This window comes from Nonomuraea sp. ZG12 (assembly GCF_052068115.1).
Lineage (GTDB): Bacteria > Actinomycetota > Actinomycetes > Streptosporangiales > Streptosporangiaceae > Nonomuraea.
Map to the genome: position 1 here is coordinate 1 of NZ_JBQHCW010000030.1, position 57,671 is coordinate 57,671.

General features: G+C 72.0%; 26 protein-coding genes (1 of these 26 running past the window's edge). 22 read left to right on the top strand and 4 right to left on the bottom strand.

Going from position 1 to position 57,671, the window contains the following annotated elements:
* Window positions 1–1,103, top strand: a 1,103-nt coding sequence (locus ACTMTF_RS42820) for a PP2C family protein-serine/threonine phosphatase (protein ID WP_441115834.1), incomplete at its 5' end; no start/stop codon positions are given.
* 330 nt (window positions 1,104–1,433) lie between these two features.
* A complete protein-coding gene (locus tag ACTMTF_RS42825) occupies window positions 1,434–1,700 on the top strand; it encodes a hypothetical protein (protein WP_441115835.1) in 267 nt (88 codons plus the stop codon).
* 33 nt (window positions 1,701–1,733) lie between these two features.
* Here the strand turns inward: ACTMTF_RS42825 and ACTMTF_RS42830 are convergent, their stop codons facing one another.
* Window positions 1,734–2,414, bottom strand: a complete 681-nt coding sequence (locus ACTMTF_RS42830; protein ID WP_441115836.1) for a hypothetical protein — start codon at window positions 2,412–2,414, stop codon at window positions 1,734–1,736.
* A gap of 312 nt (window positions 2,415–2,726) precedes the next feature.
* Here ACTMTF_RS42830 and ACTMTF_RS42835 point away from each other — a divergent pair, with 312 nt between their 5' ends.
* Window positions 2,727–3,827 carry an IS110 family transposase gene (locus tag ACTMTF_RS42835; RefSeq protein WP_441115837.1) on the top strand — a complete coding sequence of 367 codons (1,101 nt, stop codon included), beginning with the start codon at window positions 2,727–2,729 and terminating at the stop codon, window positions 3,825–3,827.
* Window positions 3,828–4,112: 285 nt separating this feature from the next.
* On the opposite strand, the gene ACTMTF_RS42840 is transcribed toward ACTMTF_RS42835, so the two are convergent.
* Entirely contained in the window at window positions 4,113–5,384 is a 1,272-nt protein-coding gene (locus tag ACTMTF_RS42840; protein WP_441115838.1) for a cation:proton antiporter, read from the bottom strand.
* A 146-nt stretch (window positions 5,385–5,530) separates the two neighbouring features.
* Here ACTMTF_RS42840 and ACTMTF_RS42845 point away from each other — a divergent pair, with 146 nt between their 5' ends.
* From ACTMTF_RS42845 to fabD, 4 genes are read left to right on the top strand one after another with little or no spacing between them, the layout of a single operon-like run.
* Window positions 5,531–6,364 (top strand): DUF6039 family protein, encoded by an 834-nt coding sequence (locus ACTMTF_RS42845; RefSeq protein WP_441115839.1) that lies wholly within the window; start codon window positions 5,531–5,533, stop codon window positions 6,362–6,364.
* Between the two features lie 3 nt (window positions 6,365–6,367).
* A complete protein-coding gene (locus ACTMTF_RS42850; RefSeq protein WP_441115840.1) occupies window positions 6,368–7,585 on the top strand; it encodes a hydroxymethylglutaryl-CoA synthase family protein in 1,218 nt (405 codons plus the stop codon).
* The gene (locus tag ACTMTF_RS42855; RefSeq protein WP_441115841.1) at window positions 7,576–8,298 is read left to right on the top strand and encodes an enoyl-CoA hydratase-related protein; all 723 of its coding nucleotides are present in this window, start codon (window positions 7,576–7,578) and stop codon (window positions 8,296–8,298) included. Before ACTMTF_RS42850 ends, ACTMTF_RS42855 begins: the two co-directional genes overlap by 10 nt.
* Before the next feature lie 15 nt (window positions 8,299–8,313).
* Window positions 8,314–10,509: an ACP S-malonyltransferase gene (gene fabD, locus ACTMTF_RS42860; RefSeq protein ID WP_441115842.1), complete on the top strand. Its 2,196-nt coding sequence runs from the start codon at window positions 8,314–8,316 to the stop codon at window positions 10,507–10,509.
* Here the strand turns inward: fabD and ACTMTF_RS42865 are convergent.
* Complete coding sequence (locus ACTMTF_RS42865; protein WP_441115843.1) at window positions 10,506–11,243, bottom strand: thioesterase II family protein; 738 nt, start codon at window positions 11,241–11,243, stop codon at window positions 10,506–10,508. The genes fabD and ACTMTF_RS42865 overlap by 4 nt on opposite strands.
* Before the next feature lie 97 nt (window positions 11,244–11,340).
* Between ACTMTF_RS42865 and ACTMTF_RS42870 the strand changes: the two genes are divergently transcribed.
* The 10 genes from ACTMTF_RS42870 to ACTMTF_RS42915 all read left to right on the top strand — a co-directional run bounded on the left by ACTMTF_RS42870 (window position 11,341) and on the right by ACTMTF_RS42915 (window position 50,163).
* Window positions 11,341–23,883 carry an amino acid adenylation domain-containing protein gene (locus ACTMTF_RS42870; protein ID WP_441115844.1) on the top strand — a complete coding sequence of 4,181 codons (12,543 nt, stop codon included), beginning with the start codon at window positions 11,341–11,343 and terminating at the stop codon, window positions 23,881–23,883.
* A gap of 4 nt (window positions 23,884–23,887) precedes the next feature.
* Window positions 23,888–44,131 (top strand): SDR family NAD(P)-dependent oxidoreductase, encoded by a 20,244-nt coding sequence (locus ACTMTF_RS42875; protein ID WP_441115845.1) that lies wholly within the window; start codon window positions 23,888–23,890, stop codon window positions 44,129–44,131.
* Window positions 44,115–45,050: an LnmK family bifunctional acyltransferase/decarboxylase gene (locus ACTMTF_RS42880; RefSeq protein ID WP_441115846.1), complete on the top strand. Its 936-nt coding sequence runs from the start codon at window positions 44,115–44,117 to the stop codon at window positions 45,048–45,050. Before ACTMTF_RS42875 ends, ACTMTF_RS42880 begins: the two co-directional genes overlap by 17 nt.
* Entirely contained in the window at window positions 45,037–45,273 is a 237-nt protein-coding gene (locus ACTMTF_RS42885; RefSeq protein ID WP_441115847.1) for a phosphopantetheine-binding protein, read from the top strand. The genes ACTMTF_RS42880 and ACTMTF_RS42885 overlap by 14 nt, the downstream gene beginning before the upstream one ends.
* Window positions 45,270–46,487: a hydroxymethylglutaryl-CoA synthase family protein gene (locus tag ACTMTF_RS42890; RefSeq protein ID WP_441115848.1), complete on the top strand. Its 1,218-nt coding sequence runs from the start codon at window positions 45,270–45,272 to the stop codon at window positions 46,485–46,487. Before ACTMTF_RS42885 ends, ACTMTF_RS42890 begins: the two co-directional genes overlap by 4 nt.
* Window positions 46,484–46,723 (top strand): phosphopantetheine-binding protein, encoded by a 240-nt coding sequence (locus ACTMTF_RS42895; RefSeq protein ID WP_441115849.1) that lies wholly within the window; start codon window positions 46,484–46,486, stop codon window positions 46,721–46,723. Before ACTMTF_RS42890 ends, ACTMTF_RS42895 begins: the two co-directional genes overlap by 4 nt.
* Window positions 46,720–47,973, top strand: coding sequence for a beta-ketoacyl synthase N-terminal-like domain-containing protein (locus tag ACTMTF_RS42900; RefSeq protein WP_441115850.1), 1,254 nt, complete (start codon window positions 46,720–46,722; stop codon window positions 47,971–47,973). The genes ACTMTF_RS42895 and ACTMTF_RS42900 overlap by 4 nt, the downstream gene beginning before the upstream one ends.
* Window positions 47,974–48,050: 77 nt before the next feature.
* Window positions 48,051–48,449, top strand: coding sequence for a DUF3224 domain-containing protein (locus ACTMTF_RS42905; protein WP_441115851.1), 399 nt, complete (start codon window positions 48,051–48,053; stop codon window positions 48,447–48,449).
* A gap of 107 nt (window positions 48,450–48,556) precedes the next feature.
* On the top strand, window positions 48,557–49,618 hold the full coding sequence (locus ACTMTF_RS42910) for a flavin-containing monooxygenase (protein ID WP_441115852.1): 1,062 nt from the start codon (window positions 48,557–48,559) through the stop codon (window positions 49,616–49,618).
* A gap of 5 nt (window positions 49,619–49,623) precedes the next feature.
* Window positions 49,624–50,163: a DUF1697 domain-containing protein gene (locus ACTMTF_RS42915; protein ID WP_441115853.1), complete on the top strand. Its 540-nt coding sequence runs from the start codon at window positions 49,624–49,626 to the stop codon at window positions 50,161–50,163.
* Here ACTMTF_RS42915 and ACTMTF_RS42920 read toward each other — a convergent pair.
* Window positions 50,160–51,470 carry a class I adenylate-forming enzyme family protein gene (locus ACTMTF_RS42920; RefSeq protein WP_441115854.1) on the bottom strand — a complete coding sequence of 437 codons (1,311 nt, stop codon included), beginning with the start codon at window positions 51,468–51,470 and terminating at the stop codon, window positions 50,160–50,162. The genes ACTMTF_RS42915 and ACTMTF_RS42920 overlap by 4 nt on opposite strands.
* Window positions 51,471–51,606: 136 nt before the next feature.
* Here ACTMTF_RS42920 and ACTMTF_RS42925 point away from each other — a divergent pair, with 136 nt between their 5' ends.
* From ACTMTF_RS42925 to ACTMTF_RS42945, 5 genes are all read left to right on the top strand, one after another.
* Window positions 51,607–53,097 carry an MFS transporter gene (locus ACTMTF_RS42925; RefSeq protein WP_441115855.1) on the top strand — a complete coding sequence of 497 codons (1,491 nt, stop codon included), beginning with the start codon at window positions 51,607–51,609 and terminating at the stop codon, window positions 53,095–53,097.
* 98 nt (window positions 53,098–53,195) lie between these two features.
* Window positions 53,196–54,389, top strand: a complete 1,194-nt coding sequence (locus ACTMTF_RS42930; RefSeq protein WP_441115856.1) for a cytochrome P450 — start codon at window positions 53,196–53,198, stop codon at window positions 54,387–54,389.
* Entirely contained in the window at window positions 54,386–55,759 is a 1,374-nt protein-coding gene (locus ACTMTF_RS42935) for an acyl-CoA carboxylase subunit beta (protein WP_441115857.1), read from the top strand. Before ACTMTF_RS42930 ends, ACTMTF_RS42935 begins: the two co-directional genes overlap by 4 nt.
* A gap of 79 nt (window positions 55,760–55,838) precedes the next feature.
* Window positions 55,839–56,738 carry a DUF6039 family protein gene (locus ACTMTF_RS42940; protein WP_441115858.1) on the top strand — a complete coding sequence of 300 codons (900 nt, stop codon included), beginning with the start codon at window positions 55,839–55,841 and terminating at the stop codon, window positions 56,736–56,738.
* Window positions 56,735–57,671: the 5' portion of an amino acid adenylation domain-containing protein gene (locus ACTMTF_RS42945; RefSeq protein WP_441115859.1), read on the top strand. Its footprint extends 800 nt past the window's final position; only the first 937 of its 1,737 coding nucleotides appear in the window; the start codon lies at window positions 56,735–56,737; its stop codon lies beyond the right edge, outside the window. The genes ACTMTF_RS42940 and ACTMTF_RS42945 overlap by 4 nt, the downstream gene beginning before the upstream one ends.

Consider the following 57,671-nt stretch of genomic DNA (forward strand, 5'->3'; position numbering starts at 1 on the left):
AGGCCCAGGCCATGGCCATCTTGACCTGGAACAGCGGGCGGATGCACGTGGCCGGCTCGCGCGGCTACAGCAGCCGCCACCTGGAGGGATACCACGGACGCCCGGTGGTCCGAGCGCTCCCCTTGGCGAGCGGCAACGACGAGGGCAGAGCGGCGTTCTACACCACCTGGGAGGAACTGCGGCGGGTCTATCCCGACGCCATCTGCATCGACGACCTGGGAGCCTGGGTGCTCCTGCCGCTGGTCGCTCAGGGGCGGTCCATCGGCGCGTGTGTCCTCGCCTATGACCGTCCCCGTCAGTTCAGCGACAGCGAGCGGTCCCTTGTCACCGCACTCGGCGAGCTGATCACCCAGGCGTTCGAGCGTACCTGGCTCTACGACAACAAGCATCAGCTCGCCGAGTCCCTTCAAGCGGCTCAGCTACCGCGGGCTCTCCCCGAGCTCCCCGGCTTGGGCGTGGCCGCCCGGTACCTGCCCGCCGCCCCCGGCATGGACATCGGCGGCGACTTCTACGACCTGATCCGCCTCAGCGACACCCTGGCCGGGGCGGTGATCGGCGACGTCCAGGGCCACGACATGACCGCCGCCGCTCTCATGGGCCAGGTACGCACCGCCATCCGCGCCCACGCCACCGCCGGCGCCGACCCGGCCGAGGTACTGGCGCACACCAACCGGCTGCTCACTGAACTGTCCCCGGACCGCTTCACGAGTTGCCTGTACCTCAGCTTCGACCTGCGCCTGCGCACCGCCTCCCTGGCCAGCGCGGGCCACCTGCCGCCGGTCCTCGGCCAGCCCGGCGGCCCGGCCGAGATCATCGAAACCCCTCCCGGCCTGCTCCTCGGCATCGACCCCGACGCCGAGTACGACACCACGGTCCTGAGCGTGCCACCCGGCGCGGTCATGGCCCTCTACACCGACGGCCTCGTCGAGCGGCCCGGCGACGATCTGGGCGACTCCATCGCCGCCCTGGCCGCCCGTTTCACCCCCACGCCCGGACAGCCCCTGCCCGCCCTTGCGGATTCGCTCATCGAGCAGACCACGAACGAGCAGCGTCCGGACGACATCGCCCTCCTCCTCCTGCGAACCACCCCGACGCCCTCATGATCACGCCCGCCTGACCGCCCAGCTCACCACTGACCAGGCTGCCGCTACCACCGCCACGGCGGCCCCGGGGAATACCGATGCCTCCATCGGTCGGGGGGAGCGCGAGTTCGACGAGCTCGCCCGCCGCACCGCGTAAGGCCTCACCCGAGGTTAGCGTGCGTGCTCTTTCATCCCTCGACGGTGACCGAAGCCGGTTTGGCGCCGCCTTGCCCACACGCGGACGATTGACCGCTATTGATCTTCGCAGTGGGTATTTAGGCTGATCACTGGGGGTTTGATGTGGAGTCGCCGCGCGCGTGGTCGGTTCGGAAACGGTTGACGCTGATGTCCGTGAGCGTGATGATCATCTTGTGCGTGGGCATCAGCGCGCTGATCTTGGCAGCTGCCCGGCATGACCTTGCCAGCGAGAAGGACCGTCGCAATCATGACGCGAGCATGCGTCTTCGGCGGCTCGATCCGGTCTTCGCGGCAGCGCGCCAGCAGCGCACCGCGCAACCGATCCCGCGACATCTCCACCGGACAGATCTTGGCGGCCAGCCAGTCGGCGAGCTTATCCTCATCGCCCACCGTCGGCTCACGGAAGCCGTGAACCGATGACGGTTGCCGAGAGTCGCGGGGTGCTGGAGTCATTCATCGTCTGTGCCTGCGCATGCGTGGTGCAACGCCGGCCGACAGCCGTGCGTCCCAGCGGTGCAAGGCCGCGCTGTAGATTACGGCACGATCGATGTCACCTTCTGCCGTGCGGCCTTGCAGGGCACGGATCACGGCAGGGGATTCGCCGGCGCGTATCAGTGCATTGGCGACGCTGCGCCGCAGGACCGATGGCGAGAGGGGCCCGCTCTGCGGGATGGCTGCTTGGCGGGCGATGCGCCGCACCAACTCGCCGGTGTAAGAGGGCTGCAGTGGCGCCCAGTGGGAGGTGACGAATAGAGGTCCGCCGGCCCGTCCACGTTCGCGCAGGTAGGCGCTGAGCAGGCCGGAAACGTAGGGCCCGAGATCGTAGATGCGCTGGCGTTGCGTGCTGTCGGAGGAGCGTAGATGGAGGCGGTGGTGTGCACCCGCACGTGTAAGGTCGCGGAGCGAACTGCGCTGCAGGGCGTCGGCGCTGCAGGCCGTGCCGATCAGTAAGCCGAGCCATGCTTGCGTGCGTTTGCTTTCGTGAGTGGCGGCCCAGGCGAGCAGGTCCTGAAGATGTTCTGCCTGCAGGTAATGCTCATCGGCGGGGCGTCGGCGGGGTGGGCGTTCAATGCCAGCGAACGGATCGCACGTGGCGATGCCGCTGGCGTGGAGAAAGCTGTACCAGCAGGCCACGACCGCGATGCGCAGGCGGCGTGAGGCTGCCGATAGCCCAGCGGCGTGCGTGGCGGTGGCATACCACGAGGGCGATACTCCCAGCGCATTTGAGGACTGTGAGACTGAAGAGGTACCGCCCGCCACGCCAGGGTCTGACCCCGTTTGAGACTGGCCACTGTGCCTTGGTGATGACCTGTCGCCCTGGCCCGGGCAGTGCCGCCGGACCAGGCGCGGATGTGTCCCCATAGGGGCCTCGCCATATGCATCATCACAGTCCTGACCTCCTCGCCTGGCCGGTGACCACCACGTCCCGTGCCTGTGAGGAGATCCGTGACCCACTCCGCCGACGACCACACCGTCCCTGCCAAGGCCGATGTTCACGAGGAGATCGTGCTCGGCGTGGACACCCACGCCGACATGCACGTCGCAGCAGTGATCACCGTCATGGGCGTACTCCTCGGCACCCAGGCGTTCCCGGCCACCGCCGCCGGCTATGCGGCACTGCTGGACTGGGCGCGCGGACACGGCCGGCTGCGGCGGGCGGGGATCGAGGGCACCAGCTCGCACGGCACCGCGCTCAACCGCTACCTCCGCCGCCATGATCTGCAGATCCTGGAGGTCAACCGGCCCGATCGAGCCCGGCGGCGACGGCGCGGCAAGACCGACGCCGTCGACGCCGAGAACGCCGCGCGAGCGGTGCTGTCACAGCAGGCCACCGCCATCGCCAAGACCGGCGACGGCGCCGTCGAGATGATCCGCATGCTCAAAGTCGCCCGAGACTCGGCGATCAAGGCCCGGACCCAGGCCATCAACCAGCTGCGGGCCGTCCTGATGCGAGCCGACCCAACACTGCGCGACACGATGGCCGCTCTGGGCCCGGCCACCCTCATCCGCACCTGCGCAGACCTGCCCACCACCGAGCACCACACCATCGACGACACGGCCCGCACGGTGCTGCGCATGCTCGCCCGCCGCATCCTGGCCCTGACCGAAGAGGCCCGCGCGCATGAGCGAACGCTAGTGGCGATCATCACCGCACGCGCGCCGAAACTGCTCCAGCAGTACGGGATCGGGCCGGACACCGCCGCCGCACTGCTCATCACCGCCGGCGACAACCCCGACCGGCTCGGCAGCGAAGCCGCATTCGCCGCCCTATGCGGCGTCAACCCGATCGAGGCATCTTCCGGCAAGACCGTCCGGCACCGGCTCAACCGCGGCGGCGACCGGCGCAGCAACAGCGCCCTCTACACGATCGTCGTGACCCGCCTCGGCCGCGATGCGCGCACTCGCGCCTACGCCGAACGCCGCACCACCGAGGGCAAATCCAAGAAAGAGATCATCCGCTGCCTCAAGCGCTACGTCGCCCGCGAAGTCTTCCCCATCATCAACGAAGCACTCTCACCTGCGGATATCTCGGCCGCTGCGGCTTGACAAGCATAGGGGCGTCATCACGCTCGTCCTCCAGCTCGGCGCGCTCCTTCTCCCAGGTGGCCTTGTCCTTGGCGTGCTGCTTGTGGCGTTCTCTCTCGACGGTGGATTCAACGCCAGGCTGCGTCCGCAGGACGCGCCGGTGGCGGAGTTCGCAGGCCGCTGGACGGCCGCGACCGGATTGCTGGCCACGGCGATCGTGGTGCCTCGACAGGGAAGGCGAAGGGCGAGGATCTCCGGGGCCGACATCGTGACGACCCGGTGCGCAGGAGATGGATCTCCGCGACGTCAGGGCTCGACGAGCTGGTCCTGCGCGGCCCGGCGGAGGCGTTCCTCGCTCGTGATCTCGACGCGTCTCATCGCGATGCGGAGAGTCGGCGGGGCCATGAGAGAGGTGACGATCGCGACGACTATCACGATGGTGTACATCTCCGTGTTGATGATGCCGAGGCGCAGGCCGACCATCGCCACGATGACCTCGATGACCCCCCGGGCGTTCATGCCGGCCCCGAGCGCGAGGGCCTCCCAGCCGCTCATCCGGCTCAGCAGGGCCCCCAGGTAGGCGCCGAGGAACTTGCCGACGATGGCCACGCCCAGGACGACGCCGGACGCGGCCAGGACGGCGGGCCGGGCCAGGAGAGTGAGGTCCATGCGCAGGCCGGCCGTCGCGAAGAACAGGGGCGCGAGGACGCTGAGGACGATCGTCCGCAGCGGGGCCAGCCACCCTGCGTCGGCGTGGCCCGAGCGGCCGATGAGGGCGCCGCAGACGAACGCCCCCAAGATGGCCTCCAGGCCGAGCGCGTGCGTGCCCGCGGCCGACAGCAGCACCAGGACCACGGCGACGGCCACGGCCGGGCCGGGCTCCGCGGACCGGGTGGCGGCCCGCATCGTCCAGCGGACGAGCGGGCGGCCGATCCAGATGGCGAACGGCACGAGGGCGACGAGGGAGATCAGCGACAACACGATCTGGCCGGTGCGCACGCCGGTGGTCGCCATGGCGGAGACGATCGAGAGCATGAACCAGCCGAACGCGTCGTCCACCATTCCGGCGGTCAGGCAGAGCTGGCCGATGTTGCGGTGCAGGAGTTTCATGTCCGTCAGCGTCTTGGCGATCACGGGGATGGCGCTGACGCAGGTGGCCACGCCCAGGAACAGGGCGAAGACGGTGACGCTCGTGCTCTCGCCGAGGAGGGAGGCGGGCAGCAGGTATCCGGCGGCCACGCCGAGCACCAGGGGGATGACCAGGCCGGCGATGCTCACCTTCGCGGCGGTGGAGCCGCGCCGGCGGACGAGGCCGAAGTCGAGCTGGATGCCGGTGATGGCGACGAGCAGCAGCACGCCGACCTGGCCCACCGCGTCGAGCAGGTGGAGCTGGGTGAACCTCAGGCCGGGGGCCAGGTGGTCGAGAAGGGAAGGGCCCAGCAGCACGCCCACGGTCAGCTCGCCGACGATGGCGGGCATGCGCAGGCGCTCGGCCAGGCGGCCGAGAAGGACGGCGAGACCGAGGAGCAGGCCCAGCTGCAGTATGAAGACCAGTAGTTCGTGGGCTCCCAGAGGCATGTCAGGCACATGAGAGGCTAAGCTGATCGGGCGAGCGTCCTGCTGCTCAATATTGAGCCCGGCCCCTCCTGCCCGAGGGACGCCCCGCGAGAGGGCCTGCTCAATATTGAGCGGATGTTCCCGCGCCCGTGGGTGACATTCGGGGCATGACAAAGCCGGCGCAGTATCAGACCAGCCTGCCCCCCGACCAGCTGCTGCACTCGGGCAACGCGGGCTTGATCATCCATCGTGTGGGGATGCTGGAGTACGGCATGGCCCGCGAGGGCCGTGACTTCAGTGTCGACCTGCTCGACTACATGAACCGCGCTCAGGCCGGCGTCGCCACGACCTTCTGCTACGAGGAGGTCTTCGGTGTACGCGAGCGGCTGCACTGGTTCGTGCACATGAAGTCCCCCGAGAAGTACAGCAAGCTCCTCGACATGGTCGACCACGACGAGGCGTTCAAGGACATCTCGCTCAAGGACCGGCTGCCCAAGAAGGGCGGCGGCAACTGGGAGAAGATGTTCGTCTACGGCAGCCTGCGCGAGACGGTGATGTGCCCGCAGCACGGGTTCACCGACGACGTGCACGACGTGCCGGGCACGTTCGTGCCGCCCGCGATCCATCAGACCACGCAGAAGGAGCAGCTCAACTCGGCGACGGCCGGAGCGATCGTGTTGCGCAGCGCCGACGTGCGCTACGAGCTGCGCGAGGAGGGGCGGCAGTTCCTCTACGACTGGTCGCAGTACGTCAACGGCAACCTCGAAGGCCGGGCCACCGCCTACATCTACGAGCAGACGTGGGGTCGGCAGGACCGCATCCACGCCCTCATCCACCTGCGCGCGCTGGACGACTACCAGGCGGTGCAGGAGCTGGACCGGGGCGACGGCATGCGCAAGCAGGTCTACGACGTGGAGCGGGTGCCCGAGCGGCACGGCGGCGGGCAGTGGGACCGGCTGTTCGTGCCGACCAGCATCAACGACATCCTGATGGTGCCCTAGCCCATGGCTCTCGGGATCGAGGCGATCAACGCGTACGTCGGCAGGGCGTACACGGACGTGCGCGCCCTGTTCGACGCGCGCGGCCTGGACGTGAGCCGCTTCGACAACCTGATGATGCGGCAGCGCTCGGTCAACCTGCCCTGCGAGGACCCGGTCACCAACGCGGTGAACGCCGCCCGGCCGCTGCTGGACGCGCTCGCCCCGGAGGAGAAGGACCGGATCGAGCTGCTGGTCGTCGGCACGGAGTCGGGGCTCGACTTCGGCAAGCCGATCAGCACGTACATCCACCACCATCTGGGGCTGAACCCGGCCTGCCGGTCGTTCGAGGTCAAGCACGCCTGTTACGGCGGGACGGCCGCGCTGCAGAGCGCGGCCGCCGTCGTGGGCGCGAGCCCGATCCCCGGGGTGAAGGCGCTGGCCATCGCCACGGACGCGGCCAGCGGCACGGCGAAGTCCACCTACTGGGAGCCGTCGGAGGGCGCCGGGGCGGTGGCGATGCTGGTCGGCGAGGACGCGCGGGTGCTGCGGCTCGACGCGGGCGCCAGCGGCTACCACACCTTCGAGGTGATGGACACGGCCCGGCCGCGGCACGACACGGACACGGTCGACCCCGACCTGTCGCTGCTGGCGTACATGCGCTGCGTCGAGGAGTGCTTCGCGGTCTACGAGCAGCGGGTGACCGGGGCCGACATCGTGGACACCTTCGACTACCTGGCGCTGCACACGCCGTTCGCCGGCATGGTGAAGGGCGCGCACCGGATGTTGCTGCGCAAGCTCAAAGGGCTGGGGCCGCGCGAGATCGAGGCCGACTTCGAGGCGCGGGTCGTGCCGTCCCTGGCCTACGGGGTGCGGGTGGGCAACACCTACTCGGCCGCGCTCTACCTGGCGCTGTGCTCGCTCATCGACAACGGCGGCTTCGACGCGCCCAAGCGGGCGGGGCTGTTCTCGTACGGGTCGGGCTGCGCGTCGGAGTTCTTCAGCGGCGTGATCCCGGCTCAGGGGCGCAGCGGCATCGCCCAGGCGCTGGACGACCGGCACGAGATCACCGTCAAGGAGATGGACGCGCTGACCGAGCTGAGCGCAGACCGCGCCTTCGGGGTGCGGGACGCGGTGCTCGACCCCAAGCCGTACGGCGACCTGTACGAGGACGCCTTCGGCGGGCGCGGCCTGCTGGTGCTGGACCGCATCGCCGACTTCCACCGGGAGTACAGATGGAGCTGACGTCGGCGACGATGCGGCACAGGCTGCGGCGGCCCACGATCGACGACCGCGTCGTCAAGGAGATCGGCGCCGCCCTGGACGAGGCCGAGCGCGCGCCTGGCTGCCGCATCCTCCTGCTGGAGGGCGGGGACGGCGTCTTCTGCACCGGCATGGACCTGGAGGAGGCGGCGGGCGGCGACGTCGCGGACGGCGGCCGGGCGTTCTACGGGCTGTTGCGGCGCTTCACCGAGACGCCGGTGACGGTGGTCGCAAGGGTGGACGGCCGCGCGGCGGGCGGCGGCGTGGGACTGGCCGCGGCCAGCGACTTCGTCTTCGCCAGCGAGCGCAGCACCTTCAGCCTCCCCGAGGCGTTGTGGGGGCTGCTGCCGTGCTGCGTGTTGCCGTTCCTGATCCGGCGCACCGGCTTCCAGAAGGCGTACGCGATGACGTTGAGCACCCAGCCGGTCAGCGCGGCGGAGGCCGCCGCCTTCCACCTGGTGGACGAGGTGTCCGACGATCCGGAGGCGCTCGTGCGGCGGCTGGCGTACCGGCTGACGAAGCTGGACCGGGCGGTCGTCACGGACATGAAGCGCTACTTCCGCGAGCTGTGGATCCTCTCGGACGAGACGGAGCGGGTGGCGGTCAAGGAGTTCGGCAGGCTCATGTCCAGCCCCGAGGTGCACCAACGGCTCGTCGACTACGCGACCGAGAAGAGATTTCCCTGGGAACGCTAGAGAGGAACGCACCTGATGTCCGTCGTGTGGGTTTTCCCCGGGCAGGGGTCGCAGCGCAAGGGCATGGGGACGGGCGTCCTGGAGCGGTATCCCGATCTGTGCGCCCGCGCCGACGAGATTCTCGGCTACTCCGTCGCCGAGTTGTGCGACGACCCCGTGCGGCTGCGTGAGACCCGTTACGTGCAGCCCGCGCTCTTCACGGTCAACGCCCTGAGCTTCCTCGCCCGGAAGGATGCGGGCGGCCGGCCGGACTACCTGGCCGGGCACAGCCTGGGCGAGTACGCCGCGCTGTTCGCGGCCGGCTGCTTCGACTTCGAGACCGGACTCGGCCTGGTCAAGCGGCGGGGCGAGCTGATGTCGGCGGCGCCCGGCGGCACCATGGCCGCGGTGCTCGGGGCCGAGCCGGAACGGCTGGAGGAGCTGCTGGAGGGCACCGGCGTCGACATCGCCAACTACAACTCCCCGGAACAGGTGGTCCTCGCCGGGCCCAAGGAAGAGCTCGACTCGCTCAGCCGCGGCGCGCCCGGCAAGTGGGTGCCCCTGAGCGTGAGCGTCCCCTCGCACTCGCGCTACATGGAGCCGGCCGCCGCCGCCTTCGCCGAGGCCCTGGACGGCGTCCGCATCGCCGAGCCGCAGGCGCCCGTCATCTCCAACGTGACCGGACGCCCGTATGAGGCGGGGGAGGCGGCCGAGCTGCTGCGCCGCCAGATCTGCAACCCGGTGCGGTGGGTGGACGGCCTGCGCTACCTGATGAGCCAGGGCGTGTGCGACCTGGAGGAGATTGGCCCCGGTGACGTGCTCACCAAGCTGTGGGCGGTCACCAAGCGCCATCCGGTCGAGACGCCGGCGGCCCAGGACTCCGGGATCGCGCTCGGCTCCGCTGAGTTCCGCGCCGACTACCGCGTCCGCCACGCCTACCTGGCCGGATCGATGTTCAAGGGCATCGCCTCCGCCGACCTCGTGATCAGGATGGGCCGGGCCGGGCTGATGGGCTTCTTCGGCGCGGGCGGGCTCACCCTGGACGAGATCGACAAGGCGCTCGACAAGATCGAGAGTGCCCTCGGTGCGGACGGCGCGTACGGCGTGAACCTGCTCTACGGGTTCGACGAGGAAGGCCTGGAGCGCGAGACGGTGGACCTGCTGCTGCGGCGCGACGTCCGCCACGTCGAGGCCGCCGCCTATTCGCGCATCACCGCGCCCCTCGTGCGCTATCGCTATAGCGGCGCCCACCGTGACGCGTCCGGCCGGCCGGTCGCCGTCCGGCACGTGCTGGCCAAGGTCTCCCGGCCCGAGGTCGCGAGCGCCTTCATGCGGCCCGCGCCGCAGGCCCTCCTGGACAGGCTCGTGCGGGAGGGGGCGCTGAGCACGGCCGAGGCGGAGGTCGCCGCGGAGCTGCCGGTCAGCGCGGACGTCTGCGTCGAGGCCGACTCGGCCGGGCACACCGACGGGCGCTCGCCGTACGCGCTGATGCCCGCGATCCTGCGGCTGCGTGACGAGGAGATGGCCGCGCACGGTTACGCGAAGCGCATCAGGGTCGGCGCGTCGGGCGGGATCGGCGCCCCGGAGGCGGCCGCCGCCGCGTTCGTGCTCGGCGCCGACTTCATCGTCACCGGCAGCATCAACCAGTGCACGCCGGAGGCGGGGGCGTCCGACGCCGTCAAGGACCTGCTCGCCGGGCTCGACGTGCAGGACACCGCCTACGCCCCGGCGGGCGACATGTTCGAGATGGGCGCGCAGGTGCAGGTGGCCAGGAAGGGCACGCTCTTCCCGGCCCGGGCCAACAAGCTCTACCAGCTCTACCGCCAGTACGGCTCGCTGGAGGAGATCGACGAGAAGACCAGGCGGACGATCCAGGACAAGTTCTTCCGCCGCTCCTTCGACGAGGTGTGGGAGGAGACACGGGCCTTCCTGGCCGCGCACCGACCGGGCGAGTTGTCCCGCGCCGAGCGCGACCCCAAGCACCGGATGGCGCTCGTCTTCCGCTGGTACTTCGTCCACACGATCAGGCTGGCGCTGCGCGGCGAGGCCGGGCGGCAGGTGGACTACCAGGTCCACTGCGGCCCGGCGATGGGCGCGTTCAACCGGTGGGTCGCGGGCACGGAGCTGGCCGACTGGCGGGCCAGGCACGTGGACGTCATCGCCGACCGGCTGATGGAGGCCGCCGCCGGGCTGCTCGAAGCCCGGCTGCGCGACCTGACCAAAAACGGTTAGGGGACGTTCAGGAGGTGGCGGTTCAGGTCCTCCTGAACCGCCACCAGCACCTCGGGCCGCGGGCCCTTGAGGAAGAAGTGGTCGCCGCCGAACACGCGCAACGTGAAGCCGCCACTGGTGGCGTCGGCCCACGAGGTGATCTCGTCCGGGTCCACCTCCGGGTCGGCGTCGCCGAGCAGCGCCGAGATCGGGCAGCCCGGCCGCGTGCCGGGCAGCGGCGTGTACGACTCGTTCAGCTCGAAGTCGGCGCGCAGGCTCGGCAGGAACACCTCCAGCAGGCTGCGCTGACCCATCACCTCGGACGGCGTGCCGTTCAGCTTGCCCAGCTCGGTCAGCAGCTCGTCCTCGGACAGGTCGCTGAAGCGGCGGCGGCGCGTCGGCAGCTGCGGCGCGCGCCGCCCCGACACGAACAGCACCGCGGGTGGGAACCGGCGGGCCGTCTCCCAGGCCACGGCGGCGCCCATGCTGTGCCCGAACAGCGCGAAGGGCCGGTCGGTGTACGGCTCGATGGCCTCCGACAGCGGTCCCATGAGCTGCTCCATGCGGTTGTAGGGCCGCTCGCGGATGCGCGACTCGCGCCCCGGCAGCACCACGGGGCAGACGTCGATCTCCGGCGACAGGTGCTCGTCCCAGTTACGGAACAGCGCCGACCCGCCTCCCGCGTGCGCGAAGCAGAACAGTCTGATCCGGGCGTCGGCTCTGGGCTCTCCGCCCGCTATCCAGGAATCAGGCATGGTCCGAAAGCTACGGCGATCGCCTCTCGGTGCCTGCTCAGTCTTGAGCAGGCAGGGCCCGGCCTTCTCACTAGCGTCGCAGAGACGGAGGAGGCTTATGGAGCACAACGAGCGCGTGACGGAGGCGGTCATCCGCCTGCTGGCCGAGGCGCTGCCCGGCGGCGCGGACCTGACCCCCGACGCTTCACTCAAGGACAGCGGACTCGACTCGATCTCCGCGGTACGGGTGTGGTTCGAGATCCAGCGGGAATTCTCGCTGGACTTCCCCGTCGACCGGCTGGGCGAATGCGCGACGCCGGCGCAGCTGGCCGAGCGGATCGCCGAGCTGGCCGGGACGGAGACGAACACCGCCCCGGCCGGCCCAGTGATCAGCGCGGCCCCCGGCGAGCGGTACGAGCCGTTCCCCCTGACGCCTCTGCAGCAGGCCTACGTCATGGGCGCGGACGAGGACGTCACTCCCGACCCGGTCGGCTGCCAGGTCTACCGGGAGTTCGAGGTGCCCGACGTCGACGCCGCACGCCTGCGCGAAGCCTGGCAGCGCGTCGTCGACCACCACGACGCCCTGCGCCTGGAGCTGGGCGAGGACGGCACCCAGCGGGTGCTGGAGCGGGCTCCCTCGTGGGAGCTGCCGGTGGACGAGCCCGGCGCCCGCGAGCGCCTCGCGCACCGGCGCTACGAGCCCGGCGTCTGGCCGCCGTTCGCCGTCGAGGTCACCACCCCCCGGACCGTGCACTTCAGCATCGACGCGAGCGTGACCGACGGGCGCGGGCTCGACGTGCTCCTGCGCGACTGGTGGCGCTGCTACCGCGACCCCGGCCATCGCCTCGAGGACGCCGGCCACTCCGTCCGCGACTGCCTGGGCGCGCTGGACGCGCACCGGCAGGGCGCCCGCTACCAGGAGGACCTGGACTACTGGCGGGAGCGCCTGGCGGACCTGCCGCCCGGACCCGCCGCCGGCGTGCCGGACGGGTCGCCGCGCTCCGCGCTGACCGGCTCGCTGAGCGTCGCCCAGTGGCGCGCCCTGCGCGTCAGGGCGGCCGAGCTGGACGTCTCGCCGACCGCCCTGGTGCTGACCCTGTTCGCCGAGACGGTCGGCAGGGGCGAGGACTGCTCCCTGGCCGTCACCACGACCGGCCGCGCGTGGCTGCCGCGCGAGGTGGACGAGGTCGTCGGGCCGTTCACCGGCACCGCCGTGTTCGCCGCCGAGAGCACGCTCGGCGACCCGCTGGAGGAGGCGGCCCAGGAGGTGCACCGGCGGCTGTGGCGCGACCTCGGCCACGCGGCCGTCCCCGGCGTGACCGTCATGCGCGAGCTGCGCGAGCGCACCGCGCTGCCCGTCGTCTTCACCAGCCTGCTGGACGCCCGGCCCGACGAGGCCGTGCCGCCGGTGTCGTACGCGCTCAGTCAGACCTCCGGCGTCGCGCTCGACCACCAGATGTGGGAGTGCGACGGCGAGCTGCGGATGCGCTGGGACATCGTGCCCGGCTGCTTCGCGCCCGGCGAGCCGGAGACCCTGTTCGCCCGTTTCACCAACGCGCTGCGTGCCCTGTGCGCCGACGCCGGCGAGGGGGAGATCCGGCCGCTCAACGAGCTGCAGAAGGCGTACTACGTGGCCCGTGCGGCCGGTTCGTGCCGATACGACGGTTGCCACGTCTACCACAGCTTCCACGTCCGCGATCTGGACCGGGACCGGCTCGAGGCCGCCTGGCTGCGGCTGGTGGCCGCCTATGACGCGCTGCGCTCGGAGGTCACGCACGACGGGACGCTGCGGGTCAGGCCGCACGCGCCAGAGAGCTGGAGCATTCCCGAGACCCCCGAGGTCGAGGTCGAGGAGATGGCGGGACGGGCCTTCCCGCTGGGCCGCTGGCCGCAGTGGGAGCTGCGGGTCAGCGGCGAGACGGTGCACGCGGCCGTCGACCTCACCGTGCTCGACGGGCGGAGCATCCACATCGTCCTGCGCGAGCTGTTCAGGCTCTACGCCGACCCCTCCGCCGAGCCGAGCCTGCCGCAGGAGCGCCCGCCTGCGGACTCGGGCGAGTCGCGCCCATCGGGGGAGCGTTCGCCTGCGGACTCCGATGAGGCCGGGTACTGGACCGAGCGGTTCCGTGATCTGCCGCCGGGACCCGAGGTGCCCACCACGCCCACCCGCCGCGTCCGGCTGAGCGGCAGCGTCGCCGCGGTCTCCGACGAGGCCGTCTTCGCCGCCCTGACCGGGGCGCTGGGCAGACGTTTCACCGACTCGTTCAGCGTGTCCGTGGTGCGCTGGACCGCCGAGTCCGAGCCGCTGCGCCCCGGCGAGTTCACCGCGCTGAGCTGGGTCACCGACGAGGAGTCCTACCCCGACCGGATCGAGGCCGACGCCGCGAACGGCGCTCTGACCGGCCTGGCCACGCTGCGCGGTCACGTCATGAAGGAGCGCCGCCACCGCGCCTACGCCTTCCCCGTCGTCTACACCAGCACCCTCGACCTGACCGCGTACCCGCTGCCCGACGGCGTCGAGGCCGGGCCGTGGATGACCTACACCCCGGACGTCGCGCTCGACTGCATCGTCATCAGGGAGGGCGACCGGCTGCACTACCACTGGGACGCGCTGGAGCCGGAATTCCCCGACCTCGCCGACCTGTTCGCGGCCTTCGAGGACCGGCTGCGCCCGGCGCACCGGCTGTTCGAGCGGCAGGCCGCCGCCCGCCCTGACGCCGTCGCGCTGCGGCACGCCGGCGGGACCATGACGTACGGGGAGCTGAACCGCCGGGCCAACTCCGCCGCCTGGCGGCTGAAGGAGCTGGACGTGGGGCCGGGGACGGTGGTCGGCGTGCGCCTGTGCCGCGGGCCGGACATGGTGGCCGCCGTCCTCGGGATACTCAAGGCGGGCGGCGCCTACCTGCCCGTCGAGCCGTCGCTGCCGGACGAGCGGGCGGCCGTCATGCTGGACGACGCAGCCGCCGGGATCGTGCTCACCTGCCCGGGGACCCCCGGCTGGACGGTGCCCCAGAGCGTGCGCACCGTCGAGCTGGACGTCGAACCGGACACCGACGCGGACGCGGACGACTGCGGCGACCCACCCCTCGTGAACACCGTGGACGACCTCGCCTACGTGATCTTCACCTCGGGCAGCACGGGCAAGCCCAAGGGCGTCGAGGTCAGCCACCGGCCGCTGCTCAACCTGCTCGACTGGTGCTACCGCACCTTCGACTTCGACGCCTCCGACGTCGGGCTCTGCGTCACCTCGCTCGGCTTCGACCTGTCGGTCTTCGACATCTTCGGCCTGCTCGGCCGGGGCGCCTCGCTCTACATCGCCGACGAGGGGCAGCAGCGCGACCCCGAGCTGCTGCTGGACATCCTGATCGACGAGCCCATCACGTTCTGGAACTCCGCGCCCACCACGCTCAACCAGCTCGCCCCGCTGCTCGCCGACCTGCAGGGCCACGAGGGCACCGGCGACCTGCGGCTGGTCTTCCTCAGCGGCGACTACACGCCGCTGCCGCTGCCGGACGCGGTGCGCGCGACCTTCCCACGGGCGCGGGTGGTCAGCCTGGGCGGTGCCACCGAGGCCACCGTCTGGTCGAACTGGTTCGAGGTGGGGGAGATCGACCCGTCGTGGCGGAGCATCCCGTACGGCCGGCCGATCGACGACGCCCTCTACTACATCCTCGACGAGAACCGGCGGCCCTGCCCCGAGGGTGTGGAAGGCGACCTGTTCATCGGCGGCGGCTGCCTGAGCCTCGGCTACCGCAACCAGCCCGAGCTGACCGCCGAGCGGTTCGTGCCCGACCCGTTCGCGGGCGGGCGCATGTACATGACCGGCGACCGGGCCGCCCTGCTGCCCGACGGGAACATCACGTTCCTCGGACGGGCCGACAACCAGGTCAAGATCCGCGGTTTCCGGGTCGAGCTGGGCGAGATCGAGCACCGGCTGCGGCAGCACCCGGGCGTGCGGGACGTCGTCGTCCTGGCCCGCGACGACCGCTCCGGCGAGCGGAAGCTGGTCGCGTACGTGGTGGCCGACGGTGCGGAGCCCGACGTCGGGGAGTTGCGCGGACACGCGGCCGAGACGCTGCCGCCGTACATGGTGCCCAACCATGTGGCGTTCGTGACCACGTTCCCGGCCACCTCCAACGGCAAGCTGGACCGTGACGCACTCCCGTGGCCCCTCGCCGAGCGCACCTCTGACCCCGTTCCCAAAGGCGCTCCCGACCCCGTTCCCGAGCGCACCTCTGACCCCGTTCCCGCTCCCGCTCCCGAGCCCGCTGCCGACCCCGCTCCCGAGGTGGTGGGGCAGGCGGTGGCGGAGATCGCGGAGCTGTTCGCCGAGTTGCTCGGCGTCGAGGAGGTCGATCCCGGGCAGGACCTCTGGGACCAGGGCGTCACCTCCTTCACCATGGTCCAGGTCTCGAAGGCGCTGCGGAAGCGGTACGACAAGCGCGTCCCCGTGGCGCTGCTGCTGGAGAACCCGACCGTCACCGGCATCGCCGCGATGGCCGCCGGCTCCGGCGAACCACCCGCCGAGAAGCGACCCGCCGAGAGGCCACCTACTGAGAAGCGACCCGCTGAGGTGCCCGCCGCCAAGGAGCCCGCGCGGCCCGCTGCCGGGGAGCCGGTGCGGACGGCCGAAGTGCCTGCCGCCGAGGTCAGCGAGCCGGGTGAGGTCGACTTCTTCTCGGCCGAGGACCGGGAGGCGTTCAAGGCCGGTCGGTGGAACCTGCGCCCTCTGGAGCCGGACGCCAGCCTCATCCGGCTGGACCGGATCGACGTGCCCGAGGAGCACTTCTCGTGGCGGGCCAGCGTGCGCGACTTCGAGCCCGGCTCCCTGCCGTACCGGTCACTGTGCCGGCTGCTCAGCCTGCTGCGCGAGCGGCGGCTCGGCGACCGCGAGCGCCACCTGTACCCGTCTGCCGGAGACACCTACGCGGTGCAGGCGTATCTGCACGTCACCAGGGGCGCGATCGACGGCGTCGCCGAGGGCATCTACTACTACAACCCGACCGAGCACGCGCTCCAGCTGGTGAACGGCCGCCCCGAGATCGACCGCTCGGCGCACTTCGTCTACAACCGCGACCTGTACGACCGCGCCGGCTTCAGCCTCTACCTGATCGGCCAGGTCAAGGGCATCGAGCCGCTGTACGGCGAGCAGAGCCTGCGATACCTGACCCTGGAGGCGGGTTACCTCGGGCAACTGCTGATGACCGGCCAGGCGGCCTGCGGCATCGGGCTCTGCCCCATCGGCGAGGTGGCCTTCGACCGCGTCCGCGCCCAGTTCGACCTCGACGACGGACACCACTTCCTGCAGGCGTTCCTGGGCGGCCCCGCCGAGTACGCGACCCACGACGCCGCACCGGTGTTCTCCGCTCCGCAAACCGAACCCACCCCGCGAACCGAGCCCGCACTGCAAACCGACCCAGCGCCGCGGACCGACCCAGCGCCGCGGACCGACCCAGCGCCGCGGACCGAGCCCGCGCCTGAGATGGAGCCGGTCGGACTCGCCGTGATCGGCATGGCGGGGCGCTACCCCGGCGCCGACGACCTGGACGGCTTCTGGCGCAACCTCCGCACCGGCACCCGCAGCATCGGCCCGAACGCCAGAGGTGAGCGGCCCGGCGGCTACCTGGAGCACATCGACCGCTTCGACAGCCTGCTCTTCCACGTCTCGCCGAAGGAGGCCGCGACGCTCGACCCGCAGCTCCGGCTGTTGCTGCACAGCGTCTGGGAGTGCCTGGAGCATGCCGGGCACACCCCTGCCTCGCTGCACAGGAGTGCCCCCAGGGTGGGCGTCTTCGTCGGCTCGATGTGGCACGACTACCAGCACGCGGGCGCCGCCGCCTGGCGCGCGGGCGGCCCGGCGGTGGTCTCGGCGACCGCCTCCGACATGGTCAACCGCGTCTCGTACTTCTTCGGCTTCACCGGGCCGAGCATCGCCGTGGACACTTCGTGCTCCTCCACGCTGACCGCCCTGCACCTGGCCGCCCAGGCCATCCGCGCGGGTGACTGCGACGCGGCCGTGGTCGCGGGCGTCAACTTGCTCGCCGACCCCTATCACGCCGGGCTGCTGGCCGGGCTCGACCTGCTGGCCGAGGAGAGCGGAGCCGCCGCCTTCGACGCCGACCGCCCGGGCTGGACCGTGGGCGAGGGCGTCGGCTCCTTCCTGCTGCGCCCCGTCGCGGACGCCGTGCGGGAGGGAGATGCCGTCCACGGTGTGGTCGAGGCCACCTGGGTCGCGCACACCGGGCGCAGCGGGCGCTTCACCGCGCCGAGCGCCGACGCCATGGCCGAGTCCATGCGCCGTACCCTAGAGCGGGCCGGTGCCGGGCCCGACGACGTCTGCTACGTCGAGTGCGCGGCGGCCGGCGCATCCCTGGCCGACGCGGCCGAGGCGGAGGCGCTCACCGAGGTCTTCGCCGGGCGCGCCGAGCCTGTCGCGGCGGGCACGCTCAAGCCGAACATCGGCCATCTCGAAGCCGCCTCGGGCGCCTCCCAGCTCGCCAAGGTGCTGCTGCAGATCCGGCACGCACGGCTGGCGCCCACCCTCCTCGCGGAGCCGCCCACCGACGCGGTCACCGTGCCCGAACAGCCCCGGCCGTGGACCGGCGAGCGGCGGCGGGCACTGATCAACGCCTTCGGGGCGACCGGGACGCACGCGCACGCCGTCGTACGCGCGCCCCTTCCAGAGGAGTCCCAGGGGACTCCTCTCGACGACGGCCGAGAGCACGCCGTGCTGGTGTCCGCCGCGACCGGGAAGCAGCTCGTGGCCGCCACGCGCCGGCTCGCCGAGGCAGGGGAGCCGGCGCTGAGCCGCGTCGCCTACACCACCCAGACCGGACGCGCCGCCCTGGCGCACCGGCTCGCCGTCGTCTGCCGCGACGTGGAGGGGCTACGGGAGGGGCTGGAGGCGTTCGCGGCAGGCAAGGCGCACGCGTCCGTGCTCACAGGCGACGCCGACCAGCTCACCGGCGACCTCGGCGCGCCCGGTCACGCCGGTCATCCTGGCCAGCCCGGCCACCCTGGCCGGCCTGCCCCCGGCGGGGCCGCCGACCCGGAGGCGACGGACACTCGGACGGAGGCCGAAGCGGCCGCCGCTTGGGTGTCCGGACAGGAGGTGGACTGGGAGCGGTTCTGGCCACAGGTTCCCGGGCGGGTGGCCCTGCCCGCCTATCCGTTCGCGGCCGAGCCTTACTGGATCGGGCGGACTGAGCCGGTCGCACCTCAGGTCGGCACGGACGAGATGGAGGAGTACCTCAAGGGCGTCTACTCCGAGGTCTCCGGTATCGACGTGGACCGGCTGGGCGTGCGCGTGCCGCTGGAGCAGTACGGGCTGACCTCGTACCAGATCGGCCAGCTCAACGCGCGGCTGGAACGCGACCTGGGCGAGCGGTCCCGGACGCTCTTCTTCGAACACAGCGACCTCGCCGGCGTCGCCGCCGCGCTGTCCGCCCGAGCGCCCGCTCCGCGGGCCCTTGAGCCCGAACGCCCCGCACCGGATGGCCGCGCACCGGATGCCCCCGCACCGAACGGTCGCGCGACGGATGGCCGCGCGCTGGGCGGTCGGGCGCCGGATGGCCGCGTACTGGATGACGGCGGCGCGATCGCCGTGATCGGGATCGCCGGGCGTTACCCCGACGCCCCCGACCTGGCGGCGTTCTGGGAGAACCTGGCCGCCGGGCGGCACTCGCTCTCCCGCGTCCCGGACGGCCGGACCCGTGACGGCTGGCCGGTGGACCTGATGTGGGGCGGCTTCCTCGACGGCGTGACCGACTTCGACCCGCTGTTGTTCGGCATCACCCCGCGCGACGCGGCCCTCATCGACCCGCAGGAGCGCATCTTCCTCGAGGTCGCCTGGGAGGTGCTGGAGGACGCGGGCTACCCGCGCACCCGGCTGCGCGACCGGCACGGATCGAGCGTGGCCGTCTACGCGGGCGTGATGTACAACGAGTACCCCTTCTTCGGCGTCGAGCAGAGCCTGCGCGGCACGCCCCAGGACACCGGCGCGACCCCGGGCGGCGTGGCCAACCGCGTCTCGTACCACCTGGACCTCAAGGGGCCCAGCATGTCGATCGACACGATGTGCTCGTCCTCCCTGGCCGCGTTGCACCTCGCGGTCCGGTCGTTGCGCCAGGGGGAGTGCGAGCTGGCGATCGCCGGCGGCGTGAATCTCAACCTGCACCCGAACAAGTTCATCCAGCACGCCCGCATGCGGCTGACCGCCGGCGACCGGCGCTGCCACAGCTTCGGGGCGGGCGGCGACGGCTTCGTGCCCGCCGAGGGCGCCGGGGCCGTCCTGCTCAAGCCGCTGTCCAAGGCGAAGGCGGACGGCGACAGGATCCACGCCGTGATCAGGGGCACCGCCGTGGTGCACTCCGGCCGGACCAACGGCTGGGTGGTGCCCAGCCCGGTCGAGGAGGGCGACCTGGTGGCCCGCGCGCTCGCCGACGCGGGGGTGGACCCTGTCGGCATCGGCTACCTGGAATGCCACGGCGCGGGCACCGCGCTCGGCGACCCCATCGAGATCAACGCCCTCATGCGGGTGTTCGGGCATGCGGGGCTGGCCCCGGGGAGCATCCCGATCGGGTCGGTCAAGTCCAATCTCGGGCACGTCGAGTCGGGCGCCGGGATCGCCGGGCTCACCAAGATCGTGCTGCAGCTGCGGCACCGGCGGCTCGTGCCCTCCCTGCACGCCGACGAGCTCAACCCGAACATCGACTGGGACGAGATCCCCTTTCGGGTGCAGCGTGAGACGGCCGACTGGCCCGAGGGGCCCGGCGGCGCGCCCCGGCGGGCGGGCATCAGCTCGTTCGGTGCCGGCGGGACGATCGCGCACGCGGTGATCGAAGAACCGCCGCCCACCGAGACCGGTACGTCTGCAGCGACTGGTACGCGTGCAGCGACTGGCACGGATGCAGCTACGGGTACGCCCGCTACAACTGGCACGTTCGCCGAGACCGGCATGCTCTCCGGAGGACCGCAGCTGATCGTGCTGTCCGCCCACGACGAGAAGCGGCTGCGCGCCATGGCCGGTCGGCTGGCCGGGCACCTGCGCGCGACGCCCGAGAGCCTTACCGACGTCGCCCACACGCTCCAGATCGGACGGGAGCCGCTGCGCGAGCGGCTCGCGCTGGTCGTCTCCGAGGTGGGGGAGCTGTGCGAGCGGCTGGAGCGGTTCGCCCGGTCGGAGCCCGCCGATGTGCTGCGGGGCCGCGTCCGGGCGGGCGACCAGCCGGGCGCGCGGCCCGGCGACCCGGCCGACCTGCCGGCCGTGGGGCTCGCCGGTCCGGCCGACCTGGCGGCTACGCGGCCCACCGGTCTGGCTGAGCTGGCGGAGCTGGGGCGGCACTGGGTGACCGGCGGGCACGTGGACTGGACGCCTCCCGCAGGCGCGCGTCTGGTGGGGCTGCCGTCGTACCCGTTCGACCGGATGCGCTGCTGGCCTTTCGCGGCCGCCTCCGAGCCTGTGTCCGGGGTCGTCTCCGCGCCGGTCGTGGCCGAGACGCCGCTCTTCGAGCGGACCTGGACGGCGTGTGAGCAGCCTGCGCACGACCCGGGAACGCTCGGCGGCGGGACCGTGGTGTGCCTGTTCAACGACGCCTCGGAGGAGCTCGCGCGGTCACTCGGCGAGCAGGTCGTGCTCGTACGCGAGGGGGAGCCGGTCCCGGAGGAGTTCGACGGCTGGATCGACTTGTGCGACCTGGGCGATGCGCGCCCAGGACACGAGCTGGAACGGCTCGCGACCCTTCAGGATGCCCTGGCCCGACGCCGTCCGCTGACGGTCCTGCACGTCACCAGCGGTCTGCTGGACCTCGACGGAGCCCGGCCGAGCCTGGCCGGGGCGCGGAAGGCGGGCTTCGTGCGGATGCTCGCCGCCGAGTACCCGTCGGTCACGGCCACGGTGCTGGACAGCGACCGGCCCTGCGCGGGGCAGATCCGCGCGGAGTGGGCGGCCACCGAGCCCTATGGGGAGGTCTGCTACCGAGACGGCGAGCGGTACCGCCCCGACCTGCGCGAGCTGCCCGCACCGTACGCGGAGCCGGATCTCGACCCCGAGGCCGTCTACGTCGTGAGCGGCGGCACCAGAGGCCTGGGCGCGCTGGTGGCCCGCCACCTGGCCGCACGCGGCGCGCGCCAGCTCGCCCTGCTCGGCGTGCGGCCGCTGCCGCCTCGCGACCGATGGGACGGCTCCGGCGAGGAGGCCGTCGCCACCGTCCTCGACCTGGAGCGCATGGGCGCCCGGGTGGCCGTGCACAGCGGGCCGTTGTCCGAGCGCGCCGAGCTGACCGCCTTCCTGGACGGCGTGCGGCGCGAGCTGGGACCGATCGGCGGCGTCGTGCACTGCGCCGGACGCTCCAGCCAGGGCCGTCCGTCGCTGGCCCATAAGGCCCAGGACGACCTCCGCACCGTGCTCGCGCCCAAGGCCGACGGCCTGGAGGCGCTGGACGAGGCGTGCGCCGGGAACCGCCCCGCCTTCTTCGTCACCTTCTCCTCCGTCTGCGCCGCCGTGCCCGTGCTGGCCGCCGGGGTGGCGGACTACGCGGCCGCCAACACCTTCCTCGACCTGTACACCGGGGTCAGGCGGCGGGCCGGGCGGCCCGAGTTCCGCTCGGTCAACTGGCCGCAGTGGCACGAGTCCGGCGGGGCGCGCGGGAAGCCGAACGTCTGCGAGCCCGTCGGGATCGCGGCGCTCGGCGACCGGGACGGGCTGCGGGTGCTGGACCGGGTGATCGGGCTCGCGCGCGGCGCGACCGTGCTGCCGTGCCCGCCCGCCGGCGCGGCCGTGGACATGCCGGCGCTGATCAGACTGCCCGAGCGGGCGGAACGCCGTCCGGTTCCCGAGCCCGCGCATGCTGAGGGGCCCGACTGGCTGGCCGTCCTGTTCTCCGAGACGATCGGCATCCCCGTGGACGCGCTGGACCCGACGGCGGAGTTCGGGGACCTCGGTGTCGAGTCGGTGATGCTGGCCGAGCTGGTGCAGCGGATCGAGGAGCGGCTGGGGGAGAGCCTCGAGCCGTCCCTGCTGCTGGACCACCCGACGCTGGAGGAGCTCCGCGAGCGCCTCGGCGTCCCCGCCCAGGACGCCGCGCGGCCCGCGCCGGAGCCCGCTTCCGGGTCTGCGCCGGAGCCCGCTCCGGAACCCGCTTCGGGGGCTGCGCAGAGCCCTGCGCAGGGGGCTGAGCAGGGGGCTGTTTCGGAGCCCGTTGCCTCGATGCCCGTCGAGGCGCGTGAGCGGCCCGGGCCCGATGATCGCCGGATCGCGATCATCGGGATGGCCTGCCGGCTGCCCGGCGCCCCCGACGTGGCCGCCTTCTGGCGGAACCTGACCGCGGGCCGGTGCGACGTGCGCGAGGTGCCCGTCTCCCGCTGGGACCACCGCGAGCTGTACCGCCCCGAGCCCGCGCTCGGACACAGCATCAGCAAGTGGGGCGGGTTCGTCGACGGCATCGAGGACTTCGACAATGACTACTTCGAGATGAGCGAGGACGAGGCCCGTGCCCTGGACCCGGCCATCCGCATGTTCCTGGAGTGCTGCGCGGCCTGCCTCGCCGACGCCGGCTACGAGCCCGGCGAGCTGCGCGGACGCCGGGCCGGCGTGTTCGCGGGGGCTCGCATGTCCGACTACGGGCGGCGGGTCGGCGTCCGGCCCGGCGGGCTCGCCTCCGACCAGAACTTCATCGCGGCCAGGGTCGCCCACCACTTCGACCTGCGCGGCCCCAACCTCGTCGTGGACAGCGCCTGCTCGTCCTCCCTGGTCGGCGTGCAGCTGGCCGCGCAGAGCCTGCTCGCCGGCGAGGCCGAGGTGGCCCTGGCGGGCGGGGTGGAGGTGCTCCTGGATGAGAACGACTACCTGCAGCTCAGCGCGGCCAAGGCGCTGTCGCCCACCGGCCGGTGCCACACCTTCGACGAACGTGCCGACGGGTTCGTCCCCGGCGAGGGATGCGGGGTCGTCCTGCTCAAGCCGCTGCGCGCGGCCCTGGCCGACGGCGACCGGGTGCACGCGGTCATCGAGGCGGTCGCCGTGAACAACGACGGCCACACCATGGGCGTCACCACGCCCAATCCCGAGGCGCAGGCCGACGTGGTCCGCCGTGCCCTCGCGGCGTCCGGGCGTACGCCGCGCGAGATCGGCCTGGTGGAGGCGCACGGCACGGGCACGCTCATCGGCGACCCCATCGAGCTGCGCGCCCTGACGCGGGTGTTCGGCGAGGGCGCCGGCGACCCGGGGACGTGCGCGATCGGGAGCGTGAAGACCAATATCGGGCACACGCTGAGCGCGGCCGGGATCGCCGGTCTGCTCAAGGCGGCGCTGGCCGTCGAGCACGGGCAGATCCCACCGACGCTGTCCTGCGAGCGGCCCAACCCGCGCTTCGACTTCGGCGCATCGCCCTTCGAGCCCGCCACCGAGCTGCGGGACTGGCCTTCGCCGCGGGTCGCGGGCGTGAGCTCGTTCGGGCTCGGCGGCACCAACGCGCACCTCGTGCTGAGCGAGCTCGATCCGCGGCTTCGCGCGACGCCGGAGCGTGAGCCCGCCCCCGCGCCGGTCTTCCGGCACAGGCGGCTGTGGCTGGATCGGGATCCCGCCCCGGCTCCCCGCCACGATCTCAGCTCGCCGGACGACGCCAGCTCACTGCTCGACCTGGACATCACCATGGGGAGGCGCTGACTTCATGGCCGCGATCGAGTGTCACACCACGCTGAAGCACACGGACTTCATCATGCAGAACCACCGCGTGCACGACATATCCGTCATGCCCGGGGTGGCATTCCTCGATCTCGTGTTCCGGACGCTCATCGCGACCGGGCGCGACCCCGCTGAGATCCTCCTGCGCGAGGTGCTGTTCACCGAGGCGATCGTCACCAAGCCTGAGGCCGACCGCGAGATCCGCGTCACCATCGACGGCGAGGACGTTCAGGCGGAAAGCCGCTGGAGCAGGGACGGGACGCCGCTCTCCGAGTGGCGGCGGAACCTCACCGGCAAGGTGGGCACACCCGGCGGACCCGTTCCCAGCCCGATCGACGTGGACGCGCTGCGGCGGGGCGCGCGGCGGCAGGGCGACATGGAGGAGCTGTACGCCCGCGCCAGAGCCGAGGACATCAACCACGGCGAGCCGATGAAGTGCGCCGGACGGCTGCACCAGGGCGACGGCTACCTGCTCGCCGAACTGCGGCAGGAGTCGCCGGCTCCAGGCCACGAGGGCTTCCACCTGCACCCCGCCCGGCTGGACGCGGCCACGCTGGCCGGCCTGGGGCAGACGCAGGCATCAGGGGAGGAGCCGTTCATCCCGGTCTACATCGCCGAGTTCCGTGCGCCCGAGCGGCTCGGCGCCGCCTTCCACGTGTACGCGCCGCGGCCGGAGAGCATCGCGCCGTCGGGAGACGTGATCACCAACGACTTTGGGCTCTACGACGAGCGGGGACGCTTCGTCGCGGGGTTCGGCGGGTTGTCCTGCAAGCGCATCAGGTCGCCGCGGCTGATCGAGCGATTGCTGCGGGACTCCGGGCCGGAGCGGCCCGCCGTGAGCCACAACGGCGACGGCGACCTGGTCGGCCACCTGCGCGCCCTCGTCGCGGGGCCGCTCGGCCGCTCTCCCGGCGAGGTGCCCACCGACGTCGGCTTCTACGACCTCGGCCTGGACTCGGTCACGCTCGTGGGCATCAGCGAGCGGCTCGAGAAGGTGGTCGGGCAACCGCTCTACCCGACGCTCCTCTTCGAGTACGGCGACATCGACACCCTCGCCGCCCACCTGTCCTCGGCCTATGACGTCTCGCCGCAGGAGCCGGGATCGGACGATGCCTCGGGCCGGGAGCCGGAGCCGGACGACGTCCCGCCGCGAGAGTCGGAGCAGGGAGGGGATGGGACGCGGTGCTTCCGTGACGTGTGGGTGCCGATGCCGCCGGACGGGGACGACCCCGGCGAGTACCGCGAGATCACCCCCGGCACCCCGCTCGACGATTCCCGGCATTTCCTGATCCGCGGCACAGCGGGGGAGCCTGCCGATCCCTGCCTGGCCCTCTGCGAGATCGCCCGCGCCGTCCTCGCCACGAAGCCGGAGCGGCCCGTCACCATCACGTACACGCACACCGGCGACGACCCCGCCCATGAGGCCGTCGGCGCGCTGGCCAGGACGATCACCGCGGAGACCCCGCTGATCCGCTGCCGCAGCATCCGCCTGGACGGCACGGCCCCGGCCGGCGCGCTCAGGGACGCCTCCAGCGAGCCCGAGATCCGCTACGTGCAAGGGGAGCGCCTGGTGCGCCGCTGGCTCCCGACTGAACCGCGCGACATCCAAGCCGGGCCGCGCGACACCGAAGCCGGGTCGCACGGAACTGCGGCCCAGTCGCGCGACGGGGGCGGTGCCGTCCCGTTCAGGAAGGGCGGCGTGTATGTGATCGCCGGCGGGACGGGCGGGATCGGCCGCCTCCTCGCCGCCCACCTGGAACGCCGCCACCAGGCCAGACCCGTGCCGATCAGCCGGAGCGCGGAGATCGCCGCCGATCTGACCAGCCGGGACGAGGTCGAGCGTGCCCTCGCCACGGTGCGCGAGCGCCACGGCCGCATCGACGGCGTCATCCACTGCGCGGGTGTCAACCGCGACGGGCTCTACCCCGGCAAGCGGGCCGCCGACATCGAGGCCGTGGTGGCGGCCAAGGCCGAGAGCGTGCGCCACCTCGACGCCGCGACCGAGGACGACGACCTCGACTGCTTCGTGGTGTTCTCGTCCGTCTCGGCGTCCCTGGCCAACCCCGGCCAGGCCGACTACGCCTTCGCCAACGCCTACCTGGAGGACTTCACGCGCCGGCGCGCGAAGCGGGCGGACCGGCCCGGCCGGACCCTGGCTGTCGCGTGGCCGTACTGGGCCGAGGGCGGGATGCGGGTCGGGCCGGACACGATCGAGCGCTCCCGCACCGCCACCGGGATGGTCCCGCTGCCCAGCGAGGCCGCGCTGGACGCGCTCGACCGCGCCATGGGCGGCACCGAGGACGTCCTGGCCGTGCTGCACGGCGACACCGGACGCATCTCCACCCTGCTGCCGAGCCCGCCGTCGACAACCGCGCGTCCGGTCGCCCGGCCCTTCGCCGAGGGGCCGGCGGGACCCGGCGAGGAGCCCATCGCCATCGTCGGCATGGCGGGGCGCTACCCCCAGGCATCCGACCTCCGCGCCTTCTGGCGCAACCTCGCCGACGGACGTGACTGCATCGAGGAGATCCCGGACGGCCGCTGGAACCACGACGAGATCTTCGACCCCCAGAAGGGCAGCGAGGGCAGGACGTACGGCAAATGGGGCGGTTTCATCGACGGCGTCGACCGCTTCGACCCCGCCTTCTTCGGCATCTCTCGCCGCGACGCCGAACGCATGGACCCGCAGGAGCGGCTGTTCCTGCAGACCTGCTGGCACGCGCTGGAGGACGCCGGCCACCCGCCGCACGCCCTGTCCGAGGAGAGCGTCGGCGTGTTCGCGGGCGTCATGTGGAACCACTACCAGCTCGTCGAGGGCGGGGAAGGCGGCGTCGCCCCCACGGCCATGCACTCCTCCATCGCCAACCGCGTCTCCTACACCTTCGACCTCCACGGGCCGAGCATCGCGCTGGACACCGCCTGCTCCTCCTCGCTGACCGCCGTGCACCTGGCCGTCGAGAGCCTGCGGCGCGGCGAATGCACCCTCGCCCTGGCCGGCGGCGTGAACGCGACCGTGCACCCGCAGAAGTACCTGCAGCTCGCTCAGGGACACTGGCTGTCGGAGGACGGCCGATGCCGCGCCTTCGGCGCCGGCGGCAGCGGGTACGTCCCCGGAGAGGGCGTCGGGGCCGTCCTGCTCAGGCCGCTGTCGCGGGCCAGGGAGGACGGCGACCACATCTACGGCGTCATCGCCGCCACCGCCGTCAACCACACCGGCAGGACCAGCGGCGCCACTGTCCCGAGCCCGCGCTCCCAGGCCGCGCTCATCGACACGGCGATCCGCAGGTCCGGCTGGGACCCGGCGAGCATCGGCTACATCGAAGCGCACGGCACCGGCACCTCGCTCGGCGACCCGATCGAGGTCGAGGGCATGCGCCAGGCTCTGCCGGAGGGCGCGGACCGCGCGATCGGCTCGGTCAAGTCCAACATCGGCCACCTGGAGGGCGCCGCCGGGATCGCCGGGCTCACCAAGGTGCTGCTGCAGCTCCAGCACGGGCAGCTGGTGCCGTCCCTGCACACGGAGGAGCTGAACCCCAAGATCGACTTCGACGCCACGCCCTTCCACGTGCAGCGCACGCTCGAACCCTGGGCCCGCGCGGACGGCACGCCCCGGCGGGCCGGGATCAGCGCGTTCGGCGCGGGAGGCACGAACGCGCACGTCCTGGTCGAGGAGCACGCGGAACCCGCGCCCGGGGGAAGCCCGGACAGGGCCCGCGCGGACGGGCCCTGTCTCTTCGTGCTCTCCGCCCGCACGCCCGAGGCGCTGCGCGACTATGCCCGCGCCTACTCCGGCTTCCTGTCGTCGGGCGACGCCACCGCGGCCGTGGAACGGGTGGCCGCGCTGCTCGGCATCCCCGCCGACCAGCTCGACCCCGCCGACTCGCTGGGCGATCTCGGCCTCGACCCCGCCGCGCTGATCCAGCTGGGGCAAGGGCTCTCGCTCGACGACACCGTCGCCGACCTGGCCGGGCCCGGGCCCGCTCTGGCCGACCTCGCCTACACCTCCCAGGTGGGACGGACCGGCATGGCGGTGAGGCTGGCGCTCGTCGTGAACGACGTGGCCGAGCTGCGGACCGAGCTGGAGGCGTACGCGCGGGGTGAGAGCCTCGGTTCCGGCGCCTTCACCGGCTCGGGCAGCGGCGACGGGACGCCGGCGGCAGAGGAATGCGTGCGGTCGTTCCGCGCCGGGCGGCTGGAGGAGGTCGCGGCGGCCTGGGCCGAAGGAGCCGAGGTGCCATGGCGCGACTGCCACGACGGAGGGCGGCTGCTGTCGCTGCCGGTCTACCCGTTCCAGGAGGAGACCTGCTGGCTCGGCCGCTGGCAGCGCGGCACGCCGGCCACGGCCGACGAGGCTCCCGCGCCCCCCGCGCGTCCCGCCGCCGCCCCCATGCCCGCCGGTCAGCAGGGCGAGGACGAGGAGCTCCTGCCGGACGGGGAAGGGGTGCGGTTCGAGGTGCTGCCCGAAGGGGTGGCGCTGGTGGTCATGGGTTCCGGGGCGTCCATGTTCACCCGGGAGCTCATCGACGACCTGCAGGCCGTGTTCGCCGAGATCGCCGGCCGTGAGGACGTCAAGGCGGTCGTGCTGACCGGCAGCGGCAACGTCTTCAGCATGGGCGCCACCCCGGAGGCGCTGCGCACTCTCGCGGGCGGCGAAGGACGCTTCACGGACGTGCCGTTCCTGTACGAAGGGCTGCTGCGGTGCGACCGGCCGGTCATCGCCGCCGTCCAGGGGCACGCGTCGGGCGGCGGGCTGGCCTTCGGGCTGTTCGCCGACCTCGTCATCATGGCCGCCGAAGGCGTCTACAGCGCCAACTTCATGAAGTTCGGCTTCACGCCGGGGATGGGCGCGACGTACATCCTCGAAGAGCGGCTCGGCCGCTCGACGGCGCACGAGATGCTCTACACCGGCCGTTCCGTCACGGGCGAGGAGCTCGCCCTGCGGGGCGCCGGGGTGACCGTCCTGCCGCGGCGGGACGTGCTGAAGGCGGCGCTCAGGCACGCCCGCTCGATCGCCGCCCTGCCGCTGCCCGCCCTGCGGGCGCTCAAGTCCGAGCTGGCCGGACGGGTGCTCGACCGGCTGCCCGGCGTCATCGCGGGGGAGTCGGGGATGCACGAGCGCGTGCTGGGAGCGGAGTCGCTGGCCCGGGTCGAGGAGCACTTCGCCAAGGTGGACACCTTCAGGAACGAGCCCCGGACCGAGCGCCCCGAGCCCACCCGCCCGGAGCCGCGTCCCGACTCTCGTCCCGACTCGCGTCTTGAGTCGCAGCGTCCCGACTCGCGTCTTGAGTCGCAGCGTTCCGAGTCGCGTCCTGCGCAGGGTGAACGACGCGCGGAGGCGGTTCCCGCGGACCTCGGGCCCGACTCCGCGGAGGTGCGGCGGGTCATCGAGGGCACGCTCATGAACCACCTCTACCTGGAGGCCCACGAGGTGGACGACTCGCTGAGCTTCAGCGAGATGGGGCTGGACTCCATCGGCGCCGTGGAGATCGTCCGCGACCTGAACCGCGCCTTCGGTCTCGACCTGGACTCCGTCGCCGTCTACGACCACCCGACCGTCCCCGCCCTGGTGGACGCCGTACGCGACGCAGCGGTCGCCGACGGCCTGAACCTCCCTGCACCGCGGCCCGCTCCCGAGTGGCAGTCCACGGAGGACGAGCCTCCCGTGTCCGAACAGCATGAACCCCAGGAGCCCGCCGAGCCGGAGCGGCCAGGCCGGGTTCGGCTGCCCTCGCTCGACGGCGACGGCGACGGCCACACTGATGGCGCCGGCCACGGTGACGGCGACGGTACCGAGCCGGAGGCCGACGTCGAGGAGACGCCCGCGCCGCGCGGCAAAATCACGCTGGAGGCGGTGGAAACCAGGGAGGAAGTCCCGGTAGGCGACAGAGACGTCCCGATAAGTGACGGGGACGTCGCGGTCATCGGGATGGCCGGGCGCTTCCCGGACGCGCCGGACCTCCGGGCGTTCTGGGAGAACCTGGCGGACGGGCGGTGCAGCATCCGGGAGGTGCCGCCCGAGCGGTTCGACGTGTCGGAGGTGTACGACACCGACCGGATGGCGCCGGGCAGGACGTACAGCAAGTGGGCGGCCATGCTCGCCGACGTCGACGCCTTCGACGCGGGCTTCTTCAACATCTCGCCCCTAGAGGCGGAGACGATGGACCCGCAGCAGCGGCTGTTCCTGCAGGAGGCGTGGCACGCCCTGGAGGACGCCGGATACGCGGGCAGGTCGGGCCGCAGGCCGTGGGGGTGCTTCGTGGGCTGCGGGGCGGGCGACTACGCGAGTCTGCTCGCCGCGGCCGGGCGCGACGACACCGGGCACGCCTTCCTCGGCAACGCCTCGTCGGTGCTGCCCGCGCGGATCGCGTACCTGCTGGACTTCGGCGGGCCCACCATGGCCGTGGACACCGCGTGCTCGTCGTCGCTGGTGGCCGTGCACCTGGCCTGCGAGAGCATCAGGCGCGGGGAGTGCGAGGCGGCCATCGCGGGCGGTGTGGCCGTGATGAACACCCCGAGGATGCACGTCTGGTGCAGCAAGGCCGGGATGCTCTCGCCGACCGGGACCTGCGCGCCCTTCGACGAGTCGGCGGACGGCATCGTGCTGGGCGAGGGCGTCGGCGTGATCGTGCTGAAGCGGCTGGACCGGGCACTGGCGGACGGCGACCACGTGCACGGCGTCATCCGCGCCAGCGGCGTCAACGGCGACGGCGCGACGAACGGCATCACCGCCCCCAGCGCCGCCTCGCAGGCGGAGCTGCTCACCGAGGTGCACCGGCGGGCCGGGATCAGGCCCGGCGCGGTCGACTACGTCGAGACGCACGGCACCGGGACGGAGCTGGGCGACCCGATCGAGGCCAAGGCTCTGGCCAAGGTGTTCGGCGAGGCTCGCGAACACCCGTGCCGCATCGGGTCGCTCAAGGCGAACGTGGGGCACACCACGATGGCGGCCGGGATCGGCGGCCTGCTCAAGACGCTGCTGGCGTTGCGGCACCGGCAGCTGCCGTCGTCGCCGGGGTTCGTCCGCGCCAACCCGAAGATCGACTTTGCGCACGGCGCGCTCGAGGTGGTCACGAAACTGTCGGAGTGGACGGCCAACGGCTCCGGAGAACGGGTGGCGGCCGTGAGCAGCTTCGGCTTCAGCGGGACGAACTGCCACGTCGTCGTCTCCGAGGCGCCCTCCCGCGAACCCCGCGCCGTCGCGCACGACGGCCAGGACGTCGTCGTGCCCCTGTCGGCGCAGGACGAGCGGACCCTGACACGGCTGCGCACCGAGCTGGCAGGCCACCTGGACGGGCATCCGGAGCTGGACGTGCGCGACGTCGCCCACACGCTGGCCGTCGGCAGGCCGCACCTGGCGGGGGCCAGGAGCGCGTACGTGGCCAGGGACCTCGCGGATCTGCGCGGGCAACTGCGCGACGGCCCCCGCGCGGCGCAGGGCGAGGCTGGACGCCTCGCAGAGCGGTACGCGTCCGGGGACGATCTCGACTGGAGCGACCTGACCACGGGCGGGCGGCGGGTGCCGCTGCCGGTGTATCCGTTCGCGGACGACCAGCGCCACTGGGTCGGCCGCGACGGCCGTACGGAGGAGCCCGCTCCCGCTCGGAACGCCCCTGAAGAGTGGATCCGTGCCGATGACTGGCTGGTGGCCGATCACCGGATCGACGGGATCCCCGTGTTGCCCGGCGTGGCCTTCCTGACGATCGCCGCCGGCCACAGCGGGCTGCCCGGGCCGGTGCGGTTCGAGCGCGTCCGCTGGCTGCGTCCGTTCGAGGTGCGCGAGGCCCGTCCGTTGGCCGTCGAAGTGCACGAAGACGGCGGCTTCGAGCTGGGCGAGCACGCCGGCGGCACCCTGCGGCGAGCGGGCGGCGAGCGGCGGCGGCTGGACGTCGCGGAGATCGAGGCGCGCTGCGCGGGCCGCCGCCCCGCCGAGGCCCTCTACCGCGCCTTCGACCGCGCCGGGCTGCACTACGGCCCCGCGTTCCGGGTGCTGCGCGAGATCCACGTCGGCGCCGGCGAAGCACTCGGCGTCCTGCGAGACGGCGCGCGCTGGGAGGCGCTCCTGGACGGCGCCCTGCAGAGCATCGTGGCGCTGCGTCCTGAGGACGCCGAGCCCGCGATGCCGTTCAGCGTGGACTCGGCCGAGCTGGACGGGCCGGTCACCGGCCCCGCCTACGCCCATGTCACCGATGAGGGCCGGGACAGGTACACGGTCCGGCTCGCGGACGCCGGCGGGCAGGTCAGTGCCGAGTTCCAGGGGGTCGTCCTGCGGACCAGGCCGCCCCGCGCCACAGCCGAGGGCATGATCTTCGCGCCGGTCTGGCGCGAGAATGAGAACGCCGGACCGGCCGCGGGCGGAGGGCGGGCGCTCGTGCTCCACACCCCCGACGGAGAGCCGCTCGCCCGCGCCCTGCTGGCCGAGCACGAGGACGGCCGCCTGGCGCCGCTGGCCGGCCCCGGCCTCCCGGAGGAGCGGTACGACACCGTGTACGTCCTCGCCGGGACCGGCCGGGACGGCACGGCGCCGGCGGACGACCCGACCACACATGACGTGTTCCGCCTGGTCAAACGGCTTTCCGAGCATGGCCGCGGCGGATGGGCGCCCACGGTGAAGGTGGTCGTCGCCGGAGGCGCGGCGATCGGGTACGAGGAGACCGTCCCGCACGCGGCGGGTGTGATCGGCCTGGCTAGAGCGGTGGCCGCCGAGCACCCGCACTGGACCGTCGCGACCGTCGACGTGGGCACCGCACCGTCCCCTCCCGCGGACCTCGCCCGCCTGGTGCGCGCCGAGGGCTGCGCCGACGAGCTGGTCGCGCTGCGCGGCGGGCGCCGGTACGTCCGCACGCTGGAGCCGCTGACCCTGGACGCCCAGGGTGGCCCGTACCGGGACGGCGGGACCTACCTGATCGTGGGCGGGACGGGCGGTCTCGGCCGCACGCTGAGCAGGCATCTGGCCGCCACCGCTGGCGCGCGGCTCGCGCTCGTCGGGCGCCGCGAGGTCACACCGGAGATCCGCGAACAGCTCGCCGAGATCGAGTCGCTCGGGGGCGAGGCCGTGTACCTGCCGGCCGACGTCGCCGACCGGGCCGCGTTCGGCAGGGCCGTCGAGGCGGCGCGGGAGCGGTTCGGCGAGATCCACGGCGCCTTCCACGCCGCTCTGGTGCTGCGCGACATGACGCTCGCCAACATGGATGACGACGCGTTCGCCGAGGTGCTGGCGCCCAAGGTCACCGGAGCGGTCGTCTTCGCGGAGGCGCTCGCGGACCGGCCGCTCGACTTCCTGGCCTACTTCTCCTCGGCGGCCTCGTTCGTCGAGGTGGGCGGGCAGGCCAACTACGCGGCCGCCAGCACGTTCGAGGACGCCTACGCGCTGAGCCTGCGCGACCGGTCGGTGAGCGTGATCAACTGGGGCTACTGGGGGAGCGTCGGCGCGGTCTCGGGCGGTGGCTACGACAGCAGGTTCGCCGAGCTGGGCATCGCCTCGATCGAGCCCGAGGAGGGCATGGCGGCCCTGGCGGCCATCCTGAAGGCGGGCGTGCGGCAGGCACTCGTCGTCAAGGCGGAGCCAGAAGGGCTCGCCCGCATCGGCGTGCACACCGCCGCCACCACCGGCAAGCGCGACCACGACAACAATCGCGACCATGGCGGGGGCGGTCACGACGGCGAGCGTGGCCACGATGGGCTGCGTGATGGGGTGCGTGGTCACGACAGCGAGCGTGGTCACGACAGCGAGCGTGCCGCGCTGGAGCGGGCTCGGGCGGCCTTCGCCGCGCTCGACGAGCTGGCACGCGGCCTGTTGCGCCGCTCGGCGGAGCGGATCCGCGCCCTCCGGGAGGTCCGGGAGGACCGCGGGCGGCTGCACGCGGCCGTCCTTCACCTGCTGGACAGCCCGGCGCGGGAGCCGTCGCCCGAAGAGGTGCTGGCGCGGTTCCCGGACATGGAACCGCACGTCAAGCTGCTGACCGCCTGCGTCGAGGCGTTGCCCGGCGTGCTGTCGGGTGAGCGCGACCCCATGGAGGTGCTGTTCCCCGGCGGGTCGATGAGCCTGGTCGAGCAGGTCTACAAGGGGCAGGCGGTCTCGGACCACTTCAACCGGCTGCTCGGCGAGGAGGTCGCCCGCAGCGGGGCCGGACGCGTCCTGGAGATCGGGGCCGGCACGGGCGCGAGCACCGGTTTCGTGCTGGACGCCCTCGAAGGCCAGGATGTCGAGTACACCTACACCGACATCTCGCCCGGCTTCCTGCGTCACGGCGAGCGGACGTTCGGCGAGCGCCGCCCGGGCCTCGTCCATGCCCTCTTCGACGTGGAGCGGGACCCGTCCGAGCAGGGCTTCGAGACCGGGGCCTACGACGTCGTGCTGGCCACGAACGTGCTGCACGCCACCGCCGACATCGGCAGGACGCTGCGCAACGCCGCGGCGCTGCTGCGCCCCGGCGGGCGGCTGCTGGTCAACGAGGTGACCCGGGCGGCCGACTTCCTGACCCTCACCTTCGGGCTGACCCCGGGCTGGTGGCGCTACACGGACGAGGAGCTGCGGCTGCAGCACAGCCCCCTGCTCAGCGCGGTCCAGTGGCAACGGGCGTTCAGGAACGCCGGTCTCACCCCCGCCCGCACCCTGGGCATCCCCGGCACGCCCGTCGAGGAGCTCGACCAGTGTGTCCTCGTGGGCGAGGCGGCGGCCGCCACCGCCACCGGCGCGCGGGACTACGTCAAGCGGGTGTTCGCGGAGGTGCTCAAGTACGGCACGGCCGACCTGGACGAGCGCGCCACGTTCGAGACCTTCGGCATCGACTCCCTGGTGAGCCAGAACGTCATCCACCGGTTCGAGCAGGACCTCGGGCCGCTGCCGTCCACCCTCCTGTTTGAGAACCTCACCATCGAGGAGCTGGCCGCCCACCTGGAGGCCGAGCACGGCGAGCGCCTGCACGCGGCCCTGGGACAGGAGCCCGCGCGGGAGGAGCCGGTGCGGGTCGCGCGGCGGGAGCCCGCCTCGCAGGCCCTCGACATCGCCGTGGTCGCGGTGACCGGCCGCTACCCGGCCTCACCCGATCTGGACGCCTTCTGGCGCAACCTCGCCGAGGGGACGAACTGCATCACCGAGGCCGACCGCTTCGATCTGGACGCCCTGTACGACCCCAAACGAGGCCGCAAGCAGCGCACCTACAGCCGGTGGGGCGGCTTCATCGAGGGCGTGGCGGAGTTCGACGCGCCGTTCTTCGGCATCCTGCCGCGCGACGCCGAGATCACCGACCCGCAGGAGCGCCTGTTCCTGGAGACCGCCTGGACCCTGCTCGAAGACGCCGGCTACCTGAGCGAGCACACGAGGCAGCCGCGCACCGGCGTCTTCGTCGGCACCATGTACGGCTCCTACGGCCGGATGGCGGCGGCCGAAGGCTGGCCGCACGGCAGGTTCGCCGGGGCGCACTCGGCGTACTGGTCGATCGCCAACCGGGTGTCGTACTTCTTCGACCTGCGCGGGCCGAGCTTCGCCGTCGACTCGGCCTGCTCGTCCTCGCTGACCGCGATCCAGGTCGCCTGCGAGAGCCTGCGGCGCGGCGAGTGCGCGCACGCCATCGCGGGCGGCGTGAACCTGATCCTGCATCCGGCTCACTTCGTCTCGCTCTGCTCGCTGAACATGCTCGCCGCCGACGACGCCTGCAAGGTGTTCGACGAGGCGGCGGACGGCTTCGTGCCGGGCGAGGGCGTCGGCGCGGTGCTGCTCAAACCCCTGGCCGACGCCGAGGCGGACGGCGACCGGATCTACGGCGTCATCAAGGGAGCCTTCGCCAACGCCGGCGGGAAGACCGCCGGCTACACCGTGCCCAACCCCGGCGCCCAGGCCGACCTGGTCTCCGAGGCGGTGCGGCGGGCCGGGCTGGACCCGCGGACGGTCTCCTACGTCGAGGCGCACGGAACGGGCACCGCGCTCGGCGATCCCATCGAGATCGCCAGCCTGACCAGGGCGTTCGGCTCCGGTGACGAAGACGGCGTGGACCGCATGGTCGGCTCCGTCAAGGCCAACATCGGCCACCTGGAGGGGGCGGCGGGCATCGCCGGGCTGACGAAGGTGCTGCTGCAGTTCCAGCACGGGCAGGTGGCTCCCTGCGCGAACCTGGAGACTCCGAACACGAAGATCGACTTCGCCGCGTCGCCCTTCCGGCCGCCGGACCGGCTGACCGACTGGCAGCGGCCCGTCTTGGACGACGAGACGTTCCCGCGCCGGGCGGGCGTGAGCTCGTTCGGGGCCGGCGGGGCCAACGTGCACGTGGTCCTGGAGGAGTACGTGCCCTCCGCCGGGACGCCGCCGGAGCCCGCGGACGCGGGGGAGCACGTGGTCCTGCTCTCGGCGCGTACCCGCGACCAGCTCCGCGTCATGGCGGGTCAGGTCGCCGATGTCGCCGCGAGCGGGAGGGTGGGGCCGGCCGAGCTGGCCTACACCACCCAGGTGGGCCGGGCGGAGCTGTCCGAACGGCTCGCCGTGCGGGCCGGCACCCTGGACGAGCTCACCGGCCGACTGCGGTCCTTCGCCGATGACGGCGAGGCCGAGGGGATCATCGTGGGGACGGCGCAGGCCGGGGCGGACGAGGTCCCGCCGGAGGACGGCGTCGAACGGCTCGCGGAGAGGTGGGTCGCGGGCGCCCGCGTGGACTGGGCGACGAGGTGGCCCGCACCCCACCCGCGCCGCGTCACGCTGCCGCCCTACCCGTTCGACCGGCGCCGCTACTGGCTCCCGTCGGACTCCGCCCAGCAACTGCAACCCGCTCAGCAGCCGCAATCCGCGCAGCCGGCCCAGGGCTCTGCGCCGGTCTCTGCCCCGACTCCTGCCCCGGCCCCTGAACCGGTGTCCGCCCCGGCCCCTGCCCAGAGCCCTGAGCCGGTCTCTGTGCGGGCCCCGGAGAGCGAGCCGGAGGGGCGGGAAGCCGCTGACGCGCACTGCACCTATCTACGACCGGTCTGGACGCCCGCCCCGCTTCCCGAAAAGACCTGGGAGCCGGGCACGCTCCTGGTGGTCACCGAGGACGACCGGCTGGCCGAGGCGCTCGGCGGCATTCGGGTCCGGACCGGGGACGCGTTCTCCGCCGACGCGGGCTCGTACACGATCGACCCCGCTGAGCCCGAGCACGCCGCGCTCCTGCTCGGCGACCTGGACGAGGCGCCGGACGCGCTCGTGATCGCCCCGTCGGACCCGTTTCCCGGCGTCGCCGCCTTCGAAGCCCTGCTCTGGACGGCCACGGCCGTCCTGCGCGAAGGGGGCGCGCTGTGGGTGGTGGTGTCCGTCTCGTCCGGCGAGCCGCACCACACCGCCCTGGCCGCCGCGATGAGAACGCTGGCCCTGGAGCACACCAGGTTCAGCGGCGTGTGCGTCACCGGAGCCGACCCGGCGCAGGTCGCAGCCGAGCTGCGGGCGCCCGGCGCCGACACCGCTCCGGAGCAGCGGGTCTCCGAGGTCGCCTACCGCGACGGCACCCGCCTGCTGAAGGGCATGGAGTCATACGAGCCACCGCCGCCGGGCCTGGACGTCCGGCGGGACGGCACGTACCTGATCACCGGCGGCGCCGGCGCCATCGGGCTGGCCTTCGCCCGCTTCCTCGCCGAGCGGGGAGCGGCGAAGCTGGTCCTGACCGGACGGTCCGAACCGGGCGACGACATCGCCCGTCGGATCGGCGAGCTGCCCGCCGTCTACGTGCGTGCCGACGTGTGCTCGGCCGACGACCTGCGCGACCTGCTCGACCGGCACGGCCCCTTCCACGGCGTCATCCACGCCGCCGGGATCCATCGGGACGCCCGGGCCGTGCGCAAACGTCCCGAGGACACGCGGGCCGTCCTCGATCCCAAGATCCGTGGCACGGTCCTGCTCGACAAGGCTCTGCGCGGGCAGCCGCTGGACTTCCTGGCGCTGTTCTCGTCCGTGGCGGCCGAGACCGGCAACATCGGGCAGATCGACTACGCCTACGCCAACGCCTTCCTCACCCACTTCGCCGAGCTGCGCGAGCGGCGCGGGCACGGCAGGACGCTCGCCGTCGGCTGGCCGCTGTGGGAGGAGGGCGGCATGACGGTGGACGACGCCACGCGCCGGCTGTTCGAACGCCGCTGGGGCAGCGTCCCGATGGGCACCGCCGCCGGCCTCACCGCCTTCACCAGGGGACTGGCCGGACCCGAGACGAGCTTCGCCGTGGTGGAGGGCCCCTCCGAGCCCGCCCCCGAACGGTCCCAGCCGCCCGCGACCCCCGAATCCGAGGCTATGGAGATGAGTGAGCCCACGTCCGCGCCGGAGACGACCGGGCCCGGCGACGATCTGATCGAGGCGGTCCGGGCGGAGCTGCGCCGGGCGGCGGCCGGATTCCTGCTGGTGGGCGAGGAGGACGTGGACCTCGATGCCGAGCTGATGGACATGGGATTCGACTCGATCTCCCTGGCCGAGCTGGTGGACCAGGTCAACGAGCGCTACGGGCTGGACCTGCTGCCGACCGTGCTCTTCGAGGCGACCAACATGTCCGCCTTCTGCGACCACCTGCTCGCCGAGCACCCGGCCGAGGTGGCCGCCGCCCACACACCACCCAAGCCCGCGGAAGAGCCCGCCGCCCACAGCACACCGCCCCTGCCTGCCGACGAGCCCGTCGGGCAGCAGGAGGACGCCGAGCCAGTCCCGGCGCCGGAGACCGTGACCTCGTCCCCACGGCCCGGCGCCGGGACCTCCCCACCGGCGCTCGGCGGCGTCGCGATCGTCGGTATGGCGGGCAGCCTGCCCGGCTCCTCCGACCTGGACGACTTCTGGCGGCACCTGGCCGAAGGGCACGACCTCACCCGCCCGGTCCCCGAGGACCGGCGCGAGCTGCGCGAGAACCCCGAGACGGCGAACGTACGCGCCGGGTTCCTCGACGACGTGCGCTCCTTCGATGCCGCGTTGTTCGGGATCTCGCCCAAGGAAGCGGCGATGATGGACCCGCAGCAGCGGCTGTTCCTGCAGACCGTGTGGCGGGCCGTCGAGGACGCCGGCTACCGGCCCTCCGACCTGGCGGGGACCAGGACGGGACTGTTCGCGGGCGTGTCCGCGTGCGACTACGACGACCTGCTGCGCGAACACGGGGTTCCGGTCGAGGCGCACACGGCCAGCGGCGTGGCCGACTGCATCCTGGCGAACCGCGTCTCGCACCTGCTGGACCTGCGCGGACCGAGCGAGGCGGTGGACACCGCCTGCTCCAGCTCCCTCGTCGCCCTGCACCACGCGGTGCGGGCCGTCGAGGGCGGCGAATGCGACGCGGCCATCGCCGGCGGCGTCAACCTGACGCTGAGCCCGGGGCTCTACATCGCGTTCGTCAAGTCCGGCATGACCAGCGAGGACGGCGTCTGCAAGACGTTCGACGAGCGCGCCGACGGCTACGGCCGAGGCGAGGGTTGCGGCGCCGTGCTGCTCAAGCCGCTGAAGGCGGCTCTTGAGGCCGGCGACCAGATCCTCGCCGTGGTCAGGGGCAGCGCGGTCAACCATGGGGGCCGGGCAAGCTCGCTCACCGCGCCCAATCCCGAGGCGCAGGCGCGCGTGCTGGTCGACGCCTACCGCAAGGCGGACGTCGATCCCGCGCGGGTGAGCTACATCGAGGCGCACGGCACCGGCACCAGGCTCGGCGACCCGATCGAGATCGAGGGGATGAAGAAGGCCTTCGCCCGGCTGTACGCCGACCGGGGGCTGCCCGCGCCGGAGGCCCCGCACATCGCCCTCGCCTCCGTGAAGACCAACATCGGCCACCTGGAGGCGGCGGCCGGCATCGCCGGGTTGCTCAAGGTGTTGCTGTGCATGCGTCATGGGGAACTGCCACCGACGATCAACTACGAACGCCCCAATCCGTACGTGCGGCTGGAGGGGACTCCGTTCACCGTCAACACACGGCTCACGCCCTGGGACACGGCGGACCGGGTGGCCGGGGTCAGCTCGTTCGGTTTCGGGGGCACGAACGCGCACGTGGTGCTGGAGGCGTACCGGCAGGAGATCCCGGCGGACACCGTGGGGGAGCCGCGGCTGCTGGTCCTCTCGGCGGCCGACCGGGAAGCCCTGAAGGAGTATGCGGCGAGCGTCGCCCGTCACATCCGTGAGCATCCGGAGATCGGCCTCGACCGCATCGCGTACACGCTGCAGATGGGACGCCGTCACCTGGCCGAACGTCTTGCCGTGGTCGTCCAGGATCGCGAGCAGGCGATCCGGGCGCTGGGCGGCGAGCTGGACGAGGTGCACAGGGGCACCGCCCGCAAGGACGCCCCGGCGCCGTGGGGGACCGGGCTGGAGGACATCGCGGAGGCGTGGGTCTCCGGCAGCGAGGTGGACTGGACGCGGCTGTGGCAGGATCCGCGCCCGGCGCGGGCCTCGCTCCCCGGCCCGCCTTTCGCCCGCGTCGAGCACTGGTTCACTGCTCCCGCGCCGGCGCGGACCGCATCCCAGGCCGATGGGGCCGTCCGGCGGACGAGTGACGGGAAGGTCCGCCTGCGTGGCGCCAAGGGCGGCTCGGCGCCGAGCGTGGCCGGCCCGGCCGAACGGGCGGAGGCCGTGAGATTGGACGAGACTCCGGTCGCGCCCGCCGGGAGCGCCGGCGGACCCGCCGGGGTGGAGGAGATGTTGCGCGAACGGCTCTCCACGATCCTGGACGCCGACCCGGCCGGCGTGGACGTGGACACCCCCTTCGAGGAACTGGGGCTCGACTCCATCTTCAGGATGGAGCTGGTCAAGGCGATCAACACCGCCTTCTCCCTCGACCTCCAGGCGGCGGAGCTGTACGAGTACGACACGGTGGACCGGCTCGCCCGTGCCGTGGAGGCCGCGATCACCGACGCCCCCCGGCCCGAGTCCGCCCCCGAACCCGCCCCCGAACCCGATCCCGCTCCGAAGCCGGCCCCAGAGCGCGCAAAGAAACCAACCCTGAAGCCGGGCAAGAAGCCGGCCAAGAAGCCCGTACAGGAGGAGGCCGTGGAGCCCCCCGTACAGGAGAAGGCCCCGGAGCCGGCGCCGGCCGGTCTGGACGATCAGCTCGCGGAGCTGATCGGCTCGATCGTCGAGCGCCCGCTCGACCGCGACCGCAGCTTCGCCGACAACGGCCTCACCTCCTTCGAGATGCTCCGCGTGGTGAGCGTCCTGGAGAAGCAGGTCGGCGCGCTGCGCAAGACGCTTCTGTTCGACTACCCCACGCTCGCGGAACTGGCCGCGCACCTGCGCGACGAGTGCGGCGCCGACGCCGTCCAGAGCCCGCGAGAGCCGGACGGGCCCGCGCTGCACGAGACGGAGGCGCGCGACGGCGAGCCGGTCGTGCTGCTGAAGCGGGACCTGCACCGACATCCGGAGCTGCGTGACCTGGTGGAGGACATCGACCGCCGCCACGCCAAGGAGGGCGGCCTGGCCGGACGCGACATCGCCCCGCTGGCCTTCATCGGCTCGGCCAGGAAGGGATACCTGCACTTCTCCGAGAGCGGCGGCAACATGCTGGCCTGGAGCTACGCGGGCTCCGAGGAGTACTTCCACGAGCTGGTCGAGGAGTACACCGGCTACGCGAAGGCGAACGGCCTGCGGCCCAACTTCCTCTCCCTCCTCCCGGTGCGCGAGGTGGCCGGGCAGCCGTACAGCGCGACGCCGTTCGGGGCCGTGCAGCGGCTCGAGGACCTGGGTTCCTTCACCCTCAAGGGCGGGCGGATGGAGCGCCTGCGTTACATGGTGCGGCGCTTCTGCAAGGCGGGCGAGTGCCGGACGGTCGAGTACCGCTCGGGCGACGACCCCGCGATGGACCGCAGGCTGGCCGAGCTGGTGGACGAGTGGGCCGGCCGCAAGCAGATGGTCAACCCGTACGTGTCGGTCGTCCGGCGGGAGATCGAGGAGGGCCGCCTGGACCGCAGGCACCGTGTCTTCGTCACCTATCTGGACGACGAGGTGGCCAACGCCGTCGTCATCACGAAGATCCCGTCGGAGAACGGTTACCTGCTCGACGTGGAGTTCTACCCGAAGGGCATGCCGCTCGGCGGGCTGGAGTTCGCGATCGTGCGCGTCATCGAGCAGCTCGTGGACGAGGGATGCACGATGTTCAGCTTCGGTGCGAGCTTCGGCGTGGAGACGGAGGAGTCGGCCAACGCGGCCCCGGACGTCAGGCGGGCGCTGGACGAGCTGCGCTCGGCGGGGATCTTCGGCGAGGGGAACTTCCAGTTCAAGAACAAGTTCCGGCCGGTCAACGTCCCCATCTACCTGTGTCAGCCGGAAGGGCCGGACCGCACTCCGGTGTCCGAGATCATCCTCATGATCGCGGACCCGGACATCAGACCCGCCGCGGGCGAGAAGCCCTCCGAGGACTCCGGCGAGAGACCGGCCGCCAGGGACGAACGGCCCGCCCCGCACGGCGACGAGCCGGTCCGTGTTCCCGCCGGCCCCATCACCACCGACCTGATCACCGACTCCTGGGCCGAGCTGGACGCCCCCTGGATCGCCGAGCGGCTGCGGCGGCTGACGGACCTGTCGGCCTCCCGCCCGGACGCGCCGGAGATCGAGGGCCTGCCGTTCCCCTTCGTGGTCCCGACGGGCTCCGGCCGGTCGGCTGAGGCGCTGTTGTGCCGGTCGTGGCCGGGGCGGCGGGGACGGGTGCTGCACAACGGCCTGTTCCCGACCTGGTTCCTGAACCTGGCCGACAACGGGTTCAAGCCGGTCGAGATCCCGGGCGGCCCTGAGGTCGACGTCGAGGCGCTCCGGTCGGAGCTGGCCGGGGACGGGCCGGTGTCGTTCGTCTGCGTTGAGGTGAGCAACAACGCGGCAGGAGGCCGGCCGACCTCGCTGGAGAACCTGCGCGCGGTCAAGGAGACCGTGGCCGGGTACGGCGTCCCGCTGGTGATCGACGGCGCCCGCCTGGTGGACAACGCGGTGGCGGTCGCGGGCAGCCGGGACGTGTGGGAGGTCGTCCACGAGATCCTGGACCTGGCCGACAGCGCGACGATCAGCCTGTCCAAGGACTTCGGGGTGCCGTTCGGCGGGCTGCTCGCCACCCGCGACGAGGCGCTGCGCGAGCGGGTCACCGAGCGGCTGGAGACGTGGGGCAGGGACGTGAGCCTGGCCAACCGCAGGATCATCGCGGCCGCGCTGGAGGATCGTGAGACGGTGGTCGAGCAGGTGCGCGCCCGTCTGGACGCGGTGGCGGCGCTCTGGCAGGGCCTGTCGGAATCGGGTGTGCCGCTGGAGGGCCCGGCCGGCGGCCACTGCGTGCTGCTCAAGGACGCCGACCATGTCCGGATTCTCCGCGAGACGGGCATCAGAGGCGCTCCGCACTTCGGCCGCGAGGGCCTGGTGCGGCTGGCGGTGCCGGTCGGCCTGAGCATCGAGGAGGCCAAGGACGCCGCCGCCCGCCTGGGCGCGGTGCTCGGCGGCCGAACTCCCGAGAAGACCACCGAACAACGGCCCATGGAACAAAGACCCACGGACAACCCGAACCTGGCGATCCTGCGCGAGCACCACCCCGACGTCGAGCACGAGATCGTCGACACCCCGGACGGGGACGTCGAGATGTTCAGCGCGGGTTCGGGGCCGCGGCTCCTGCTCATGCACCCGTTCAACATCGGCGCCGGCGTCTACGCCCGGCAGTTCGAGGGACTGGCGCACCGCTACCGGGTGACGAGCGTGCACCACCCGGGCGTCGGCGACACCACGGCCGCCTCCGACCTGTCGCTCGACGGCCTGGCCCGGCTCTGCCACGACGTCGTGGGCGGCCCCGCGCACGTGGCCGGGGCGTCGTTCGGCGGCCTGATCGCCCTGACGTACGCGCTGGCCTACCCGGACGACACCGAGTCGCTGATCCTGATCGGCAGCTCCTGCCGCATCGGCAACCGCGTCGGCGACATCGACAAGCTGGAGGTCGTGGCCACCCAGGACTTCGACCAGGTCATCGAGGGCAGCGGGTCGAAGCGGCTGCGCAAGCGGCGGGACGGGCTGATGCGGCTGCTGCTGCGCGCGGAGAGCATGGCCCCGCAGGTCGGCCTGCGGTACCTGGACGTGTTCGCCGAGCGTCCCGACCTCGGCGACCGGCTGGCGGAGATCCGGGCACGCACCCTGATCATCCAGGGCCGGCACGACACCGTGATCCCGGTCAAGACCGCGCACCTGCTGCACGCCATGATCCCCGACTCCCGCTACGAGGAGATCCCCGACGCGGGGCACTTCCCGCAGCTCACCAGTCCCGACCACGTCAACCGGCTCATCTGCGAGTTCCATGATGAACAGAATTGACGAGAGCACCGTGACCAGGACCGCGCTGGTGAAACCCGGCATGTGCGGGCCCAACTCGTTGTTCGTGGGCCAGGTCGGCGACTGGACCTGGGACACGGTCAGCGCGCTGTGCGGCACGAACGCCTTCGACGCGAGGAACGCGGACGGCGATCCGACGTACCTGTCGTTCTACTACTTCCACGTCCGGAGCAACCGGGACCTGCACGTCAACGCGCTGACGTTCGGCGACGAGCTGGAGGTCACCTCCAGGCTGTTCGACTTCGGCAGCGAGTCGGTGCTGGCCCTGCACCGGATCGGCCGCGACGGCGGCGGGGCCGGTGGCGGGGCCGGGCCGCTCGACCCGGACCGCTTCTACGCCTTCGACGATCCCGGCTGCATCTACGTGGAGACCTTCAACCGCTGGATCGCGAGGAGCGCCCCGGGCAGCAACGAGAGCCTGGTCAAGTCGTCCCCGGTGGACTTCAGGCACGAGCACCTGCCGACGCTGCCCGGCGCGTACTCGCCGAGGAGGGTCTACAGCCACGCGAGGAGTGCCGGCACCTTCCTGGAGCGCAAGCCGGACGATCCGGTCACATTCACCGTCGACTACCCGGTGGAGCCGTCCAGGGACCTCAACGGGGTGGGCCTGCTCTACTTCGCCTCCTACTTCTCGATCATCGACTGGGTGCTGCTGCGGTTCTGGCGGCACCGTGGTTTCAGCGTCGCGGACTTCCTCGGCCGCGTCGTGCTCGACCAGCGGCTCTGCTATCTGGGCAACGCGAACGCCGACTCGGTGCTGCGCGTCCGCCTCGAGTGCTGGCGGGCGGACGAGAACGAGAACGAGGAGATCGTCAACCTCGTCATGGAGGACCGGGGCCGCGTGATCGCGGTCAGCACCCTGCACGTGCTCAGGAGGGAAGACAACGATGGCGACGCGTGAACACGTCGAAGGCGTCGTGCACAAGGCGATCGACGAGATCCTGCCCGGCGTCGAGATCGACGGCCGGGCGCATCTGAAGGACCTGGGCGCGGACTCCGTGGACCGGGTCGAGATCATCCTGGCCGTGCTCGACCGGCTCGGCGTCCGCGAGCCGCTGTCCGCCTTCGGCGACGTGCCCAGCATCGACGCCCTGGTCGACTTCCTGTGGGAGCGTGTGAGGTGAACGTCGGAATCGAGGCACTCAACGTCTATTGCGGCCTGGCCCAGATCCCGGTGCCGGCGCTGTTCGAGGGGCGCGGGCTGGACGCCGAGCGCCTGGGCAACCTGATGATGCACAACCGCTCGGTGGGTCTGCCCTTCGAGGACCCGGTGACGAATGCGGTCAACGCCGCCCGGCCGATCGCCGCCGACGACCGCATCGAGATCCTTATCACCTCCACCGAGTCCGGCCTGGACTACAGCAAGTCGGTGGCCTCCTATGTGCACGAGTACCTCGACCTGCCGAAGAGCTGCCGCGTCGTGGAGGTCAAGCAGGCGTGCTACGCGGCGACGGCCGCAGTCCAGCTCGCCGCCGCCTACGTCGCCTCGGGCGTGTCGCCCGGCGCGAAGGCGCTGGTGATCGCGACGGACGTGGCGCTGGTAGACGAGCGGGCCGCCTACGCCGAGCCCGCCATGGGCGCCGGGGCGGCCGCCGTGCTGATCAGTGACCAGCCGCGCATCCTGGACCTGGACCTGGGGGCGTTCGGCAACCACAGCTACGAGACGATGGACTCGGCGCGGCCGGGGCCGAGGTTCGACATCGCCGACTCCGACCGCTCGCTGTTCGCCTACCTCGACTGCCTCACGAGCTGCCTGGCCGGCTACCGGTCCAGGGTCGAGAACGCCGACTTCGCCACCACCTTCGACTACCTGGCCATGCACACCCCGTTCGCCGGGATGGTCAAGGCCGCGCACCGCAAGCTGATGCGGGAGTCAGGAGGCGGTACGGCGTCTGTCGAGGAGGATTTCGAGCGGCGGATGCTTCCGTCGCTGGCCTACCCGAGACGGGTGGGCAACCTCTGCTCCGGCTCGGTCTATCTGGCGCTGGCCAGCCTGATCGACAACGCTGCCCTGGACGGCGCGGCCCGGGTGGGCCTCTACTCCTACGGCTCCGGCTGCTCGTCGGAGTTCTTCAGCGGCCTGGTGGACGAGGAGTCGGCGCGGACCCTGGCCGCGATGCGGATCGGCGAGCATCTGGACGGCCGCGGCGAGCTCGGCTTCGAGGAGTACGCGGCGCTGCTGCCCGCCACCCTCACCTGCCTCGTGCCGGAGCGGGACAGGGAGATCGACGTGAGCGCGTACGAGCACCTGCTCGGCCGGGCCCGCTTCGACCGTGAACTCCTGGTCAACACCGGGACGAAGGACTATCACCGAACCTACGAATGGCTGACACCATGACCAACGCGGAGATTTTCGAGACTGTCAAACAGAATGTCCTGAAGGTGCTGCCGGACCTGCAGCCCGACGATGTGACGACCGAGGGCACCTTGACCGATCTGGGGGCCAACAGCGTCGACAGGGCCGACGTGGTCACCATGAGCATGGAGGATCTCGGGCTGACCGTGCCGGTGTCGGAGTTCCAGGAGGTGCACGACATCCGGTCCCTGGTGGATGTGCTGGCGAGGCATTCATGAGAGTCGTCGTCACCGGCATGGGCATCGTCTGCTCGATCGCCTCCACCGTGCCGTCGTTCACGAGGGCGCTGCGGGCGGGCCGGTGCGGGATCGGGCCGGTGCCCGACCTCGGCGACGGCGGGCCGCGGCTGGCCGCTCTGATCAGAGGCTTCAGCTTCAAGGACGCCGTGGCGGCGCGACGCCGCCTGCCCGAGGAGATGACCCGCTGCGCGCTGCGCGCCGCGAATCGCTCGCCGGAGCCGCTGCAGATGGACCTGGTCGCCGCCATGCAGGCGTTCGAGCAGGCGGGGCTGCACGAGGCGAAGGCTGACCCGGAGCGGATGGGCCTGGTCGTGGCCGGCCACAACCTCAGCTCCGGCTACGCCCACGACCTGCACCCCAAGTACGAGGACAACCCGGCCCACCTGCCGGCCAGGTTCGCCCTGCACTTCATGGACACCGACCGGGTGGGCACGCTCAGCCAGGTGTTCGGCATCAGGGGCGAGGGCTACACCGTGGGCGGCGCCTCGGCCAGCGGGAACGTCGGCATCGTCAACGGCGGCCGGCTGGTGGAGTCCGGGGCCGTGGACGTCTGCCTGGTGGTGGGGGCCATGACCGACCTGTCGCCGATGGAGAAACGCGGCCTGGCCACGCTGGGCGCGGTCGCCGGCGTCGAGGAGCCGCAGGAGGCCAGATGCCGGCCGTTCGACGAGGACCACGAGGGGTTCGTGCCGGGCCAGGGCGCAGGCTGCGTCGTGCTGGAGAGCGCCCGCTCGGCCGCCGCCCGCGGGGCGATGGTCCTGGCCGAACTGTGCGGCTACGACCTGAAGCTGGACGCCAACAGCCTGCCCGACCCGCGCGAGGAGGGCGAGGCCAAGGTGATGGTCAACGCCATGGCCAACGCGGGCGTGGGAGCGCGCGACATCGACTACGTCAACGCCCACGCCACGGCGACGCCGAGCGGCGACATGGTCGAGCTGGCCGCGCTGCGCCGGGCGCTGGGCGACAGCTTCGGCCGGCCGTGGATCAACTCCACGAAGGGGCTGGTCGGGCACTGCATGTGCGCGGCAGGCGTGGTGGAGGCGATCGCCACAGTGGTGCAGATGCGCCGCGGCTTCGTCCATCCCAACCTGAACCTGCGCCATCCGATCAACGACGACTGCCGTCTGGCGCCGGGCACGCTCCGCAAGGCCGACATCCGCTACGCGCTGTCCAACAGCTTCGGGTTCGGCGGTTTCAACACGTGCATAGTCCTCGGGCGCGAGCGTTGAGCGGTGGTGGATCGCCGGTCTACGCATAGCGCCCAGGGTCCGGGGTAGCGCAAAAAAAGAGCAAAAAAGGAGCTGACATGACTACCCAAAGTAAGGGCTCGTACCAGATCACCGGATGGGACGAGAAGCCCTACGAGGAGAAGAAGGGCCAGCCCAAGCTCACTCAGGCCCACGTCACCAACGCCTGGAGCGGTGACATCGAAGGAGAGGGCCGGGCCGAGTACCTCATGGCCTACGCCAGCGACGCCGAGGCCAGCTTCGTCGGCCTGCAGAAGGTCGTCGGGAGCGTCCGCGGCAAGAAGGGCTCCTTCGTGCTGCAGGCGACGGGCACCTTCGAGGGCGGCCAGGCCAAGGCGGACTGGTTCGTCGTGCCGAACTCCGGCACGGACGAACTGAAGGGGCTGAGCGGCAAGGGGGGTTACGTCTCCAAGAGCGACGGCTCGGCGGACGTCACCCTCGACTTCAACCTCAAGTAGGCGCTTCCGGCATCGAGTACGCGGGGCCACGCGCCTCGCGTACTCGCATGTCAGGAGATGCTCAGTGTTGAGCAGACCGGCCCGCGCCCGCACGGGACGCTGGACGCATGGACACTGAAGTGATCGTCGTCGGTGGCGGCCAGAGCGGGCTCGTCGCGGGCTACTACCTGAAGCAGGCCGGCATCCCCTTCGTCATCCTGGACGAGGAGCCTCGGCTCGGTGAGGCGTGGCGGCAACGCTGGGACTCGCTGGAGCTCTTCACGATCGCCGAGTACTGTGCCCTGCCCGGCCTGCGCTTCCCCGGCGGGAAGAACCGCTTCCCGAGCAAGGAGGAGATGGCCGACTACGTGGAGGCGTACGGCAAGGAGTTCGACCTCCCGGTCAAGCTCGGCACCCGCGTCACCTCCCTGGAGCCCATCGAGGGCGGCTACCGGCTGGAGACCACGAAGGGCACGTTCGAGGCACCTCAGGTGATCATCGCGACCGGCGCCTACCGGGTGCCGAAGGTACCGGAGCTCGCGAGCAGGCTGGACCCGGAGGTCTTCCAGGTGCACACCGGCCGCTACCGCAACCCTTCCCAGGTGCCCGGAGGGACGGTCGTGGTGGTCGGCGCCGCCAACTCCGGCGCCCAGATCGCGCCCGAGCTGGCCGCGGGCCGCCGCGTCCTGCTGTCGCAGGGCTCGCCGCTGCCGCACTTCGGCCGCCGCTTCCTGGGCAAGGGCCTGCACTGGTGGGGTGACAAGTTCGGGCTGATCGCCAAGCCGCTGATGGGCGAGCGCGACCGCCTGCACAAGAAGACCATCCTGGTGGGGCCGAGCCTGAAGAAGCTGTCCAGGCGGCACGGCTTCGAGCTCGTGAGCCGCACGGTCGGCGCCGAGGGCCGCACGATGCGCTTCGAGGACGGCCGCTCGGCCGAGGTCGACGCCGTCGTGTGGGCCACCGGCTTCCGCTACGACTACTCCTGGATGCACGTGCCGGTGAAGGACGACGGCGGCGTCCCAGTGCAGGACCGCGGTGTGACGGCCGCCCCCGGGCTCTACGTCCTCGGCATGCAGTGCCAGCACTCCTACGGTTCGGCGCTCATCTGGTGGGTAAAGGATGACGCGGCCTATCTGGTCGAGCACATCAAGCAGTTCCATCCCCAGGCAGTGGCCGGCAGGAAGGGTTGAGCGACATGTCCAGGCAGGTGGCGTTGCTGCGCGGCGTGAACGTCGGCGGCCGGAACATGGTGAGCATGGCCAAGCTCCGGGATCTGCTGGAGGGCCTCGGCTTCGAGGACGTCAAGACACATCTGCAGAGCGGCAACGTCGTCTACACCAGCGGCAAGAGCCCCGACAAGGCGGCGGCCGAGATCGAGGCGGCGCTCGCCCGCGACCTGGACGTCCAGGTGCCCGTCCTGGCGAGGACGGGCGCCCAGCTCGGCGAGATCCTCAAGGCCGACCCGCTCGGCGACGTGGCCGGCAACGGCGCCCTCTACCTGGTCACGTTCCTGTCCGGCAAGCCGGAGAGCAAGCTGATCAAGGAGCTCGACCCCGACGCCTTCAAGCCGGACGTGTTCAAGCACGTCGGCAAGGAGATCTACGTGTGGTGCCCCGACGGCGTGCGCAACACCAAGCTGTCGTACTCCTTCTGGGAGAAGAAGCTCGGCGTGACCGCCACCGCCCGCAACTGGAAGACCGTCACCAAGCTCCACGAACTGGCCACCGCGAGCTAGCCGGCCAGCAGGCGCTTGAGGGTCTTGCCGATCGGCCCGCGCGGCAGCGTCTCGGTGACGACGTAACGCGCCGGCCGCTCGGCCGGTTCGAGCCGGTCGGCGGCGAAGGCGCTCAGCTCGCTCTCGGGCACGGGGGAGCGCAGCACGACGGCCGCGGTGACGCCCTGCGGACCCTCGAACGCGGCCGCCTCGATCACCTCGGGATGCCAGTGCAGCGCGTGCTCGACCCGCAGCGAGGAGATCCGGCGCCCGTCGGACATGATGGCGTCGGCGGCGCGGTCGAAGAAGCGCAGCTGCCCCTCGCCGTCCAGCTCGCCCAGGTCGCCCATGTGCGTCCAGCCGTCGCGGAACGTCCGCTCGTTGGCGGCCGCGTCGTTCAGGTAGTAGCGGGGCGGGGCGGCCGAGCGCAGGCAGATCTCGCCCGCGTCGGTGATCTTCACTTCGGTGCCCGCGCTCGGCCGGCCCAGCAGCCCTTCGTCCGCCTCGGTGGGCGGCGTCTCCACCGGGCGGTGCACGAAGGCCGGGGCCGACTCCGTCGAGCCGTAGCCGATGACGATCCGGATGCCCGGCAGGGCCTCCATGAGCCGGGCGACCGTGGCCATCGGCACCGGCGCCGAACCCAGCATGAGCGCCCGCAGGCCAGACAGGTCGAACCGCTCGTGCCACCCATGGGCCACCATGCGGGTCGCGGTGGACGGCGGGACGATCGCCATCGGCACCCGCAGCTTCTCCAGCATGCGGGCCACGTTCTCCGGCCCGAGGTCGGTCAGCACGTGCGTGGTGGCCGGCGCGGTCATCGCCGTCATCAACGCGCTGTGCCCGGCGTTCGTGCCCAGCGGGACGGCGGCGAGCACCGCGTCCACGCCGGTGAACAGCTTCCCGCGGCCCTCGTGGCCGTAGGTGAGGTTCGCGACGGGGACCGCCACGGCCTTGGGACGGCCGGTGGTGCCCGAGGTGTAGAGAATCTCGGCCACGTCGTCGTCCCGAGCGCCCGTACGGTCGCCGATCGGACCGGGCAGCACCTGGCCCGCCCCGCACTCGGCCAGGCGGGCGCGCACCTCCTTCTCCGGCAGCGCGGGCGGCAGGCCGAGCACGGTGCCGCCGGCCAGGTGCACGGCCAGGGCGGCCACGGCGTGCTCGATCCAGTCGTCGTGCCGCAGCGCCGTCCTGACCGGCGCCAGCCGTCCGGCCAGCTCTTGGGAGCGGGCGGTCCAGTCCGCCACGCTCAGCTCGCGCTCGCCGTCCACGACGAGCGCCACATGATCGCCCGCACGGGCACTGATCAGTTCTGCCGGGTTCGTCACCATGGGCTGATGGTAGGGAGCCGGCCGCTCCCTGGATGCTCAGTGTTGAGCAGACCCGGAGGGCGCATTCGTGTGGGCTGGAGTCGGCATGGGTCCGAAAGGAAGTGGGACGGGTGCCAAGAACAAGGGAGGCGATGACATGAACCAAACCGGTTCGAGTACGCGCGGCCAGCTGTTCGCCACCATCGGCGCACTCCTGGCCCTGGCTCTGGCGTCGATCGACGTCTCGGTGGTCGGGGCGGCGATGCCCCGGATCGCCGACGACCTGAACGGCCTGTCGTTGTACGCGTGGGTGGGGGTCTCCTACGCGGTCGCGGCCGCCGTCGTCGTGCCGATCGCCGGGAAGTTCGGCGACATGTTCGGCCGCAAACCGGTGCTGCTCGTCGGCCTGACGGGCTTCCTGGTGGCGTCGTGGTTGTGCGGCGCGGCCCAGACGATGCCCCAGCTCGTCGGCGCGCGAGGGCTGGCGGGGCTGTTCGGCGGTGTGCTGATGGCCAACGTCTTCACGCTGCTCGCCGACATCTACACGCCGGAGCGCCGCACCCAGATGCAGGGGGTCTTCTTCGGCTTCTCCGGTCTCAGCATGGTGATCGGGCCGCCGCTCGGCGGGTTCATCACCGACAACTGGAGCTGGCGCTGGGTCTTCTACATCAACGTGCCCATCGGCCTGCTCGCGATCGCCACCGTGCTGATCGGCGTCCCGTTCGTGCGCAGTGGCGCGAGCTGGCGCGACATCGACTTCGCCGGCGTCGTCACGCTCGTGGCCGGGCTCGTCCCGATCCTGATCGGGCTCACGCTCACCGGTGACGGGCACGCCTGGACCTCGCCCGAGGTTCTCGCGCTGCTGATCGGCGGCGCCGTGCTGCTCGTGGCGTTCTACCTCGTGGAGACGCGGGTGGCCAAGAACCCGCTGGTGCCGTTCGCGCTGTTCCGGAGCAACCAGGTCTCCGTCATGGCCGTGGTGGCCTTCTTCTCCGCGTTCGCCATGATGGGCACGACCTTCTACGTGCCGCTGCTCTACCAGGGCGTGCTCGGGGTGAGCGCGACCCACTCCGGCACCCTGCTCATCCCGATGATGCTCGGCCTGATGCTCATGGCCCCGATCGCCGGCAAGGCCATGACGGCCCTGCCGCGCTACCGCGTCCTCGGCGTGTTCGCCATGGCCGCCATCGTCGCCGGGCTGCTGATCCTGTCGGCCGTCGGTCCTGGCAGCGGCCAGGGCCTCCCGATCGCCGCCATGGCGCTCATCGGCGTCGGCATCGGCATCGCCTTCCCGATGGCCACGGCCGTCGTGCAGAGCGCGATCCCGATGGAGCAGGTGGGCGTCGGAACCAGCCAGATCCAGTTCTGGCGGATGATCGCGGGGCCGGTCTCGCTGGCTATCCTCGGCACGATCATGGCGAGCCGGCTCGGCGTCGCCGCACAGGGCGGCGAGGGTGCGTCCGCGGCGGTGCTCGCGGACGCGCTGGGCGACCTGTTCCTCGCGTGCGCGATCGCGGTCGGCATCGGCCTGGTGGCCAGCCTGTTCCTGAAGGAGATCCCGCTGCGCGACATGTCCATGGGCAAATCGAAGGCGGGCAAGGAGGGGCGGGAGGCCCCTCGGAACCAGGGACGAACCGCCAGGGCGTGACCCGGTTCATCGATGGCGGGGCCGTGCGCGGCCCCGCCATCGCCGTGCCTGCTCACAGTTGAGCAGACGGACGCGGGCGCGCGGGCGAGGCTGCGGACATGGACTCCTACCCGACCCCCAGGACGTGCCCGCTGGATCCGCCGTCCGAGTACCGGACCCTGCAATCGGGGCGGCCCATCACGCGCGTACGGCTGGACTTCGACGGGAGCGAGGTCTGGCTGGTGACGCGGTACGAGGATGCCCGCGCCGTACTCGGCGACGCCAGATTCAGCTCCGACTTCGCCACACCCGGCTTCCCGGCCCGGCTCACCTCGCAACCTCCCGGGCCGGGCACCTTCATCAGGATGGACCCGCCCGACCACTCGCGACTGCGCCGCCTGCTGCTGCCGGAGTTCAACCGCCGGCGGGTCGACGCGATGCGCCCGGCGATCGAGCGCATCGCCGGGGCGCTCATCGACGACATGGCCGCGCAGGGACCGCCGGCGGATCTGGTCGAGGCGCTGGCCCTGCCGCTGCCGTCCCAGGTCATCACCGAGTTGCTCGGTGTGCCGTACGAGGACCGGGACTACTTCCATGAGACCACCAAGGTCATCGGCGACCGGAACGTGGAGCCCGAGCAGCGCATGAAGGTCCGCGAGGACCTGCGGCACTACCTGGAGCGGCTGGTGGCCGAGCGCGAGCTGAGGCCGGCTGACGACCTGCTCAGCCGCCTCGGCGCCCACCGGGAGGCGGCCAAGGTCAGCCGCGAGGAGGTCGTCGGCATCGCGACGCTGCTGATGGTGGCCGGCTACGAGACCATCGCCAACCAGATCGGCGTGGGCACCGTGGCGCTGCTGGAGAACCCCGACCGGCTGGCCGAGCTGCGCGAACGGCCCGAGGCGTTGCCCGCCGCCGTAGAGGAGATCATTCGCCACCAGACCGTCATCGACTACGGCGCCCGCCGCGCCGCCACCGCCGACGTCGAGGTCGGCGGCCGGCTCATCAGGCAGGGCGAGGGCGTGGTGGTGGTGCTGGCCGCGGCCAACCGCGACGAGGAGGTCTGGGCCGACCCCGACCGGCTCGACTTCAGCCGGTTCGGCGACCTCGCCGAGCGGCAGGAGCACCTCTCCTTCGGCTTCGGCATCCACCAGTGCATGGGCCAGCTGCTGGCCCGCGCCCAGCTGGAGATCGCCTGGTCCACCCTGTTCGCCCAGCTCCCGGGGCTGCGCCTCGCGGTGCCGCTCGACGAGGTGCCCTTCCGCTCGGACATGTTCGTGTACGGCGTCCACGCGCTCCCGGTGACCTGGGGATGAGCCGCGACCCCCGGGACCGGGTCCGCGCGCTCTTCGACCCGGGCACCGTCCGGCCGCTGCCGGGCGACGACGGCTGCGGCGTGCTCGCCGCCCGGGGCAACATCGGCGGGGGCCCCGCCGTCGCCTATGCGACCGATCCCGGCCGCATGGGCGGCGCGATGGGCGCCGAGGGCTGCGCCGGCATCGTCGACGCCATCGACCTCGGGGTCCGGGAGAGGACGCCTGTCGTCGGTCTCTGGCACTCCGGCGGCGCGCGGCTGGGCGAGGGCGTCACCGCGCTCGACGGCGTCGGCCAGGTGTTCGCCGCAATGGTCCGGGCCTCCGGCACGGTCCCGCAGATCTCCGTCGTGCTCGGCCCCGCCGCGGGCGGCGCGGCCTACGGCCCGGCACTCACCGACGTGGTGATCATGAGCGAGAGTGGGCGGGTCTTCGTCACCGGCCCGGACGTCGTCCGCAAGGTCACCGGCGAGGACGTCGACATGGAGCACCTCGGCGGCCCCGACCCGCACAGCAGGCGCAGCGGCCTGGCACACCTCACCGCGCCGGACGACGAGAGCGCCATCGACTCCGCCCGCCGGGTCACCACCCTGCTCGGCCACCAGGGAGAGCTGCGCCCCGGCGACGCCCGCCTCGACGCCGGGCTCGGCGAGCTGCTCCCCGAACGCGCCAACCGCGCCTACGACGTGCATCCCATCGTCGCCAGGCTGCTCGACGGGCCCGGCGAGGAGCTGCACCCGAAGTGGGCGCCCAACCTCGTCACCACGCTCGGCCGGCTGACCGGCAGGACCGTCGGCGTCATCGCCAACAACCCCCTGCGCAAGGGGGGCTGCCTGGACGCGGCCGCCGCCGAGAAGGCGGCGCGGTTCGTGCGCATGTGCGACTCCCTCGGCGTCCCCCTCGTCGTGCTCGTGGACGTGCCCGGCTACCTGCCCGGCGTCCGGCAGGAGTGGGACGGCGTGGTCCGGCGCGGCGCCAAGCTGCTGCACGCCTTCGCCGAGGCCGTGGTGCCCCGGGTGACGCTGGTGATCCGCAAGTCGTACGGCGGCGCGTACGTCGCCATGAACTCCCGGGCCTTGGGCGCCTCCGCGGTGTTCGCCTGGCCCACGGCCGAGGTGGCCGTCATGGGCGCCGAGGCGGCCGTGGACATCCTGCACCGCAGGAAGTTGCGCGACGGCCCGGAGGACGGGCGCGAGGAGCTGCGCCGTCGGCTCATCGCCGAGCACGAGCAGGAGGCCGGTGGCGTCGGCAAGGCCGTGGAGATCGGTGTCGTGGACGAGGTGATCGAGCCCGCCGACACCCGGCGCAGGCTCGCCGACGCGCTGCTGCGGGCCGTGCCGCTGCGCGGCAGCCACACGAACATCCCGCTGTGAAGCCCCTGCTCACTTTTGAGCAGGCAGCACGGCGGCCCCTGATTAGCGTGACGAACAATTCGACAGACGGAGTGGAGCGATGACCAACCCGAATCCCGTCATCCCGCCCGCCGAGCACCAGACCTCGGTGCCCGCGGGCGATCTGATCAACTCGGCCACGGCCGGCGTGATCGTCGAGCGGACCGCTCAGGTCAAGAACGGCTCCCACGCCAAGGGGCGCAAGTTCGCCCGCATGATGGCGGAGATGGTGACCGCCAAGCAGGTGGGAGTCGCCAGCGTCTTCGTGTACGAGGAGACGTTCGGGACCAAGGACCGGCTGCACTGGCTCATCCACCTCAGCTCGCTGCACGCGTACGAGCAGATGGTGCACATGGGCACCGCCGACGACGAGTACCGCGACAACACCGCGGACAGCGGCTGGGAGGAGATCTTCGTCGACGGCAGCATGAAAGAGACAGTGCTGCTGCCGCAGTTCTGGGGCATGTACGGCACCAGGGTCGACGGCGAGCGCGAGAAGCAGTCCGCGGTCTACCGGCAGCAGGGCGACATCACCGGGCTGCCCGGCGCCCGCGAGCAGGTGCCGCAACCCTACGAGCAGCTCGTCCACTCGGGCAACTGCGGTCTCCTGCTGCACCGGACAGCCCAGCTCGACTACGACTTCCGGTCCGAGGGGCGCACGTTCGCCCGGGAGGCCGCCGAGTCCATCAACGAGAACCTGCCCGGCGAGGCGACCGTCTTCGTCTACGAGGAGGCCTTCGGCGCGGCCGACCGCATCCACTGGCTCATCCACATGAAGTCGCTGAGCACCTACTACAAGGTGCTGGCGCTGCACGTGAAGGACGAGAAGGTGCGGGACCTGTACTTCCAGGAACGCATCGCGCCCGAGCGCGGCGGCGGCACCTGGGCCAGGATGTTCGTGCCCGGCAGCATGGGGGACACCGGCCTCACCCCGCACCACTGGGGGATGTACGCGACATGACGGGCCGCTGCCTGCACGAGATCTTCGCCGAACGGGCCGCGAAGGCCCCCGAGCGGACCGCCGTGACCTGCGGCGCCGAGGAGATCTCCTACGGTGACCTGGACGCCCGGGCCGACCGGCTCGCCTGCCGGCTGCAGGCCGCGGGCGCCGGTCCGGGCGTGCTGGTGGGGCTCTGCGCGGATCGCGGCATCGACCTGGTCGCGGGGCTGCTCGCGATACTCAAGTCCGGCGGCGCGTACGTGCCGATCGATCCCGGCTACCCGGCCGAGCGGATCTCCTACCTGCTGGATGACAGCGGTGTGCGCACGGTCGTGACGACGTCGGACGTGGCCGCCCGGCTCGACGGTGTGCTGCCGGACGAGACCGTGCTCGCCGACGCCGAGCCGCCCGAGGGCCGCCCGGCGGCCACGGCCTCCGACGAGGACCTGGCCTACGTCATCTACACCTCAGGCTCGACCGGCGATCCCAAGGGGGTGCTGGTCGAGCACCGCAACGTCGTGCGGCTCCTCGAGCGGACCGAGCACTGGTTCGGCTTCGGCGACAACGACGTCTGGACGCTCTTTCACTCCGTCAGCTTTGACTTCTCGGTGTGGGAGATCTGGGGCGCGCTGTTGTACGGCGGCCGGCTGGTGATCGTCCCGGCCGAGGTGGCCAGGTCGCCGGAGGCGCTGCGCCGCCTACTGCTCGACGAGGGAGTCACCGTGCTGAACCAGACGCCCTCCGCCTTCCGGCACCTGGTGGCCGCCGACGCCCGGCAGGAGCGGCCCGCGCGGTACAGCCTGCGTCAGGTCGTCTTCGGCGGCGAGCGGCTGGACGTGGACCTGCTCGAACCGTGGATCGCCCGCTACGGCGACGATCGCCCGCAACTCCTCAACATGTACGGCATCACCGAGACCACCGTCCACGTGACCTACCGCCGCGTCCGCGCGGCCG

Excerpts from the sequence above, each read along its gene's own strand:
- ACTMTF_RS42840 (WP_441115838.1), bottom strand. The coding sequence starts at position 5,384 with ATGCCTCTGGGAGCCCACGAACTACTGGTCTTCATACTGCAGCTGGGC.
- ACTMTF_RS42845 (WP_441115839.1), top strand. The coding sequence starts at position 5,531 with ATGACAAAGCCGGCGCAGTATCAGACCAGCCTGCCCCCCGACCAGCTG.
- ACTMTF_RS42850 (WP_441115840.1), top strand. The coding sequence starts at position 6,368 with ATGGCTCTCGGGATCGAGGCGATCAACGCGTACGTCGGCAGGGCGTAC.
- ACTMTF_RS42855 (WP_441115841.1), top strand. The coding sequence starts at position 7,576 with ATGGAGCTGACGTCGGCGACGATGCGGCACAGGCTGCGGCGGCCCACG.
- fabD (WP_441115842.1), top strand. The coding sequence starts at position 8,314 with ATGTCCGTCGTGTGGGTTTTCCCCGGGCAGGGGTCGCAGCGCAAGGGC.
- ACTMTF_RS42865 (WP_441115843.1), bottom strand. The coding sequence starts at position 11,243 with ATGCCTGATTCCTGGATAGCGGGCGGAGAGCCCAGAGCCGACGCCCGG.
- ACTMTF_RS42870 (WP_441115844.1), top strand. The coding sequence starts at position 11,341 with ATGGAGCACAACGAGCGCGTGACGGAGGCGGTCATCCGCCTGCTGGCC.
- ACTMTF_RS42875 (WP_441115845.1), top strand. The coding sequence starts at position 23,888 with ATGGCCGCGATCGAGTGTCACACCACGCTGAAGCACACGGACTTCATC.
- ACTMTF_RS42880 (WP_441115846.1), top strand. The coding sequence starts at position 44,115 with ATGATGAACAGAATTGACGAGAGCACCGTGACCAGGACCGCGCTGGTG.
- ACTMTF_RS42885 (WP_441115847.1), top strand. The coding sequence starts at position 45,037 with ATGGCGACGCGTGAACACGTCGAAGGCGTCGTGCACAAGGCGATCGAC.
- ACTMTF_RS42895 (WP_441115849.1), top strand. The coding sequence starts at position 46,484 with ATGACCAACGCGGAGATTTTCGAGACTGTCAAACAGAATGTCCTGAAG.
- ACTMTF_RS42900 (WP_441115850.1), top strand. The coding sequence starts at position 46,720 with ATGAGAGTCGTCGTCACCGGCATGGGCATCGTCTGCTCGATCGCCTCC.
- ACTMTF_RS42905 (WP_441115851.1), top strand. The coding sequence starts at position 48,051 with ATGACTACCCAAAGTAAGGGCTCGTACCAGATCACCGGATGGGACGAG.
- ACTMTF_RS42910 (WP_441115852.1), top strand. The coding sequence starts at position 48,557 with ATGGACACTGAAGTGATCGTCGTCGGTGGCGGCCAGAGCGGGCTCGTC.
- ACTMTF_RS42915 (WP_441115853.1), top strand. The coding sequence starts at position 49,624 with ATGTCCAGGCAGGTGGCGTTGCTGCGCGGCGTGAACGTCGGCGGCCGG.
- ACTMTF_RS42920 (WP_441115854.1), bottom strand. The coding sequence starts at position 51,470 with ATGGTGACGAACCCGGCAGAACTGATCAGTGCCCGTGCGGGCGATCAT.
- ACTMTF_RS42925 (WP_441115855.1), top strand. The coding sequence starts at position 51,607 with ATGAACCAAACCGGTTCGAGTACGCGCGGCCAGCTGTTCGCCACCATC.
- ACTMTF_RS42930 (WP_441115856.1), top strand. The coding sequence starts at position 53,196 with ATGGACTCCTACCCGACCCCCAGGACGTGCCCGCTGGATCCGCCGTCC.
- ACTMTF_RS42935 (WP_441115857.1), top strand. The coding sequence starts at position 54,386 with ATGAGCCGCGACCCCCGGGACCGGGTCCGCGCGCTCTTCGACCCGGGC.
- ACTMTF_RS42940 (WP_441115858.1), top strand. The coding sequence starts at position 55,839 with ATGACCAACCCGAATCCCGTCATCCCGCCCGCCGAGCACCAGACCTCG.